The sequence below is a fragment of the Glycomyces tarimensis genome (assembly GCF_054776215.1).
This window is the reverse complement of the sequence record NZ_BAAHCB010000012.1, coordinates 114,272-171,037: the sequence shown is the minus strand read 5'-3', so window position 1 is coordinate 171,037 and position 56,766 is coordinate 114,272. Positions and strand designations below refer to the sequence as shown.

Below are 56,766 nucleotides of genomic sequence, written 5' to 3'. Positions count from 1 at the left end.
CGGCTCTGCCCGGACCCGGTCTCGCACGCAGCGCCACCGGCGATCTCCGCACGCTGCGACCCCGGACTGGCGCCGGTGGCGCTGCACGCGGTCGTCGGCGCGGTCGAAGCCCTCGGATCCTCGCACTCGGCCGTGGCCTGGCGCATGGCCACCGAGATCCACTACCTGCTCGCCGCGGCCGACAAGCAGGGCGAGCGGAACCTGCGGTTGAACTTCCGCGACCACGGCCCGGTGTGGCTGGCGATGCTCCTGTCCCTCACCGACACGGCCGCGCACCGCCCCGACCTGGCCGCGGACCTGGCGCGGGTACTGGCCCAACTGCTGGAACGGCTGCGGTCCAGGCACGCGGCCGAAGGGCCGCTGGTGAGCGCGGCCACCCGGTTCATCGCCGCGCACCGCCCCGACCGGTGAGACCCGAAAACGCGTTGCCCACCACCGAGGCGCACGCTAGCGTCCGCCAGGTGAACGACGACCCCAAGCAGATCGTGCGCGACGGCTACAACGCCGCCTGGCGGCGATACGAGGAGGCCTTCGACGCCGAGGGCAAGTACGCCGCCGAGCTCGCCGAGCTGACCGCCCGCCTGCCGCGGGGGGCGGCGGTCCTGGACGTCGGCTGCGGCTCGGGCGTGCCGGTCGCCCGCGCGCTGGCCGCCTCGGGCCACCGGGTGACCGGGGTCGACATCAGCGAGCGGCAGATCGACGCCGCCCGCCGGAACGTCCCCGGTGCCGCTTTCGTGCGCGCCGACATCACCTCGCTCGCGTTGCCGGCCGCCGCGTTCGACGCCGTGGCGGCGCTGTACTCGCTGATACACCTGCCGCTGGAGGAGCAGCCGCCGCTGCTGGGCCGCATCGCCGCATCGCTGCGCCCGGGCGGCGCGCTGGTGTGCGCGACCGGGCACGCGGCGTGGACCGGCGGTGAAGCGGACTGGCTGGGCTCGGGCGCGCCGATGTGGTGGAGCCAGGCCGATGCCGCGACCTACCGGGAGTGGATCACCGGGGCGGGACTGGTCGTGGAGCGTGAGGTGTTCGTGCCCGAGGGCGAGGGCGGGCACGCCCTGTTCTGGGCGGCCCGTCCTCGCGCCTAGAGGACGGTGTCGGCGTAGTGGTCCATGGCCTCGCGCAGATAGCGGGCCAGGCCGGTGGCGACCTCGTCGTAGGTGGCGGTGAAGGCCGCGTCGTCGGTGTACAGCGCCGCGAGCCCCTTGTAGGCCTCGCCGGTCGGGGCGGTGCCCCACAGCCGTTCGATGAGGCGGTAGTGGTCGGCGACGATGTCCTGGGCGGCGTCGCAGTCGGCGCCGCGGCCGGCCGCGAGCTGCTCGGCCAGGCGCCGGTGGAGCGCGGCGAACGTCTCGGGGATCGCGGCGCGCTCGGCGGGGCTCATCTGCCGGATGGCCCGGTCGCCGGCGTCGACGACGGCGTCGCCCCAGCGGCGGCGCGCTTCGGCCTCGTATGCGGCTTGCCTGGTGGCGTCGAAGCCTTCGAACCAGGTCTCGGGTTCCATGGTGGTGCCCTCCTCGAGCTGGGTGATGGTGGCATCGACGCTGGCGGCCAGCCGGTCGAGGCGCCGACGCTCCTCGGCGAGCTGGTCGGCGTGGCGGCGCAGGGCCTCGATGGTGTCCAGGCCGCCGTCGAGGATCTCGCCGATGGTCGCCAAGGCGAGGCCCAGGCGCCGCAGCAGCAGGATCTGCTGGAGTCGCAGCAGCTCGGCGTGGCCGTAGCGGCGCAGGCCGCCGTGGCCGGTCTCGGCCGGCTCGAGCAGTCCGATGGCGTCGTAGTGGCGCAGGGTGCGCGCGGAGACGCCGGCCATCTTGGACACGTCGGCGGTCGTCCAGGTCAGCATCGGGATCCTCCCAAGTCGATGTGCCTTCGACGCTAGAAGCTGACGCTACGTCAACCGCAAGTCCATGTTTCAGAGACGCGCGTCATAGGCCGCGACCGCTCGGGCCCGTGGGTCGTTGTACCGGTGGGGCCGGCCAGTGCGGCCCCGGTGAGAGCCCCCCGCTCACGCGGGACAGGAACGCATGTGGCCCCCGGCATCGCCGGGGGCCACATGTTCGTCTCGATGCCTCAGGCGGCGCGGGCGGCGGCCTTGCGGAAGTCGCCGTTGAGCCGGCCGATCACGTCCAGTCCGATCTCCTTGGGGCAGGCGGCCGAGCACTCACCGGTGTTGGTGCAGCCGCCGAAGCCGGCCTCGTCGTGCGCCGCGACCATGCCGAGCACGCGCGTGTGCCGCTCGGGCTGGCCCTGCGGCAGCAGACCCAAGTGGGCGACCTTCGCGGCCATGAACAGCATCCCCGAGCCGTTCGGGCACGCGGCCACGCACGCGCCGCAGCCGATGCACGCCGCGGCCGAGAACGCCGCGTCCGCGTCCTGCTTGGGGATCGGCACCGCATGCGCGTCCGGAGCCGTCCCGGTCGGCGCGGAGATGAACCCGCCGGCCTGGACGATCCGGTCGAACGCGGTCCGGTCGACCACCAGATCCTTGACCACCGGGAACGCCCCGGCCCGCCACGGCTCGATGTCGATCACGTCGCCGTCGCGGTACTTGCGCATGTGCAGCTGGCAGGTCGTGGTGGCCGCCTGCGGGCCGTGCGGCTGCCCGTCGATCACCAGCGAACACGCACCGCAGATGCCCTCGCGGCAGTCGTGGTCGAACGCGACCGGGTCCTCGCCCTCGGCGATGAGCCGTTCGTTGAGCACATCGAGCATCTCCAGGAACGAGGCGTCCTCGGAGACGTCGTCGAGCTCGTACGACACCATCGCGCCCTTGGCTTCGGCGTTGGGCTGACGCCAGATTCGCAAGCGTAGTTTCACTTGTAGCTCCGTTGGGTGGGCTTGACGTATTCGAATTCCAGCGCCTCTTTGTGCAGCACGGGCTCCTCACCGGCGAACTCCCACGCCGCGACGTACGAGAAGTGCTCGTCGTCGCGTTTCGCCTCGCCGTCCTCGGTCTGGGACTCGGCCCGGAAGTGCCCGCCGCACGACTCGGTGCGGTGCAGCGCGTCGATGCACATCAGCTCACCCAGCTCGAAGAAGTCCGCGACCCGCCCGGCCTTCTCCAACTGCTGGTTGAGCTCGGCACCCGTCCCGGGCACCTTCACACGCCGGTAGAACTCGTCCTTGAGACCGCGGATGAGCCCGATGGCCTTGCGCAGACCCTCATCGCTGCGCTCCATGCCGCAGTACTCCCACATGATCTTGCCCAACTCGCGGTGGAAGGAATCCACGGTGCGGTCGCCGTCATTGTTCAAGAAGAACCCGATGCGCTCCTCCACCGACGACCGCGCGGCCGCGACCGCCTCGTGATCGGCCGGGACCTCCTCGAACGGCCCGTCCGCCAGATAGTCCGAGATCGTGTTCGGCAGCACGAAGTACCCGTCCGACAGGCCCTGCATCAGCGCCGAGGCGCCGAGGCGGTTCGCGCCGTGGTCGGAGAAATTCGCCTCACCCGTCACGAACAGGCCCGGAACGTTCGACTGCAGATCGTAGTCGACCCACAACCCGCCCATCGTGTAGTGCACCGCCGGATAGATCCGCATCGGACGCTCATACGGGTTCTCGCCGGTGATCCGCTCGTACATGTCGAACAGGTTCCCGTACTTCGCCTCCACCGCCTCCTTGCCGAGCCGGTCGATCGCGTCCGCGAAGTCCAAATAGACACCCAGACCGCCCGGGCCCACACCGCGGCCCTCGTCGCACACGGCCTTCGCCGCCCGCGAAGCGATGTCCCGCGGCACCAGGTTCCCGAACGCCGGATAACGGCGCTCCAGGTAATAGTCCCGCTCCGCCTCGGGGATCTCCCCCGGCGCACGGTCGTCGCCGCGCTCCTTCGGCACCCACACGCGCCCGTCGTTGCGCAGCGACTCGGACATGAGCGTCAACTTCGACTGGTGCTCACCGGACTGCGGAATACACGTCGGATGGATCTGCGTGTAGCACGGATTCGCGAAGTACGCGCCCTGCCGGTGCGCCCGCCACGAGGCGGTCACATTGCAGCCCTTCGCGTTCGTCGACAAGAAGAACACGTTCCCGTATCCGCCGGTGGCCAGCACCACCGCATCGGCGATCTCAGTGGTGATCTCGCCGGAGACCAGATCACGCACCACGATCCCGCGAGCACGCCCGTCCACGACGACCAGCTCGAGCATCTCGTGCCGCGTGTGCAACGCCACCGTCCCCGCCGCGACCTGGCGCTCCAACGCCTGATACGCCCCCAGCAGCAGCTGCTGACCGGTCTGACCACGGGCGTAGAACGTGCGCGACACCTGCGCGCCGCCGAAGGAACGGTTGTCGAGCAGACCCCCGTACTCACGGGCGAACGGCACACCCTGCGCCACACACTGGTCGATGATCTCCGTCGACACCTCCGCCAGACGGTGCACGTTCGACTCCCGCGAACGAAAATCCCCGCCCTTGACCGTGTCATAGAACAACCGGTGCACACTGTCACCGTCATTGCGATAGTTCTTCGCGGCGTTGATCCCGCCCTGCGCCGCGATCGAATGCGCCCGCCGCGGCGAATCCTGGAAACAGTAATTCGCCACCCGGTACCCCAACTCGCCCAGCGTCGCCGCCGCCGACGCACCGGCCAGACCGGTACCCACCACGATCACCCGCAACTTCCGGCGATTCGACGGGTTCACCAACCGGCCCGAGAAACGCCGCCGCTCCCAGCGCTCACTGATCGGCCCACCAGGCGCCTTCGTGTCGGCGACCGGATCGCCCTCGACGTAATACTCGCTCTCGCTCATGCTCAACTCACCAGCCCGAAAGTCACCGACAAGGGCACGATCGCGAACCCGACGGTGACGACTACGGCGACAGCGAACGCAACCACTTGCGACCGCCTCCGCCACTTGTTGTCCGGCCCCGCAATGGTCTGCACGGCCGACCAGATCCCATGCCGCAGATGAAAGCCCAAGGCGACCACGGCCAGCAGATAGAACACGGTCACCGGCCAACGCTCCGGCGCGAAGCCCTCCACGACCGCCCCATAGGCGTCGGGCACGTCCTTGACCGGGTTCACCGTCCGAAACGTCAGATCCAGCAGATGCCAGACCACGAACGCCAGCAGCGTCACCCCGCCCCACCGCATGGCCCCCGCCGCGTAAGGCGACTCGCCACGCGCACGACGGCGGTGAGCGTACTTCACCGGCCGCGCCCGCCGCGCCCGCCGCACCAGCACCGCACCCGACCAGATGTGCGCCACCGCCGCCCCGATCAGACCGACCCGCAGCACCCACAGCAGCGACTCGTGCGGCAGCAACGGCTCACCGAACGTCCGCAGCCCGTGAGCATAATCGTTCATCGACTCCCGGCCCTCGAAGACGTGCAGGTTACCGGCCATATGGACGACGATGAACCCCACCAGCAGGACACCCGAGACGGCCATCAGCAACTTCAGGCCGATCGAGGACCGCAACCGGGAGGCGCGGCCGGGCCGGGCCGGCGCCTTCGCCGCAGGCGCGGCAGCGCGCGATTTCAAATCCGTAGACACGGAAACCCACGCTAGACGCGACGCACCTCACGAGTCCAATTCATGGACCACCCACGATCCATGCCGCTACGTTATCAACATGCGCCCGCAACAGCTCAACGCCTTCCTCACCGTCGCACAAACCCGTCATTTCACTCAAGCAGCCGAAAACCTCGGTGTGACACAACCATCATTGAGCAAACAAATCCAAGCCCTCGAACACGAACTCGGCGCACCCCTGCTCACCCGCGCCCGCGGCCGCATCGAACTCACCGACATCGGCCACACCCTCCTCGCCCACGCCCGCCGCATCACCGCCGCCCACGAAGCCGCCCACGCCGACATCGACGACATCCTCGCCATCCGCAAAGGCCGCCTCCGCCTCGGCGCCACCCCCAGCCTCTGCTCCTGGCTCATCGCCCCCCTCCTGGTCCGCTACACCGAAACCCACCCCGGCGTCACCGTCACCCTCACCGAAGACGGCTCCGGACCCCTCACCGAACGCCTCACCGCCGGCGACCTCGACCTCGCCTTCACCATCGGCGAAACCCAGACCACCACCGGCCTCGCCATCCAACCCCTCCTCGCCGAAGCCCTCGTCGTCGCCTCATCCGCAGCCCGACCCCCACTCACCCACCAAGCCCACATCGGACTCACCCAACTGCGCGACCAACCCTTCGTCCTCCCCGCACACGGCTACGACCTGCGCAACATCACCGTCACCACCTGCGAAGCCGCCGGATTCACCCCCATCATCGCCGTCGACGGCGGCGCCACCGACGCCGTCGCCAGCCTCGTCGAAGCCGGCCTCGGCATCGCACTGCTCCCCGCCATGATCGCCGCCGCCACCCCCGGCCTGCGGGCCACACCCATCGCCCCACCCGGCGCCGGCCGCACCATCGCGCTGGCGGCCCGCTCGGACATGCCGTTGACGAAGGCGGCCAAGGCGTTCGCGGACACGCTCGAGGAGCACCTGACCGACCTGCACGCGTGGGGGCGCCTGCCCGAGGGGATGCGGACCGTGTTAGGAACCGAACACGGTCCGGTCGAACATGGCGGCGATCTGGCGGGCCGAGGGCGTGCCGGCGTCGGGGTCGGCCCCGGCGCCCAGCAGCACGGTCACGACCTCGCCGTAGTCCTTGAACACGGCCCCGGCCAGCGGCGACTGGTCGCGGTCGTTGCGCTTGTTCACGTCGGCGCCCTTGGCGATCAGGGCCCGGACGGTGTCGGCGTGCCCGTGGTAGGCCGCGAGCATCAGCAGCGAGTCGCCTTCGCCGTTGACCAGGTCGACCGGCACTCCAGTGTCGACGAACCGGATGAGCCGGGCGCTCTCGCCCTGCCTTGCCAGATCGAAGGCGGCCTCGGCGATCTGTCGGAAATCATCGTCCTCACTCATGTCGGACAGCTTGACACAGCCGCATTCGGGCGACAGACGTATCGCAGTTCTAACGGTTACCCGACACTTCGGCGTCGGGACGCGGGCTGTACTGGGGATTCACCCGGTGAGGTGTCAAGACGGGTATTGACATCGCTACAGCTTCATGGCAAAGATGGACCACGGGCGCGAGCCGGTCGGGGTGCTGACTACAGCTCGAGGGTCGCGCCGTATCGGTGGGAGACGAAAACGGTGAGGACTCGCGCATGAACGAGCCGAAAATCCTGGGGCAGTTCCAACTGGAACACCGCACCATCCAAGTCAGCGGCGACGACGCCTCCGGTGGCACCGTCTGGCTTCAGCGCGTCCATCCAGACCCGCCCATGGCACTCGGCTGCGTGGTCGAGCTCGACACCGCGACGCCCCGCCTGCGCCTGTACCGGGCCGAATGGCCCGACCGCCTCCGGGAGGAGGCCAAAGAGCGCACCGTGGAGGTCTGGAAGGCCTCACGCACGCCCTGACGCCAACGCCCGCACCACGCCCGCCGCCTTCGCCTCCGCCTCGGCCACCTCGGCGGAAGGGTCCGAACGCCAGGTGATGCCGCCGCCGGCCCACACATGGACCGACTCGCCGTCGAGCGCGACGGTGCGGATCGTCAAGCCCAGGCGCAGCCGCTCGCCCGAGCGGAACCCGAGCGCGCCCATGGACGGCCCGCGCCCCACCGGTTCGAGACCGCCGACCAGATCGAGCATCGCCAGTTTCGGCGTGCCCGTGACCGACCCGGGCGGACACATCGCCCGCAGCAGCTCGGCCGTACCGGTCCCCTCGACGAGCCGGCACGAGACCGTCGACTCCGCCTGCCACAGCTCGTCCCAGCGGCGTACCGTGAACAGGCCGTCGACCTCGACCGTGCCGGGCACCGCCACCCGCGCCAGATCATTGCGCTCGAGATCGACGATCATGACGTGCTCGGCCCGCTCCTTGACCGAAGCGAGCAGTCGGTCGCGACCGGCCGGCGTCGCCGCAGCGGTGCCTTTGATCGGCCGAGTGGCGGCCGTGGCACGGTCGGCCTCCAGGAAGCACTCCGGCGAGCCGGAGGCGACCATCCAATCCGCTCCGGCGATGACCCCGCCCCAAGCGGCCCCGCCCACACCGCGGACGGCCTCGGCCGCCGACGCCGGATCGCCCGACCACCGCGCCTGGCGATGCCCCACAACGCACGCCTGGTAGACGTCACCGCGGCCGATGGCCTCCTGGACGGCGGCGACGGCCTTGGCGTGGTCGGCCCTCGACCACGACCGCCGCCACGGACCGACCGCGAATCGCCCTGCCGCCGCCCGCCGGCGCTCGGGCCCGTGGACATAGGCGATGAGCGCGATGTCGGGAACGGCCGGCACCGGACTCGGCGGACCGGTCGCGCCACCGATCATGGCCGCCCCGGCCGCGGCGGAGACCAAGACGGCGACCCCGCAGACCGAGCCGTCCCGGCCGGTATGGTCCGCCTCGTAGCGTTCGCAGAAGTCCGCGACGACCGCCGCCGGATCGCCCGCCTCGCCCAGGCGCCACTCCAGCCGGTCCACCTCGACCAGCCGGTCACGGCAGCGGGCATCGACCCCAGGCGGGGCCGGGCGCACAGCGGAGAACATCGGCATTGACCAAGTGTGAGCGAGCCTCGGCCCGGCCGCCACTCGCGCCGGGACTCCCGTGCGTCAGTTCACGAGGTTGTCCCGCAGCGCACCCATCAGGCCACCCGAGGAAGGCGCATCGAGATAGGACCCGTTCGCGGCCGTGGCGATCCGCTGGAGGTAGTCGGTGTTCGCGTTCCCGAAGCCGACGGTGTAGACCGACACCGACGACTGAACGGCCGCATCCGACAGGGCCTGCTCGGTCTCCTCGATCGTCGGCAGGCTCTCCGAATCACTGCCCCCGTTGGTCAGCACCACGATCGCGTTGTCCGCCCCCTCGATCGCGTGCTCGCTCATATACGCGTACGCGGCCGTCACCGTGTCGAACAGCGGCGAACCGCCCTCGTACGGGGCATGCTCCGAAATCGAATACAGCGCGCCCGTCAACGACTCCTTGTTGTCCGAGGACATCTCGGCCGGCTCGGACACGACCCGCAACGGGCCCTCGTCGCCGGCGCCGACCCCGAACTCGGCCAAGCCCGCCCGCGAGCCCGACCCGAGCTCGCCCACGAACGCGACCGCGAGACGGATCGCGGCGACCGACGCCTCGACCGTCTCACCGCCGTACTCGACCAGCTCACCGGCCGCGAACGACGAGCGGTCGACCACGATCAGCACATTCCAGTCCTGCCGCAGCTCATACCAGCGCCGCATCGCATCCCGCACCGTCTCACCGGTGATCACCCGCTCGACCTCCGCACCCGCTTCGACCGGCGAGATCCCCGCGTCCTCGAACGCCGACAACGACGCCGCAGTCTGCAGGAAACCACCGAACATCGAGGCGATCCGCGCATCGGACGGCGACACCCATCCGGCCCCGTCCAGCACCACATACGGGTAGACGGCGTTCAGCTCCGAGCCAGAGGGGGTGATCGGCACCATCTGGTGATCCAGCTCCGACTCCTCGTTGAACTCCTCGACCTGATAGTCCAACGCGGTGAACACGTCGGCGAACGCGGCCGGATCCTCGGCTTCCAGGTAGGCGCTGAACAGCTCATCGGCGCTGTCGGCGACCTGACCGAGGTTGAGCGCCTCGCTATAGCGGGTCATCGCCTCCGAGCTGACCCCGCCGGCGCCGTCGCTGACGGCGTTCAGCATCGAATGAAGCCCTTCGGTGGAGGTGCGGGGATTCACCGCGGCGAGCCGCACGTCCTCCGCCAACGCCGCGTCCAAGATCGCCGACCACGACGGCGGCTGACCCCCGAGCCAACCCAGCTCCTGCGCCCTCGGCTCGGGCACCGCCAGAACGGTCTTCGACTCGCCGAGCAACACCGGATCGGACGAGAAGTAGTCGGCGGTGACCTCGGTGCCGGTGACCCACTCGGGCCACACGTCCGAGTCGGGGACCCACGCGATCGGGCGCCGGCCGTGCGAGACGGTGTCCCACTCGCCGGTGAGGCCGCGCGAGGCCTCGACCGCGGGGACGTCCTGGATGTTCACACCCACGCAGCGGCCGTCGACCTCGGGCTCCTGCGCCTCCCACTCGCGCGCGAGATCCTCCAGGGACCCGGCGATGTTCCCCGCTGCCGCCACCTGCACCTTGTAGACGTCACCGCCGCAGCCGGCGCGAAGCAGCGTCACGAACCCGGCGGTCAAGGCCGAAGCGACGAGCACGCACACCAGCGTGATGAAGATCCACGGCGCCACCGGCAGCTTCGACCCGCCCTTCTTGCGTCGCCGCCCGGTGCGGTGAGACTTCACTGCGCGCGTGTGCCCGAAAACCATCTGCTTCTCTCCTGGGGGAACCGTCGGCAGCCAGTGTAGAGGCCGCGCCTAAGAGCAGCGCAGACCAGCCTCCCCCACCGGCGTGTGCGCGGTTCAACCGCCGTAGGCCTCGATCGGCGGGCACGTGCACGCCAGGTTCCGGTCCCCCCAAGCGTTGTCGATGCGCCCCACCGGAGGCCAGTACTTCGCTGCCGAGACCCCCGCCGGCCAGGCGCCCTCCGCGCGGCTGTACGCCCGGTCCCACGCTTCGGCGGTGGCCGCCTCGGCGGTGTGGGGCGCGGCGCGCAGCGCGGCATCGGCCACGTCCACCTCGCCGGCGGCGATGGCGTCGATCTCGGCGCGGATCGCGATCATCGCCTCGCAGAACCGGTCGAGTTCGGCCAAATCCTCCGACTCGGTCGGCTCGACCATCAGCGTCCCGGCCACCGGAAACGACATCGTCGGCGCGTGGAAGCCGTAGTCGATCAGCCGCTTGGCGACGTCTTCGACGGTGACGCCGGTCCGCTTGGTCACCTCGCGCAGGTCGAGGATGCACTCGTGCGCCACCAGACCGTGCTCGCCGGTGTACAGCACCGGATACGAGCCCCGCAGCCGCGCGGCGATGTAGTTGGCCGCCAGCACCGCCGACGCCGTCGCCGCCCGCACCCCGTCCGGGCCCATCATCCGCAGATACATCCACGGGATCTGCAGGATCCCCGCCGACCCCCACCGGGCCTGCGAGACCGGGCCGACCCGGCCCGGCTCCGCGGCCATCGGATCGGAGGGCAGATACGGAGCCAAGTGCTCGGCCACCGCCACCGGCCCGACACCCGGACCGCCGCCGCCGTGCGGGATGCAGAACGTCTTGTGCAGGTTCAGGTGCGACACGTCGGCGCCGAACCGGCCCGGCTTGGCCCAACCCAGCAGCGCGTTCAGGTTCGCGCCGTCGACGTACACCTGACCGCCCGCGTCGTGGACCTTCCCGCACACCTCCACGATCGACGACTCGTACACCCCGTGCGTCGACGGGTAGGTGACCATCAGCGCCGCCAGCGACGCGGCGTTCGCCTCGATCTTCGCGTCCAAGTCGGCCAGGTCGATGTTCCCGGCCTCATCGCAGGCGACCACCACCACGCGCATCCCGGCGAGCACCGCCGAGGCCGCGTTCGTGCCGTGCGCCGAGGCCGGGATGAGGCACACGTCCCGGCCGCCCTCGCCGCGGTCCTCCTGCCACGCCTTGATGGCCAGCAGCCCGGCCAGCTCCCCCTGCGAGCCGGCGTTGGGCTGGACCGAGACGGCCGCGTAACCGCACACGTCCGCGAGCCAACCCTCGAGCTGGTCGATCAGGCGACGCCACCCGGCGGTCTGCTCGGCCGGCGCCAGCGGATGGACGTCGGCGAAGGCGGGCCAGGAGATCGGCTCCATCTCGGCGGCGGCGTTGAGCTTCATGGTGCACGACCCGAGCGGGATCATGCCGCGGTCCAGGCCGTAATCGGCGTCGGCGAGGCGCTTGAGATAGCGCATCATCGCCGTCTCCGAGTGGTGGGCCGAGAACACCGGGTGGGTCAACACCGCGCTCTCGCGGCGCAGCGGGCCGGGAATCGCCGCAGCGACCTCACCGGCCAGCTGCGCGCCGAAGGCCTCGCACACGATCCGCAGATCGGCCTCGGTCGTGGTCTCATCGCAGGCGACGGCCACATGGTCGGCGTCGACACGGCGCAGATTGACCCCGTACGCGGCGGCCGAAGCCACCACGGTGTCGGCCCGGCCGGGGGCCGCGGCGACGACGGTGTCGAAGAAAGCCTCGTGCGCGACCGCGATCCCCGCCTCCCGCAGCGACGCGGCCAGACGGGCCGCCCTGCCGGCGACCTCCTCGGCGATGCCCTTGAGGCCCGCAGGGCCGTGCCAGACGGCATACGAGGCCGCCACGACGGCCGGAAGCACTTGAGCGGTGCAGATATTGCTGGTGGCCCTCTCCCGGCGGATGTGCTGCTCGCGCGCCTGAAGCGCCAAACGCAGCGCCGGAGCGCCGCTCGCGTCGCGCGAGACACCGACCAGCCGGCCCGGCAACTGGCGCTGCAGACCCTCGCGCACCGACATGTAGCCCGCGTGCGGCCCCCCGAAGCCCATCGGCATCCCGAACCGCTGCGTCGACCCGACCGCGATGTCCGCGCCGAACTCACCGGGCGCCTTCACCAACGCCAGCGCGAGCAGATCAGCGGCGACCGCCACCGTCGCGCCCCGCTCGTGGGCCGCCTCGACCACGGACGACCAGTCGCGGATATCGCCATCGGCCCCCGGATACTGCAGCAGCAGACCGAACATCGCCTGGGGCAGATTCGCCGGCTCGGCGCAGTCGGCGACGACCAGTTCGATCCCCACCGGCTCGGCGCGGGTCCGCAGCACCGCGAGCGTCTGCGGCAGCACGCGTTCGTCGACCACGAACACCTCCGAGGCCCCTCGCCCATCCGATCGACGACTCGCGGCCTTCGCCGAGGGCGCGGCGCGGCGCGCCAAGAGCATGGCCTCGGCCGCGGCGGTGGCCTCATCGAGCAGGCTCGCTCCCGCCACCGGCAGGCCGGTGAGGTCGCTGACCACCGTCTGAAAGTTCAGCAGCGCCTCCAGACGGCCTTGGCTGATCTCCGCCTGGTACGGCGTGTACGCCGTGTACCAGGACGGGTTCTCCACGACATTGCGCCGGATGACGGCTGGAGTATGGGTGCCGTAGTAGCCCAGCCCGATCATCGAACGCATGGGCCGGTTGGTCTCGGCGATGGCCCGCAGCTCGGCCTGCGCTTCGGACTCCGAGACCGCCGAGGGCAGCGCCAGGCCCTCACCGGTGCGAATCAGCTCGGGCATGCACGCGTCCATGAGCGCTTCGACGCTCGGCAGGCCGACGGCCTTGAGCATCGTGTCGCGGTCGGCGTCGCTGGTGCCGATGTGGCGCGCGGCGAAAGAACGGTCAGTCACGGGGGTCCTCCGGTGACAGTCGACGGCAATTGCAGTCCCCTCGTCTGTCACCGGTGGATAACCGGCTTCAGAGCGGCCAATCCCGGGCGGTCCTGGTACCTGAGAGTTTTAGCGAGGGACTTGCCCCTTCGGTGCCGTGGAGCGCAAGTGGCCCACGATCTCTCCCGCCCGGTTTTCCGGCTCTGCGCCCATCGTATGTCAGGAGGCGGGCCGCCGTCGATTCGGCACGGCGGGCTGAGGCCGGGTCGGCTCGACCCGGCCGACACCCTCGGCGACACCGGAAGCCGCCGGCCTGCCCGGCTCGGCGCCCGGCAGCGTCGACAGGCGCCCCATCACCTCGGTCACCGTCGAACGCACGGCGATCCCGAACACGCCCTGCCCGCCGCGCAGCAGATCGATGACCTCCCCGGCCGACCGGCATTCGTAGACCGTGGACCCGTCCGACATGAGGGTGATCTCGGCGAGGTCCTTGACGCCCCGGCTGCGCAGCGCCTCGACGGCCTTGCGGATGTTCTGCAGCGACACCCCGGCGTCCAGCAGACGCTTGATCACCTTGAGGACGATGATGTCCCTGAAGGAGTACAACCGGTTCGAACCCGAGCCCGACGCGCGGCGCACGCTCGGCTCGACCAGCCCGGTGCGGGCCCAGTAATCGAGCTGCCGATAGGTGATGCCGACGACGCGGCACGCGGTGGTGCCCCGCCAGCCGCGGACTTGAGGAGGCGTGACCGGGACGTGTCTCGTCGATTCACTGTGGGCATCCATCGCATCCTCCGCACCATGAGTCTCCTCGAAGGTGAGAGTAGCGCCGGAAACGAGCACAATGGGCTGAACCAGAATATTGCTCGGCAGCTCAGCTCGGGTGCGGGGCCGCCCGCCCGCGCCACGACCTCAGCCGAAGTCCTCCGGACTGACCTCGTCGAGGAACTCGCGGAACTTCTCCACTTCGTCCTCTTGCGTGTCGGGCAGGACCACACCGGCCTCATCGAGGACCTCGTCGGCGCACCAGATCGGCGCATCCGCGCGCAATGCCAGCGCGATGGCGTCGGACGAACGCGAAGACACCCGCGTCTTGCCGTCCAACACCAGCTCGGCGTAATAGACCGTCTCGCGCAGCTCGGTGATCTCCACCGACGACAGCGTCACATCCAGCGCGTCGAGGACATCCCGCATGAGATCGTGCGTCAACGGCCGGGACAGCTGGACCTCCTGCTGCTGATAGGCGATCGCCGCCGCCTCGACGGTGCCGATCCAGATCGGCAGGTAGCGGTTGCCGTCCGCCTCTTTGAGCAGGACCACCGGTTGGTTGCTCGGGAGTTCCACGCGGACCCCGACTACGGTCATCATCCGCACCGGTTCGCCTCCAACGGGTGCCGTCTTCGCTGATGCCGGACCCGCGCCGGGTGCGCCCCGGGCGGGCCCCTTGTCTCTCAGCCTACTCGCAAATCGCCTCGACCCGATACGAGCGGACGCCTTGCGGGCGTCGAGGTCAGGCCGCGGCCGGCTTCGGGCCGCTGATGAACACGAGCCGGAACTTCCCGATCTGGACCTCGTCGCCGTTGCCGAGTGTCGCGGTCTCCACGCGCTCGCGGTTGACGTAGGTGCCGTTGAGGCTGCCGACATCGCGGACGGTGAAGCCGGCGGCGTCGCGGTGGAACTCGGCGTGACGCCTGGAGACGGTCACGTCATCGAGGAAGATGTCGGAATCGGGGTGACGGCCGGACGTCGTCACTTCCGTGTTGAGCAGGAAGCGGGCGCCGGCGTTGGGTCCGCGGCGGACTACCAACAGCGCGGTTCCCGCCGGCAGGGAGTCTGCCAGCCGTGCCGAGTTCAGCTCCGCGTCGACCTCGCCGCTCTCCTGGAGAGCGGAGAGGTTCATCGTGGCCGTCACATCCGGCGGAGGGAACTCATCATTCGAACGCGTCATGGATTGCCACCTTCTACAAGTCTGGACCCTCTGGTCACTCCGTAAGCTTCGCATACGCTCCCGCGTCGAGCAAAGCAGTCAGCGAGCCGGAATCCTCGACTTCGATGTCGAACATCCAGCCCGCCTGATAGGGGTCGCTGTTCACCAATTCCGGGGATTCCGACAGTTCGTCATTACATGACTGAATCTTACCGGTCACCGGAGCGTACACGTCGGAGACGCTCTTGGTCGACTCGACTTCGCCGATCACGTCCCCCGCCCGCACCTGGGTTCCTGCCTCCGGGAGCTGGACGAACACGACGTCGCCGAGCGCGTTCTGCGCGAAGTCGGTGATGCCGACGCGCACGACGTCGCCGTCGCCCCGCTGCTCGACCCACTCGTGCTCCGCGGTGTAGCGCAACTGCTCCGGAATCACCTGGTGCTCCCCTCTGAGAATCCCGCTCTGCGAGCCTGTGGCCCCCAAGCCTCGCCACGGTCGACGGCGGGTCGGACGCACATGACCGTATCGCTCAGCCGAGTCCGGTCGACGGCGGGGCCGCGATTGCGTGATCATGCCGATCGAATCGTGCCGGCGTGCAGCCCGGCGGCGCGTTCGCGGCGTATTCCTCAGGCCCGGGCGTGCGTGTGGGCGTGCTTCTCGCGGACGAGCGCGGAGGCCTGCCAGAGGTAGACGAACGCGGCGAGCCAGTACAGGCACAGGCCCCACCAGGCGAGCGCCCAGCCGAGGGGCATGGCCCAGTATTCGGCGGTCTCGACCAGACCGGCGATGACGAGTACGGGGAAGGACGTGAACACCACCGACGTGGCGGCCTTGCCGAGGAAGTGCACCTGCGGTGGGGCGTAGCCGTGCCAGCGCAGGACGATCACCAGGGTCACCATGGTGGCCTCGCGGGCGAGCACGGCGACCGTGAACGGCCACGGCAGCAGGCCGATGTAGGTGAGGGCGAGCAGCGCGGTGAGGATGTAGAGCCGGTCGACGAAGGGGTCGAGGAGGCGGCCGAGTTTGGAGACTTGGTTGAGCCGCCGCGCCAGCTGGCCGTCGACCCAGTCGGTGCCGCCGCCGACGGCGAGGACGGCCGCGGCCTGCCAGTAGTACTCGGTGGCGAGCAGGAGGTAGCAGAACAGCGGGATACCCGCCAGGCGTACGGCCGTCACCAGGTTCGGCCACGTCCAAACCCCCCAGCCGGTGGGCGCTGCTGAATTGCTCAAGGCTGTCCTCTCGACGGCCCGGGGCCGTGGGTTTCCTTCCGCTCGGCGAGCTTCGCGGAGCCGTGTTGTCGACGTGTTCGGTGGGTGTAGGCCGATTCTATCCCCAGGGGTCCGACACTGTGTTTCGGAAATTCGAGGCCGGTGATGTGTTGCTGACGGGCGGAGCCCGGCCTTATCGGGTTTTCACGATGCGTGCTAGCCGTCTTGACGAGAGGCTGGAAAGCCTCGATATCGATATATATCTAGTTAAAACGGTGAGCGAAAACAACCCGGGCCGAACTCGGCCCGGGTTGCGCGGCGTGTCCTATCGCGGGGGCGCGCCGGGAATGTAGCCCGCGCCCGCAGGCGGTTCCTTGCGGAAGTAGGCGTTGGCGCTCGGGACTGCCAGCAGGATGATCACCAGCAGCGAGCCGAGCGTCGCCAGAATGAGCACCGCCCAGTCGATGATGACGCTCCACGCGGGGAAGGCGTCGTAGGCGGCGTTGACCAGGGCCTCGGCGTCGAGGCCCTGGATCTGCTCATCGTTCGAGTTGTCGAAGGCCCACTGGAGCCACTGGCCCAAGAAGACCTGTCCCGCGAACAGGAAGCCGCCGCAGATGAGCACCAGCGGCTGGAAGATCCAGGTGAGGATGCGCCCGACTCGGTTGCCGGCGGCGTTGAGCAGTGCGAGCACCACCAGGATCGCGATGATGACGATCGAGATGATCAGGTTCGAGGCGCCCTCGAAGTTCGCGGTGTTGCCGGGCAGTTCGCTGACGTCGACGCCCTGGTTCGCCAGTTCGGCCTCGAAGGCGTCCTGGGCGTCGGGCCCGTAGACGAACGCGACGATCGCCGAGATCGCCAGCGCGAGCGCGAGCAGCAGCTGGATCGCCACGGCGGTCGTCACCGAGCCCGGACGGGGCTTCTTCTCTGTGGTCTGGGGTGTATCGGTCATGGTCCCTCCAATGATCAGCTGCCCTCAAGCTACCAATCATCGACCACCTTCGCTGGAAGGAACGCCAGTCCTACTTGAGCATGACTCGCTTCTAGTCTGCTGGGAGGGTGCTGCGGCGGTGCACCGCCAGCGCCGCGCCGATCACACAGCCGCTCATGGGCACCAGGAGGATCCACAGGGCCCACGTGGTGACCGCCGTGACGAGCAGTCCGCCGAAGAGGATGCCCGTGCCGCCGAGATCCTCACGGGCGTCGTGCAAGGCGTTCGCGAACAAGTCCCTCCACGACGCTCCCGGCGCCCAAGCGGCGGCGGCGCGCAGCACGACGGTGGCCGCGATGCCGGCGACGCCCATCGTCAGCAGCGCCATCCAGGTCCGCCCTGGCACGCCCTCCAAGGTGAGGACCGCGAGGTTCGCCGCGAGCAGCAGCGCGGCCCCGAGGGCGGCCAGGCCCACGATCCAGCCGCCGCGCCAGGCCGATCGCGCGTCGCGGACGAAGTCGCCCAGTGAGGAGGGCTCGCCGTCGATGAAGCCCGCGAGGTGGCGGGCCGAGGCGGCGAGCGCGGCCGGGATGGTCACCAGCGGCAGGGCCGCCACTGCGAACCACACACCGGTCAGCAGGCACTCGGCGAACAGTGCGAACGGCTTCGTCACGTACGTCGAGCCCTTGCGTCGCGTCCCGGCCACGCTCATCAGCCTCTCCTCTAGCCCTTGACGCCGGACGTCGCGATGCCCCGGATCAGGAAGCGCTGGAACACCAGGAAGAACAGCACCACCGGGACGAGCGACAGCAGCGTCATCGCCATCATGCCACCCCAGTTGGTGACGCCCTCGGTGTTCGAGTAGGCCTGGAGCAGCCTGGGCAGCGGGAACTTCTCCATGTCGTACAGGTAGATCAGCGGGCCGAGGAAGTCGTTCCACGACCAGATGAAGGTGAAGATCGAGGACGTCACGATCGCCGGGCGCAGCAGCGGCAGCAGGATCGAGTAGAAGACCCTGAAATGCCCCGCGCCGTCGATCTTGGCGGCCTGGTCGAGTTCCCTGGGGATGCCGCGCAGGAACTGGATGTAGAGGAACACGAAGAACGAGTCCAGGGCGAGGAACTTGCCGATGACCAGCGGCGTGAAGGTGTTGGTCATCTCCAGCTCGGAGAAGATCAGGTACTGCGGGATGAGCATGACCTGGCCGGGCAGCAGCAGCGTCGCGATGACGATGCCGAGCATGGCCGTCCGGCCCGGGAAGCGCAGGCGGCCCAGGGCGTAGGCGGTCATCGAGCAGGAGATCACCACGCCGATCACCGAGAGGCCGGCGATGACGAAGGAGTTCCAGAAGAACTGCGCCAGCGGGATGCCCGCGAGGCCGTCGAAGGCGTTCGCGAAGTGCTCCCAGGTGATCGTCTCCGGCCACAGCGCGGTGTCGGTGATGATGTCGGCGTTGCCCTTGAGCGAGGCGCCGATGACCCACAGCAGCGGGTAGAGCACGACCGCCAGGACGGCGAGCATGACCACGTGCCAGACGACGCTCTTGGCCTGCTCGGAGGCGGGTGTGCGGTTGCGGACGACGACCCGCCCGCTCGCGGTCTTGACGCTCATCGGTCCTCCCCTGCGTAGAACACGAGCCGTTTGGCGGCGCGGAACATGATGACGGTGACCACGCCGACGGCGAGCACCAGCAGCCAGGCGTACGCCGAGGCGTAGCCCATGCGGAAGTCCGTGAAGGCCAGCGTGTAGATGCGGACGGTGTAGAACAGGGTCGACCATGCCGGCGCGCCGGACTCGCCGCCGATGATGTAGGCCGGTCCGAACAGCTGGAACGCCCCGACCGTCTCCATCAGCACGTTGAAGAAGATGACCGGTGAGAGCATCGGCAGGGTGATGTGGAAGAACTTGCGCCACTTGCTCGCGCCGTCCACGTCGGCCGCCTCGTACAGCTCCTGGGGCACCTGCATCAGGCCCGCCAGGAAGATGACCATCGGCGCGCCGAAGCTCCACACGGCCAGCAGCACCAGCATCAGGATCGACACCGACGGGTTGCCGAGGAATCCGCCGCCTTCCCAGCCGAAGCTGCTCATGATGCTGTCCTGGACGCCGTTGTTGGAGAACAGGGACTTCCAGATCAGGGCGACACCGACGCTCATGGCGATCAGCGAGGGCATGTAGAACGCGGCGCGGTAGAAGCCCATGCCGCGGCGCTGCTGGGACAGCAGCATCGCGACGAACAGCGACGCGACGAGTTTGATGGGGACCGCGATGACCACGTACAGGATCGTGACGCGCACGGCGCGGTAGAACATCGGGTCGTCGAAGACCGCGGTGTAGTTCTGCAGGCCGATCCACTCACCGCCTCGGATGAGGTGGTAGTCGGTGAACGACAGGTACAGCGACCAGGCCATCGGTCCCAGGGTGAGCACCGCGGTACCGATGATCCAGGGGATCATGAACGTGTAGCCGGCGAGGCGCTCACCTCCGCGGGTCGCCGAGGAGCGACGCGTGGTCGCCCCTCGGGATCCGCGAACCGGTGGCGCTCCGGGCTCGCCTGCCGCGCCCTTGGTGGACTCGGCGGTGGAGGGAGACGCTGACACGGCTTGACTTCCTATGCGTTGTCGGTCGGTGGTTACTGTTCGGCGGCCAGCAGGGTCTCGGCCTCGGTGAAGAAGGTGTCGACCGCGTCGGCGACCGGCAGTTCACCGTAGAGCACCTGCTCGTAGATCTCTGCGAACTTGACCTCGATCGAGCCCGTCGCCGACGGCGGCGGCGGAGGCGGCGAGGTCAAGTACTGCTCGACGCTGGCCTCGTAGTCGAGCACCTGCTGGGAGATCTCGTCCAGCTCGACGTTCTCGCGGCCGACGTTGGTGGCCGGGATGCCGCGGTTGGTGCCGAGGATCGCGATGGCCTCCGGGTCGGTGAGCAGGAAGTCGATGAGCGCGGCCGACTCCTCGGGGTGCTCGGTGGTGGCGGAGATGCACAGCTGCATCGAAGGCTTGAGGTACAGGCCGAGGTTGTTCGGGTCCAGGCTCGGCGGCGCGGCCAGGGCCATGGTGCCGCCGTTCTCGGCGACGGTCGGGGCGTACCAGGCCAGGAAGTTGTCCCAGCCGAGGTCCGCGCCGATCTTGTCGAGGACGAACCCGTTCTCCGGCGCCCACTGCGAGGACACGTCGATGGGCGGGACCGCGCCGTCGGCGTGGAGCTGCTGGTTCATCGACCACCACTCGTTGAGCTGGCTAATGTCGAAGTTCAGCGCCGCACCGTCTTCGGTGTAGAAGCTGCCGCCCTGCTGACGAAGCCACAGCTCCATGAAGTGGTACTGGCCGGCGTAGTCGCCGCCGCCCCACCGCTCGCCGTCCAGACTCGCGGTGACGTCCTGGATGGCCTGGTGGTAGTCCTCCCAGCTGTAGCCGGCTTCGAGGGTGACACCGGCCGACTGGTACCAGTCGGAGCGGTAGATCAGTCCGAGCGTGTTCCCGGCGATCGGGACGGCGACGAGCTCATCGTTGACATAGCCGGTGTCGAGGAAGCCTTCGAGGAAGTCGGAGGTATCGACCAGGCCCTCGAGCGGCAGGAGCATCCCGTTGCTGCCGAACTGGAGCAGCCGCGAATAGTCCATGTTGAGCACGTCGGGCAGGTCCCTGCCGGCCATGCGCGTGGTCATCGACTCCCAATAGGTCGGGAAGTCGGAGAAGTTCGTGCGGACGGTGATGCCCTCGTTCCTCTCCTGGAAGAGGTCGACGGCCTGCTGAGTGATCTCGGCTCGTGCCTCGTCACCCCACCAGTCGAAGCTGATCTCGATCGGGTCGTCGGCGGTCCCGGCGGGTCCGTCGTCGCCGCAGGCGGCGGTGGCTCCGAGAACGGCGGCCGCGGAGGCGCCGGTGAGGAGCGTCCGTCGCCGTGCGCGGTATCGGTTGCGGATCATCGTTGATGCTCTCCTTCTTACAGAGGGGTCCCGCTCGCGCGGGCCTTCGGGATCTATTCAGTTGTCCCCGCCGGATGGCGGCGTTGGCGAGCCATCCAAGACATCGGCGGGGAAGTCTGCCAGGCGCGCCGCGGCGGCGCGCCATCGCGCCTCGTCGCCGCTCGGCGCGTAGCGGCGCGGCCGGGCCGACGCCCTGGCCGCCTCGCGGCGTGCCTCGGGGCCCGGAGCGATGTAGCCGAGGGCCTGTGCCTGGACGAGTGCGTTGCCGAGTGCGGTCGCCTCGTCCGGCCCGGCCAGGACCGGCCGGCCGGTGGCGTCGGCGGTCAGCCGGCACAGCAGCTCGTTGTTCGAGCCGCCGCCGACGATGTGGACCAGGTCGACCGCGCTCCCGCCGACGGCCTCGAGCCCTTCGATCGCGCGGCGGTGGGCCAGCGCGAGCGAGTCGAGGACGCAGGCGGTGATCTCGGCGGGAGTCTCGGGGACAGTCTGGCCGGTTCGGCGGCAGTACTCGCGCAGCCGCGCGGGCATGTCGCCCGGTTCGGCGAAGCCCGGCTCGTCGGGGTCGACGACCGAGCGCAGGCGGGGCATCTCGGCGGCCTCCTTGAGCAGCTCGCCCAGGTCGATGTCGATGCCGCGCCTATGCCAGGCGCGCATGGACTCCTGGAGGAGCCACAGGCCGGCGATGTTGCGCAGGAAGCGGATGGAGCCGTCGGCGCCGCGCTCGTTGGTGAAGCCCGCGTCGAGGGCTTCGGCGGTGAGGACCGGGCCGGAGCGCTCGGCGCCGACCAGGGACCAGGTGCCGCATGAGATGTAGGCGGCGTTCGCCGTCTCGTATGGGACGGCGGCGACGGCCGAGGCGGTGTCGTGGCTGGCGGTGGCGATGACCTTGGTGCTCGCCTCCACGCCGGTGTCGGCGGCGACGGCGTCGGTGAGGCCGCCGATGACGGTGCCGGTGGGCGTGATCGCGCCGAGCAGCTCGGCGCGGACGCCGGCGGCGGCGCACAGCTCGGCGGCCCAGGTGCCGGTGGCCTGGTCGACCAGGCCCGTGGTGGAGGCGTTGGTGGCCTCCCAGGCGTAGGCGCCGGAGAGCCAGTAGCCGAACAGGTCCGGCAGGAGCAGGAGCCGCTCGGCCGCTCGCAGCGTTTCGGCCCGCTCGGCGGCGAGCTGGAAGACGGTGTTGAACGGCTGGTGCTGGATGCCGGTGCGCCGGTACATGGCCTCGGCTCCGACCGTCTCGAGGACGGTCTCGCGCCGGTCGCGGGTGCGGCCGTCGCGGTAGCACACGGGGGTGCCGACCAGGTGGCCGCCCGAGTCGAGGAGGGCGTAGTCGACGGCCCAGGCGTCGACGCCGATCGCCTCGGCCCCGTCGACGGCGCGCAGTCCTTCGAGCACGCCGCTCCACAGGCCGAAGACGTCCCAGTAGAGGCGCCCGGCGGCCTCGACGGCGCGGTTGGGGAACCGGGCGGCCTCGGTGAGGTCGATCCGGTTCCCGTCCACGGCGGCGGCCATGACCCGGCCCGAGGAGGCGCCGAGGTCGACGGCGGCGATGAGGCGGCTCACCGGAGGAATCCTTGCGGGTTGCCCGAGTCGACGGGGATGTGGACGCCGGTGGTCAGGCCGAGGTCGGGGCCGACGAGCGCGTACACGGCGTCGGCGACCGATTCGGGCACGACCTCCCGCTTGAGGAGGGTGCGGCCAGCGTAGTACTTGCCGAGCTCGTCCTCGGGGACGCCGTAGACGGCGGCGCGCTGGGCGCCCCACCCGCCGGAGAAGATGCCCGAGCCGCGGACGACCCCGTCGGGGTTGACGCCGTTGACGCGGATGCCGTGCTCGCCGAGCTCGGCGGCGAGCAGGCGCACCTGGTGGGCCTGGTCGGCCTTGGTGGCGGAGTAGGCGATGTTCTTGGGGCCGGCGAAGACGGCGTTCTTGGAGACGATGTAGACGATGTCGCCGCCCATGCGCTGGCCGATCATGAGCTTGGCGGCTTCGCGGCTGACCAGGAAGGAGCCCTTGGCCATGACGTCGTGCTGGAGGTCCCAGTCGGCGGCGGTGGTCTCGACCAGCGGCTTGGACTGGGAGAGGCCGGCGTTGTTGACGACCAGGTCGAGGCCGCCGAAGGCGAGCGCGCAGCGCTTGACCGCCTCGCCGATCGCGTCCTCGTCGGTCACGTTGGCCGCGAGGCCGATCGCGACGTCGGTGCCGCCGACCTCGGCGGCGGCCTCGGCGGCCTTGTCGCCGTCGAGGTCGGCGATGACGACGCAGGCGCCCTCGGCGGCGAGCCGCTGCGCGGTGGCCTTGCCGATGCCGCTGGCCGCGCCGGTGATCAGGGCGATGCGGCCGGCCAGCGGCTTCGGCTTCGGGAGGCGCTTGAGTTTGGCTTCTTCGAGGGCCCAGTATTCGATGCGGAACTTCTCCGATTCATCGATGGGCCGGTAGGTGGAGAGGGCTTCGGCGCCGCGCATGACGTTGATGGCGTTGACGTAGAACTCGCCGGCGACGCGCGCGGTCTTCTTGTCCGGTCCGAAGGAGAACATGCCGATGCCGGGGACGAGGACGATCGCGGGGTCGGCCCCGCGCATCGCGGGCGAGTCGGGCTCGGCGTGGCGCTCGTAGTAGGCGCGGTACTCCTCGCGGTAGGCGGCGTGGCGCTCGGTCAAGTGATCGATCACTTCGTCGAGCGGAGCGTCGGCGGCGGTCTCGAGGACCAGCGGTCGGACCTTGGTTCGCAGGAAGTGGTCCGGGCAGGACGTGCCGAGTGCCGCCAGGTCGGGCATCTTCTCAGTGGAAAGGAAGTCGAGGACGGTGTCCTCGTCGCAGAAGTGCCCGACCTGGCGGCGGTCGGTGGAGACCAGGCCGCGGATGACGGGTGCGAGTGCGGCGGCGCGCTCGACGCGAGCAGCGTCGTCGAGCGGCGTCCACGTGTCGACGCGGGACCCGAAGGGGTTCGCCTTGCCGCGCTCGGCGATGAACGTCTCGCATCCGCGGATGATCTCCAGGGAGTTGGCTTCGCATTCCTCGGAGGTGGCGCCCCAGGCGGTGATGCCGTGTCCGCCGAGGACGCAGCCGATCGCCTGGGGGTTCCGGCGTTTGATCTCGGCGATGTCGAGACCGAGTTGGAAGCCGGGGCGGCGCCATGGGACCCACACGACCCGGTCGCCGAAGCATTCCTTGGTCAGCGCCGGCCCGTCGGCGGCGGTGGCGAAGGCGATGCCGGAGTCGGGGTGCAGGTGGTCGACGTGCTGGGCCTCGACCAGGCCGTGCATGGCCGTGTCGATCGAGGGGGCGGCGCCGCCGCGCCCGTGCAGGCAGTAGTCGAAGCGGGCGACCATCTCGTCTTCGGCCTCGACGCCGGGGTAGGTGCGGGCCATGGCGCGCATGCGGTCCAGGCGCAGGACGGCGAGGCCTTCGGCGGTGAGGGTGCCGAGGTCGCCGCCGGAGCCCTTGACCCACAGCAGCTCGACCGGCTCGCCGGTGACCGGGTCGGTCTCGGAGCCCTTGGCGGAGGTGTTGCCGCCGGCGAAGTTGGTGTTGCGCTTGTCGGCGCCCAGCCGGTTCGAGCGGGCGATGAGGTCGGATACCGGGTTCGACATTCAGGCCCCCCATCCGGCGGCCTGGCCGCCTTGGCGTTCGGACTTGATCTTCTCGGCGTAGCCCGAGCCGGCGTAGGCGGTCATCGGGTCGGGGTCCAGGCCCTGCTCGGTGCGCAGCTCGGCCAACAGCGGGCGGACGTCGGTGTTGTAGGCGTCCATCAGGATCGCGTTGGCGCCCAGCACGTCTCCGGCGGCCTGCGCCGCTTCGAGGGCGTCGCGGTCGACCAGGAGGGCCTTGGCGGTGGCCTCTTGGACGTTCATGATCGAGCGGATCTGGCCGGGGATCTTGGGCTCGATGTTGTGGCACTGGTCGAGCATGTAGGCGATGCCCGACTCGGGGCCGATCACCTCGCGCAGGGACAGCTCGTGGAGGATGCGGAACAGCTGGAAGGGGTCGGCCGAGCCGACCATGAGGTCGTCATCGGCGTAGAAGCGGGAGTTGAAGTCGAAGCCGCCGAGCTTGCCGGCGCGCAGCAGGAACGCGACGATGAACTCGATGTTCGTGCCGGGCGCGTGGTGGCCGGTGTCGATGACGACCTGGGCCTTGGGGCCGAGCTCGGTGCAGTGGGCGAACGCGGTGCCCCAGTCGGGGACGTCGGTGTGGTAGAACGACGGCTCGAACAGCTTGTACTCCAGCAGCAGCCGCTGGTCGTCGCCAAGCCGGTCGTAGACCTCGGCGAGCACTTCGGCGAGGCGGTCCTGGCGGGCGGTGATCGAGTCCTGCCCGGGGTAGTTGGTGCCGTCGGCGAACCACAGCTTCAGGTCGCTCGAGCCGGTCGCGTCCATGATGTCGACGCACTCCAGCAGGTGATCGGTGGCTTTGCGCCGGATGCCCGCATCGGGGTGGCAGACGCTGCCGAGCATGTAGTCGTCGTCCTGGAACGTGTTCGAATTGATCGTTCCGATCCTCACGCCCTGGTCGGCGGCGTAGGCGGCCAGCTCGGCGTAGTCCTCGACCCGGTCCCAGGGGATGTGCAGCGCGACCGAACCGGCCGAGCCGGTGAACCGGTGCACCTGGGCGGCGTCGGCGATCTTCTCGAACGGATCGCGCGGCACGCCTTGCTGGGCGAACACCTTGAACCGGGTACCGGAGTTCCCGAACGCCCACGACGGCGTCTCGATATTCTGACTCGCCAGCACCCGCTTCGCGTGCCCGACTGCCTCACTCATTGACCGGCTCCTCTGCCATTCGTGGCCGCAAGTTGGTCCTCAAGGTGGAACACTTCCGTGAGCACGTTGAACGACTCGTCCGCGGCGGCGCCGCCGGTCCCTTCGAAGAAGGGCGCCATCTCGGCTTGCCACCGGGCGTTGACCTCACGCTCGGCCATGGCGGCGCGAGCGGCGTCGAAGTCCTCGGTTTCGAGATAGCCGACGAGCAGGCCGTCGTCGGACAGGAAGAGCGAGTAGTTGGACCAGCCGGTCTCGGCCAGGGCCCGCAGCATGTCGGGCCATACGGCCGCGTGCCGCTCGCGGTATTCGGCGAGGCGGTCGCGGCGCACTCGAAGGGTGAAGCACGCTCGCCCGGTCGACGAGGCGTGCGAGCCGTCACTTGACTCGGTCACGGGGGTACCTCCTTGAGGTCGTGGTCACGATTATTACATCTGGATGATTGAATCGTTTCACGTGGGGGTCCCGTTAACATAGGACGCGCCTGCCAGCGCTGTCAAGGCCCATCCGGAGACATTTCTGTGACCGGTTCGCGATATGCTTCCCCTGCTCTCGGTGTTGCGTTGAGTCGTTTCAACGTCTGCGGCCCGTCCCTCCCCGGCCGGGTCCGTCTCCGCGGAGCCCCCCACGGCGCAGCGTGCGCGGCATGCGTTGGCCCGCCTTAGACTCGATGAGGTGACGATGACCACTAGCAGCATGAAAGACGTCGCGCGCGCGGCGGGCGTATCGGTCGGGACGGTCTCCAACGTGCTCAACCGGCCCGAGGCCGTGGCGGAGGAGACCAAGCGGCGCGTCCTGGCGGCGATCGCCAAGCTCGGATACGTCCGCAACGACTCGGCGAGGCAGTTGCGGGCCGGGCGCAGCCGCAACGTCGCGATCGTGGTCCTGGACGTGGCCAACCCCTTCTTCACCGACGTGGTCCGCGGCGCCGAGCCGCTGGTCGACTCCGCCGGCGGCGTGGTCACGGTCTGCGACTCCGGCGAGGACGTGCGCCGTGAGCAGCGCCAGCTCGAGATCCTCGAGGAGCAGCGAGTCCTGGGCCTGCTCATCACGCCGGTCGACGACTCCTCGGCCGAGCGGCTCGAGCGCCTGACCGCCCACGACATCCCGGTGGTGCTGGTCGACCGCGGCGCGGGGCTGCACCCGCACTGCTCGGTGGCCGTCGACGACGTCCACGGCGGTCGCCTGGCGGCCCGGCACCTGGTCGAGCACGGCCACTCCTCGATCGCGTTCATCGGCGGCCCGCTGTCGATCCCGCAGGTCCGCGACCGCCTCGCGGGCTGCCGGGAGGTCTGCGAGGAGGCCGGTGCGGAGCTTGAGGCGTTCACCTCGGTGAGCCTGAACGTGGACGGCGGACGGGCCGCGGTCGAGCAGATGCTGGGGCGGCAGGACGCCCCGACGGCGGTCTTCTGCGCCAACGACCTGGTGGCGCTCGGGGCGCTCCAGGGGCTGACGATGCACGGGGTGAAGGTGCCCGAGGAGTGCGCGATCATCGGCTACGACGACATCGACTTCGCCGCCGCCGCGGCCGTGCCCCTGTCGTCGGTGCGCCAGCCGCGGGCGCAGCTGGGGCGCACGGCGGCGCAGCTGCTGTTCGACGAGATCGCCGAGGGCGAGGGGCACACCCACCGCAACGTGGTCTTCCAGCCGGAATTGGTGGCTCGTGCGTCGACGGCCGCCGACATGTAGGATGACGCCGTAGCTTTACCGATAAAGCGATCGGTGGAGCGCATCTTCGCGACGCTCACGACCCCCCTTGGAGGCACTCATGGCGCAACATCGAGCCCGCATCGAATTCGACCCCCGCTTCACCGTCGCCGAGGTGCCCGACCGCCTCTTCGGCTCCTTCGTCGAGCACCTGGGCCGCTGCGTCTACACCGGCATCTACGAGCCCGGACACCCGACGGCCAACGCGGACGGCCTGCGCGGCGACGTCCTCGACCTCATCTCGGAGCTGGGCCCGACGATGATCCGCTACCCCGGCGGCAATTTCGTCTCCGGCTACCGCTGGGAGGACGGCGTCGGCCCCAAGGAGGACCGGCCCCGACGCCTCGACCTGGCCTGGGGCGTCACCGAGACCAACCAGTTCGGCCTCGGCGAGTTCATGAAGTTCTGCCGGACGGTCGGCGTCGAGCCGAACATGGCCGTCAACCTCGGCACTCGCGGCATCCAGGAGGCGCTCGACCTGCTCGAGTACGCCAACCACCCCGGCGGCACCTACTGGTCGGACCTGCGCCGCTCCCACGGCGATGAGGAGCCCTACGGCATCGAGCTGTGGTGCCTGGGCAACGAGATGGACGGCCCCTGGCAGATCGGCCAGCGGACCGCCGCCGAGTACGGGCGCATCGCCGACCAGACCGCCCGCGCGATGCGCATGATCGACGACAAGCTCGACCTGGTCGCCTGCGGCTCCTCCAGCCGCGCCATGCCCACGTTCGGCGCCTGGGAGGCCGAGGTGCTCTCCCACTCCTACGAGTCGGTCGACTACATCTCCGCGCACGCCTACTACCAGCCGCGCGACGGCGACTTCAAGAGCTTCATGGCCAGCGCCCAGGACATGGAGCTGTTCATCGACGGCGTCATCGCCACCGCCGACGCGGTGGGCGCGAAGCTCAAGAGCGACAAGAAGATCAACATCTCCTTCGACGAGTGGAACGTCTGGTACCAGAGCGCCATGCACGACCAGCCGCACGAACGGTGGTCCGAGGCGCCCCGCCAGCTCGAGGACAAGTACTCGGCGATGGACGCGGTCGTGTTCGGCTCACTGCTGATCACGCTGCTGCGCCGCTCGGACCGCGTGACCGCCGCGTGCCTGGCGCAGCTGGTCAACGTCATCGGCCCGATCATGACCGAGCCGGGCGGCCCCGCGTGGCGCCAGACGACGTTCTTCCCCTTCGCCGAGGCCAGCAGGTTCGGTCGCGGCAAGGTGCTGCGCGTCAACGCCGACTCCCCCGCCTACGAGACCGAGCTGTACGGGACGGTCGAGACGCTGCACTCGGTGGCGGTGGCGAACGAGGACGGCTCGGTGACGGTGTTCGCCGTCAACCGGGACCTGGGCTCGCCGATGACGCTCGAGGTCGACGGGGCCGCCCTCGGCGCGCTCGGGGAGGTCACCTGCTCGACGCTGACCGACACCGACCCGGACGCGAAGAACACGCTGGAGGACCAGACCCGCGTGGCTCCGGCCGAGAACACGAGCGTGGCCGTCGCCGAGGGCACGATCACGGTGGAGCTCCCGGCGATGAGCTGGAACACGATCCGCATCCAGCCGAAGTAGCGGCACGACACCGCTCGGGCCTGGACGCGCGGCGCGTCCAGGCCCGAGCGTTCGTCTACTGGGCGAACAGCTCGGTCAGTTCGTACAGCTCGTTTGCGGCGTCTCGCTCGCCCTTGACGGCGATGGCCTCGGCTGGCAGGCGCCGCCACAGCCACATGAGGATCTCGCGGGGCGTGCCGGCGACGGTGGCGCGGACGTCGTCGGCGATGCCCTCGGAGACGTCGACGGCCTCGGAGGCGGCGCGCAGCGTCCACGCCCCGGCCGTCGCGTCGATGCCGACAGCGAGTCCGGCGAGCTCCTCGAGCCGCTCGCCCATGCCGTGAGGAAACGCCCTCGAACTCCAGGCGAACGAGATGGTGAGGGTCTCCTCGATCGCGTCGAGAGCGAAGTCGGGGTCGACCGGTCCGACCTCGCGGCCCGCGGCGAGCTCGGCCTCGGCTCGGCACACGAGGGTCTCGACCGCCGCGCGCCGGATCCAGAACCCGACGGTCTGGTCGGGGCCGTACCAGGTGTGGGCGAGCCTCTCAGGGCCGCGGGCGTCGAACTCGGTCAGCAGTTCGGCCAGCGCGGCGTCGAAGCGTTCGAAGGTGCCGCCCCTGCGCACCAGTTGCTCAGCGTGCTCGGGGGCGCGCAGCAGCCGCATGCATTGGAGCTTGTGGTCGTAGGACCAGGTGACGTGGTCGAGCAGGTCGGTGGCGGTCCACTTGGGCATGGTCGGGACCTGAGCGGTCGGCCCGGCCTGGGCGACCGCGGCCTTGAGGCGGCCGGACTCGTCGATGAGGTGCGACCGGAGGGCGGAGGGTTCCATGCCGCGATCCTTCCACATGGCCGCAAGCGGCTTCGGCGCTCAGGCGCACTGCCAGGTGAACACGGCCCGCTCGAAGCGCCGGGCCTCGAGGTCGGCTTCCTGGATGAGCCAGTAGAGGGTGCCGGCGTCGCCCCACATCATGCTGGAGGCGTCGTCGGAATCGATCTGGGCGAGCAGGAGCCACCGGTCGGCCTCGCCGTACTCGGGGCGGTCGGCCGCGCCCGGGAGTTCGGCGGCGGCGCCGGCGGCCTCGAACTCGACCGGCCACTGGACCGACAGCGGATAGCCGCCGACCTGGTGGCAGACGCTGACCGACAGTTCGTCGTAGACCGCCTCGGTGAACGCGTCGGCATCGAGGGGGTGGCCCTGGCCGCGGGCGGCGCGGTCGCCGAAGACGGCGGCGATGCGCGCGCCGTCGGGCTCCGGCGCGGTGGTGACCGCCCCGGCGCGCAGGTACTGGCGCGGGTAGGGCTTGACGAGCGCGGGGGCCTGGCGGTGTTCGACCGCGGCGCCGGCCGGGATGTACAGGACGCGGGCGCCGTCTCGGGTGCCGCGCTGAAAGGCGCCGACGATCTCGGCGCCGTCGTCGACCTGGCCGTCGAAGTAGAAGAACAGGAGCCGCCCGGCCTGGGGCAGACGGAAGCCCTCGATCGCGATCCGGGCGCAGTCGAAGGACGCGATGAACGTCAGCGGGCCGTGCCCGTCCCACTCGGGCCAGGACTGCGCCGCGGGCAGCTCGGGTTCGCCGCCCAATTGCGCCGCAATGGGGTCGCTCCCGGCGGCCCAGTCGAACTGGACCGCCGGCTTGAGCAGGCGCTTCCACCGCTCCGCCACCTCCGGAGGCAGGTGCTGGTCAGCCAGCGCGGCGAGCTCCTGAGAATCCGTCATCTGGGCACCGTAGCGCATCTGTGCGACACCGGTGATGCACGCGGGCCGATGATCCCCCGAGACGGGAGCGGCGGTCCTCGCCGACTTGGCAGGTCTCGTTGCCAGGGTTGTGATGGCAGACCGGTCGCCTATAACTCGCTTCCGATATATATCAGTGATTTCAGGACGTGGTGGCCCGGTTCGAGGACGCCGCGCAGCACCGGCAGCACGGTGTTCGGCCAGTACAGGTGCGTGCCCGGCATCGGCTCGATCAGGGCGGCCTCGCGGCTGGAGCTGCCGTCGATGATCTCGCTGCGGATGCCGTGACTGGTCACCACGGCCTTGTTCTCGCTGATCTCGGCGGCGTGCCCGATGCGAGGGACGCACCAGCCGCCCTCCCCCACGTGCAGCGTCCGCTCCGTCCCGATGATGTGGACGCGGGCGTGCCAACCGTCGACCGCCGCTTCGAGTGAGGTGGTGATCGCCACGTCCTCCCACGGCTGCCAGGTGACCGTCAGGACGCCGCTGTCGTCGATCGCGCCCTCTTCGGAGTCCTCGCGGCCACGCCAGTGGCGCCCGTCCTCCGAGAGCATCAGGGCCCCGTCGGGTACGGCGGCCTCCAGGCCTGGCCCGGCCACCGAGTGCGAGAAGCCGGCCAGGGTCGAGTAGGCGAACTTGCCGTAGGCCTCCTGCCCGCCGCGCGCCCAGGGGTGCCACGCCTGGCCGTTGAGCCGCGTGACGTTCCCGCCCCGGTCGCGCACGTGCACGGCGCGGGCGGCCTTGTGCGGCTCGATCCCGGGGCGGGGCGCAGTGGCGCCTTCAGTCCAGAAGGGATGCTCGGGGCCGGCGAGCAGCCCGGCGAAGACCTTGGTGGCCCACCAGGGCGATCCGGCGGTCAGGTACTGCTCGACCAGGGCGTCGTTCGGATAGCCGTAGCCCACGGTCAGGCGGCCGTCGGGGTCGAGGATCGGCTTGTCCCACCACCAGTCGAGGTGGCGGCGCGCGTGCCCGGCGGCCTCGCCCCACGGCACGGCCTCCACATTGGCCGCGGCCAGCGCGCCCCACAGCGAGCCTTGCGCGAAGCGGTAGCCGAGGCTGCGCCCGTACGGCACGGCGGCGCCGTCGCCGGCGAACCACGAGCCGAACTTGCGGGCGAAGCGGATCGCGGTCTCGACGTAGCGTGCGTCACCGCTCAACTTGTAGTGCAGCAGCGCGTAGGTGTGGAACGCGAAGGGGTTGTAGTAGTCGATGCGTCCGCCCGGGCCGTCCTCGAAGACGGAGTCCCCGAGGGCGAACTCCCCCATCCGCTCCAGGTGGGCCGTCGCGACGCCGCCGTCCTTGTCGATGCCGACGCGGTCGAGTCCGTGTCCGACGAAGACGGGGAAGTAATGCCAGTTCGTGTCCGGCACCGACGCGGTGTAGGCCGATCGCATCCAAGCGGCGAGCTTGTCCTTCGCCTTGGGCTCCAGCGGTTCCCAGAGTCGTTCGGGGGCGAGGGCGAGGCCCCACCCGACGGCGGCGGCCTCGACGAGGCGCTGACCGCCGGCGGCGGAGTCGCCGATGTACCAAGGATCGTCGGGGTCGAGCGCCCGCGCGAGCGTCTGCGCGAGCGCGGCCCACGACTCGTCCGGCAGGGCGTCCTTCGCGGCGGCGAGCCCCCACAGCGGCCGCGTGAGCAGCTCGAACCAGTTCTCGGTGTGGGAGTGGTTCGACATGGTCACCGGCATCATCTCGGGCCCCTGGGAGGCGAGATCGACGGCGGGTCGGCAGATCGCCGTTGCGGCGGCCTGCCAGCCGTCATAGGTCGGTTGCAGCGGTCCGTGTATGCGCAATGGGGAGGTCACAACGGCACACGCTATCAACGTGGGACAGGGGCGGCAACCCACGCGCCGAGGCGGTGATCCGGTAACGGATCGAAGGGCGGCCCCGCGGGGCCGCCCTTCAAGGTTCGACCGGTTCGACCGGCTCGATCGGCGCTCGCCTGAAGAACCATCCGAGGACGATGGTCAGGGCGGCGATGGAGGTGATGGTGGTGGCGGCGGAGAGGAGCCCGGCACCGAAGATCCATCCGATGAGGAGGCCGACGCCGACCATGTAGCTCGCCCAGGCGGCTCCGGCGATGAGCGCCATGCGGCTGTGCGCGTAGCCCGGTGTGGCGACAGCGGCCCAGGCCAGGGCGGTCCTGCCGGCCGGCAGGAAGCGGGCGACGACGGTGGTCCAGCGCGGGTGGCGCCGGAGCGTGCCGCGCAGTCTGATCTCCAGGAGGGTGATGCGGGCCGAGCCGAAGATCGGCCGCTTCATGCGTCCTCGGGTGTAGCGCAGTGCCCGGTAGCCGAGCACGTCGCCCAGCCAGGAGGCGAACGCGGCCCAGGCGATGAGGCTCGCGATCAGGAGCGTGTCGCCGACCAGGAAGCCGGCGATGGTCGCGATCGTGGTGGCGCTCGGGACCATCGGCACGAAGAAATCGGCGATGACCAGAGCCACCAGCAGCAGGGCCACGATCGGCAGGCTAATACTCAAGTGCTTCTCGTATTCACTTGGAAGGACGGGGCGGGGCCGCTCTCGGCCCCGCCCCGTTTCACTACTTCGTCGAGGCGCCGACGAGCTCGCGCCGCTCGTCGGCATTGGTCTCGGCGAGGTGCTGCTGCAGCTTCTCGCCTTCGACGTCGACGTTCGGCACGATCCGGTCCAGCCACTTGGGGATCCACCAGCCGCCGCGGCCGAGCAGGGCCATGACCGCCGGAATGATCGCCATGCGCACCACGAAGGCGTCGAAGGCCACCGCCGCGGCGAGGCCGAAGCCCATCGCCGCGATGAAGACCTCGCCGCTGAAGATGAACGCGGCGAAAACGCTGATCATGATGAGCGCGGCGGCCACGACCACCCGCGAGGAGTGGGCGTACCCGTCCTGGATCGCCTGCTTCGGCGTGTCGCCGTGGACGAAGGCCTCGCGGACCCGCGTGAACAGGAAGATCTGGTAGTCCATCGCGAGGCCGAACACGAGGCCGATCATGATGATCGGCATCATCGACATGATCGGGCCGGGTTGTTCGACGCCGAACAGATCGCCCATCCAGCCCCACTGGAACACCGCCACGAGCGCGCCGAGCGACGCGAAGACGCTGAGGACGAACCCGAGCGTCGCGGTGATCGGCACCATGATCGAGCGGAACACCAGCAGCAGGATCAGCGTCGCCAGGCCGACAACGACGAGCATGTACGGCACCAGCGCGTCGTTGAGGCTGTCGGAGATGTCGATGTTGATCGCGGTCGAACCGGTGACCGCCCAGTCGGCGTCGTCGCTGCCGGCGAGGACGTCGCGGATCTCGTGGACGAGGTCGTTGGTGGTCTCGTCGGCCGGCGAGGTCTCCGGGATCACGGTCACCAGCACGGTGTCGCCGGCCTCGTTCGGGAACGCCTGGCCGACCACGGCGATGCCGTCGACCGCGTGCAGCTCGTCGGTGACGTTCTGCGCGGCGGCGATGGGGTCGGCGCCTTCGGTGAGGTCGCCGACGATGAACAGCTGGCCGTTGAAGCCGGGGCCGAAGCCCTCGCTGACCAGGTCGTAGGCGCGCCGCGCGGTGTTGTCCTCGGAGAACGACCCGGCGTCGGGCATGCCGAGCTCGAGGTCGGAGGCGGGGATGGCGACCGTGCCCAGACCGATGATGCCGACCAGGCCCACCAGGATCGGGTGGCGGGTGACGAAGCCGCCCCAGCGGCGCCCCCCGTTCGGCTTCTCGTCGTGGCGGCCTTCGGCGATGCGGGCCCGCTGGCGGCGGGTGAATACCCGCTTGCCGGTGAAGCCGGCCAGGGCCGGCAGGAGGGTCACCGCGATGACCACGGCGATGAGGACGGTGACGCCGGCGGCGACGGCCATCTCGGTCAGGAACGGAATGTTCACGACCGACAGGCCCAGCAGCGCGACGATCACCGTCAGGCCGGCGAAGAAGACCGCCGATCCGGCGGTGCCGACCGCGCGTCCCATCGCGTCGGCGCGGGCCGTCCTGTCCTCGACGCGTCCGTCCGCGGCGAGTTCGTTGCGGTAGCGCGAGAGGATGAACAGCGCGTAGTCGATGCCGACCGCGAGGCCGATCATGGTCGCGAGGGTGCCGGTGTCCTCGGAGACGTCCATGAAGGACGTGGCCGCCAGGATGCCGGCGGTTGTGAGCATGACGCCCAGGACCGCCGTGACGATCGGCAGTCCGGCCGCCAGCAGCGCGCCGAAGGTGACGATGAGGACCAGCAGGGCCACGCCGATGCCGATGAGCTCGGTGAGCCCGCCGACGGGGAACTCCTGGAGCACGTCGCCGCCGACCTCGACGGTCAGCCCGGCGTCGCGGGCGTCCTCCACGGTCTGTTCGAGGTAGTCGACGGTCTCGGTCTCGAGTTCCATCGACGGTTCGGCGTAGGTGACCTGGAGGACGGCGATGTCCTGCCCCTCGGGCGCGATCATGCCGATCGGGTTGCCCTCGGGGTCGGTGTCGAACGGGCCGGTCACACTGGAGACCTCAGGCGATGCGCGCATCGCCTCGACCGCCTCGGTGATGACGGCGGCGTTGGCTTCGTCGGTGAGGGGCTCGCCGTCCTCGGAGGCGAAGACGACCTGCGCCGTGGCGCCGTCGGCGTTCTGCTCGGGGAAGCGGTCTTCCAGGAGGTCGAAGGCCTCCTGCGATTCGGTGCCGGGGAGGCTGAATTCGGGGTTGGTCTCCTGTTGGAGTGTCGCGGCGGCGGCGACGACACCGCCGACGACGAGGATCCAGAGCGCGAGGACGAGCCATCGCAGTCTGTATGATCCTCTGCCCAGACGGTAGAGGAAGGTGGCCACAGGCGGGTGCTCCATTCGTGGTCGAGTACCCGGTCCCGCCTGGTGTCGGGTGTGGCGGCGGGGCCGGGTGAGCGGTGTTCTTCGCCGACGGCTTCGGCGGCGGGTTTCCTGGTATAGCGGCTATTGAGATGTGGTCGGCGGCCTTGCGATCCCGGATTCGAGAGTCGCGAAGGCCTGGGTGATGGCCTCGGGAAGCGTTTCCTCCTCGGGGTGGGTGATCCAGTGCTCGTTGGCGACCTTGATCGCGACCAGCGCGGCGCCGAGCACCAGCCGGGGATACATGTCGCCGGGTTCGGTGCCGGTGGCTTCGGCGACGATGTCGCCGAGTTCGGTGAACAGCTCGACGAACTGGCCCGCCTGATGGCTGATCAGCGACGGCGAGCTCTTGAGGAGCTCTTCGCGGCATTGCAGCATCCGGACGTCGCAGTCCTTGTCGGTCTCCAGGCTGATGGCGGCGTCGCGCAGCGCGTCCCAGACGCCTTGGCTTCGCACGCGTTCGCGCAGCTCCTCGGTGAACCGCTGCGCCCGCTGGTCGAAGTCGTGGAGGAGCGCGGCTTCCTTGTTGGAGAAGTAGTTGTGGAAGGTACGGGTGGACACGCCCGCCTCGGCGGCGATGTCGTCGGGGCTGACCGCGTCGATCCCGCCCTTTTGCAAGGCGAGGTGGAGGGTCGCGGCGCTGAGGGCCGCTTTGGTGGCGGCCTTCTTTCGCTCGCGGAGCCCGGCCTGATCGGTCATGGCCGCAACGCTATCCGCCGTTGTCACCGTTTACAAGATTCCGTCGGGGAAATTTTGCAGGCGGCGCAAGTTCACTAGGCGAGTGGCGTCACGCAAGCGACGCCGGGGCATTCCCAGACGGTGCTCGCGGCTTCGTGGCCGGCGGGGTCGACGCGTGTGACCACGCCGCCGTACTGGCACGCCACCAGCAGTTTCCCGTCGGCGGTGAGCACGGCGTCCCGCGGCCAGGAGGCTCCGGCCGGCACCGAGCGCACAAGCGAGGGGCCGTCCGGATCGATGACGGCGACCTGGTCGGTGCCGCGGACCGTGACGTAGAACATGCCGCGTTCGGGGTCGGGAACGACCGCGCCGGGGAAGGGACGCGGGACGTCTTCGGGCAGGCCGATGTCCGGCAGCGCCGCGAGATCGGCCGGCTCGGTCCCAGGCAGGGGCAGGCTCGGGCCGAGCGTGAACGTCGAGGAGGACTCGTCGAAGGCGCCGACGACGACGGCGTTGGCCAGCTCCCCGGCGATGAGCGCGCGGTCGCCGACGAAGGCCAGGTGGCGGGGGCCGAAGCCGGGATCGAAGACGGTCGAGCCTAGCTGCTCGAGCTCGCCGCGCTCGTCGAGCGCGAAGGCGTGGACGCGGTCCGAGCCGAGGTCGACCACGAGGACGCGGCCCGAGCGGAAGGCGATCTGGTGGGCGTGGGGGCCCGATTGGCGGTCCAGGTCCGGTCCCGAGCCGACGAGCGCGAACACATGGGAGGGCGCGTCCAGCGAGCCGTCGGGGCCGATCGGCAGGACCGCGACCGAGCCGCCGCCGGTCCCGTCGCCGTAGTTGGCGACCAGCAGCCACTCGCCCGAGGGGTGCACGGCGGCGTGGCACGGGTTCGCGCCGCCGGTGGCCTGGGCGGTGCCGATCTCCTCGGGCTGGGAGGTGAGCCCGATCCGCCAGGCCGCGACGAAGCCAGGCTCGGTCTCGGTGACGGTGTAGACCGTGCCTTCCGGGCCGCCGGTGGCCACCCATGAGGGGTTGACCGCCTGCGCCGCTTTGCCGAGCCCGTCGGGGCCGGCGACGACCAGTCCGGGGCCGCCTTCGGTCGTGTAATCGCCAAGGAGATGCAGCATTCCGCCGATCTTAATGGTCGGGCGCGGGCTCCCGCTGCCACGTCGGCATAGACTCGATCGCATGACCGAGGACAAGTGGCGCGAGAAGCTGACCGAGGCCGAGTACCGAGTGCTCCGCGAGGGCGGCACCGAGGCCCCCTGGACCGGCGAGTACGTCGACGAGAAACGCAAGGGCGTCTACCGGTGCCGGGCCTGCGGCGCCGAGCTGTTCTCCTCCGAGACCAAGTTCGACTCCCGCTGCGGCTGGCCCTCCTTCTGGACCCCGCTCGCCGGCGGCAACGTCGAACTGCTGGAGGATCGCTCGCTCGGCATGGCCCGCACCGAGGTGCGCTGCGCCAACTGCGGCTCGCACCTGGGCCACGTCTTCTACGGCGAGGGCTGGGACAACCCCGAGGACGCCCGGTTCTGCATCAACTCCGTCAGCCTGACGCTCGAACCGGACGACCGGGGCTGAACGGGCGGCGACTAAGCTCACCTCTGACCCTTCCCACAAAGCCGAAGAGAGGGCCGAGGTGCAACTCGGGACACTGATCGCGGGCCGGTACCGCCTTGACGACCGACTCGCCGCCGGAGGCATGGGCGAGGTGTGGCGGGGCACCGACACGCGCCTCAACCGCGCCGTGGCCGTCAAACTCCTCCACGCCGGGCTGTCCGGCAACGACCGCTTCCGCGCCCGGTTCCACCAGGAGGCGCAGGCCGTCGCGGCCCTCCAGTCCCCCGGCATCGTCGCGCTCTACGACTACGGCGAAGAGCACAGCCCCGAGGGGCTCGTCTCGTACCTGATCATGGAGCTCGTCCAGGGCCAGTCCCTGGCCGCCCTCATCCACCAGCGGGGGCGCCTGTCGCCGGCCGAGACGATGAAGATCATCGCCACCGCCGCCGAGGCCCTCGAGGTCGCCCACCGGGCGCACATCATCCACCGCGACGTCAAGCCGGCGAACCTGCTCGTGAACGAGGAGGGCACGGTCAAGATCGTCGACTTCGGGATCGCCTCGGCGAAGGGCCAGGCCGGGCTCACCGAGACCGGCACCGTCATGGGGACGCTCTCGTACGCCTCGCCCGAGCAGCTCGGCGGCGGCGACCTGACCGGCGCGACCGACCTCTACTCGCTCGGGATCGTCGCCTACGAGTGCCTGTCGGGCCGCACGCCCTTCCCGGGCAACGACCCGGCCGCGGTCATCACCGCGCATATGACCGGTCAACCCGCGCCGCTGCCGCCCGACGTGCCGGCACCGGTCTCGCAGATCGTGATGCGCTGCCTGGCCAAGGACCCGCGGCAGCGGTACGGCTCGGCCGGCGAGCTCGCGCAGGCCTGCCGCACCGGCCGCCCCGGAACGGGCACGACCGCGATCCTCGCCTCGCCTCCACCGGGCACCTCGCCGATGACCAGGCCGATGACGCAGGGCATGGCTCCCGGCATCGCCGCCGCGCACACCACCGTGCAGCCGCGCACGGGAGCGATGGACCACGGCACGACCCCGCGCGGCGGCGACCTGCCGCCGCCGCGCGACTTCGAGGAGCCCGAGCGCAGCAAGGCCGTCCCGGTCCTCGTCACGCTGGCCGGCGTGCTCGTGATCGTGGTCGCCGTGATGCTCTGGCGGCCGTGGACCGGGGGGGACGCGCCCGAAGCGGGCGAGGGGGACCCGAGCGACGGCGCCGCGTCGGCGGTCGAGTCCGCCGCCGCCGAGGAGACCACCGAGGCCGAGGAGTCCGAACAGGACGACAGCGATGCCGAAGAGGAGGACTCCGACCAGGAGCCCCAGCAGAACACCGAGGAGACCACCACCGCGGCCGCCGAGACCGAGACCAAGCTCCTCGCGCTGCCGGACACGACCGGCGAGCCCATCGCCGATGCTGTGGCCCTCCTCGGCGACGAGGGCTTCACGAACGTTCGGCACGAACCGCAGACGCCGGACGATTCGGTCACCGAGTACTGCCTGGTGACCGGACAGAGCCCGCCGGCCGGACCGGAGTACACGCCGGACACGCCGATCGTCCTCTCGTACATGGACGATCCCGAGAACGGCTGCGGCGTCTAGGAGTCGCCGTCACCGCGCCTCGATGACGGCGTTCCCTTCGGCGTCGACGACGTACCACAGGTCGTTGACGCCCTGGCCGTCCACGTCGCCGGGCTCGGTGTCCGCCGCCCAGTAGTACAGCGGATGGCTGTTGTACGTCACCTGCATGGTGCCGTCCTCGCGTGCGACCGAACCGGCCAGGGACTCGTCGAGGTCCTCGCCGACCGCGACCTCTCCGTCGGTGAGCAACGGCGGCCACGCGGCCGCGCAGTCGTCGTAGCAGGTCGGCGTCCCGCCCTCGTCCGCGGTGAACAGATAGAGCGTCATGCCGTCCGCGTCGGCGAGCACCGGCCCGAGCGAGGTGTCCGAGAGGGCGAGCGCGGCCCCCGCCGGGGCCTCGGTGTCGGTCTCGGGCGCGCCGTAGCCCGAGCCGGGATCGGAGCCGGAGTCCGAGTCGCCGCAGCCGGCCAGCGCCAGCGAGGCCGTGAGCAGTACGGTGGCGGCGCGGGCGCCGCGTCGGGTCGATGTGGTCCGCATATTCGTGACGCTATATCCGCTCGGGGCGGCGGTCCCGCCGACACGCGCGGCGCCTGGGCGACAATGGTCCGCATGCCCGTCCTTCCCGAGCTGCCGATCCGCGAATCCCTTCCCGCGCTGCTGCGCGCCGTCGAGTCCGCCGGGGCGGCGGTCCTCGCCGCTCCCCCGGGCACCGGCAAGACCACGCTGGCCCCGCTGGCGCTCGCCGGACTCCTGGACGGGGCGGCACCCGCCCGGCGGGTGCTCGTGGCCGAGCCGCGGCGACTGGCGACGCGCGCCGCCGCGAACCGGATGGCCGCGATCCTCGGCGAACGGGTCGGCGGGCGCGTCGGCTACCGGATCCGGGGTGAATCGCGCCGGTCGGCGGCGACGCGCGTCGAGGTCGTGACGACCGGCGTGCTCCTCAATCGCCTGCTGGCCGATCCCGAACTTCCGGGCGTCGACGCGGTGATGCTCGACGAATGCCACGAGCGGCACCTGGAGACCGACACCGCCTGCGCGTTCCTCATCGAGACGCGCCAGGTCCTGCGGCCGGAGCTGGCGCTCGTGGCCGCCTCGGCGACCGCCGACACCGCGCTGTGGGCCCGGCTGCTCGACGGTGCCCCGGTCATCGAGTCCGCCCCGATGCGCCATCCCGTCGAGATGCGATGGGCCCCGCCGAGAGGCCGGATCGATCCGCCCGACGGGCTGCGGGTCGACCGCAGATTCCTCGCGCACGTCGCTCAGGTGGTCGATCGGGCGCTGGAGGCCGACGCGGGCGACGTGCTCTGTTTTCTTCCCGGCGCCGGCGAGATCCGTCGGGTCGCCGAACACCTCGAATACCTTGATGTCGATATATATCAATTGCACGGATCGGTGTCGTCGGCCGAGCAGGACCATGCGATGCGGCACGACCCGGAGCGGCGCCGAGTGGTGCTGTCGACCGACATCGCCGAGTCGAGCCTCACCGTCCCCGGCGTGCGGATCGTCGTCGACGCCGGCCTGGCGCGGCGGCCGGTCGTCGATCACTCGCGGGGGCTGCCCGGCCTGACCACGGTCGCGGCGTCGCGGGCCTCGTGCGAGCAGCGGGCCGGACGCGCCGGCCGCGAGGCCCCCGGCGCCGTCTGGCGCTGCTGGAGCGAGGCCGAACACGCACGCCGCTCCGCGCAGCCGGCCCCCGACGTCGCCTCCTCGGACCTGACCGCTTTCGCGCTCCAGGCGGCGTGCTGGGGCACGCCGGTCGCCGAGCTCCCGCTCCCGGCCCAGCCTCCGGCCGGTGCGCTCGAGGCCGCGGAGGCCACCCTCACCTCGCTCGGCGCGATCGACGCGGCCGGAGCGGCGACCGACCGGGGCCGCGCGCTCGCGACGATCGGCCTGCACCCGCGCCTGGCCCGGGCCCTCATCGACGGCGCCGAGCGCGTCGGCACCGCGAAGGCCGTGGAGGTGGCCGCACTGCTCGGGCTCGACCGCCGCGGGAAGGGAGACGACCTCATCGCCCAGTGGCGGCGGCTGCGATCGAGCCGCGACCGCCAGTGGCTCGGCGAAGTCCGCAGGCTCAGCGCGAGCGCCCCCAAGGTGGAGCGGCGATCGAGCGACGACGAGGCCGCCGCCACCGTGGTCGCGCTCGCGTTCCCCGAGCGGGTCGCCAGGCGCGGCGGCGGCCAGTGGCGGACGGTCGCCGGGACCGGTGCGGTCACCGCCGAGGGCTCCGCCCTGGCGGGCGGCGAATGGCTCGCCATCGCCGACGCCGACCGCTCCCCCGGCCGCGCCGCGGCCATCGTCCGCGCCGCCGTGCCGATCGACGGCGAGCTGGCCTGCGAACTCGTCGGTGACGACCTCGAGGAACGAGTGGCGTGGGACGCCGAGCGGCGCGACGTGGTCGCCCGCGAGGTGCGCGCCCTCGGCGCGATCGAGGTGTCGTCGAAGCCGCTGCGGCGGCCCGATCCGGTGCTCGTGAGCGCGGCCCTGGCCGAGGGGCTCAACGCCGAAGGACTGGGGCTGCTGCGCTGGTCTGAGGAGACCGAGCGCCTGCGGCAGCGGATGGCGTTCTGCCACCGGCACCTCGGTGAGCCGTGGACCGACGTGAGCGATGAGGCACTCCTGGCCGGCACCGACTGGCTCGAGCCGTGGTGGTCGCGGGCCCGCAAGCGCGCCGATGTGGAGGCGATCCCGGTCGGCCGGGCGCTGCGGAACCTGCTGCCGTGGCAGGCCGGCATCGATGAGACCGCTCCGGAGACGCTGCCGGTCGCGAGCGGCCGCGAGGCCCGCGTCGACTACTCCGGAGAGGCCCCCGTGCTGGCCGTCAAGCTCCAGGAGATGTTCGGCGCCACCGACACGCCCCGGATCGCCGGGGTGCCGGTCCGGCTGCACCTGCTCAGCCCCGCCGGACGGACGCTGGCGGTGACCGCCGACCTCAAGTCCTTCTGGGAGGGCCCGTACCAGCAGGTGCGCAAGGAGATGCGGGGCCGCTACCCGAAGCACCCGTGGCCCGAGGACCCGTACTCGGTGCCGCCCACCGCGAAGACGAAGCGGCACCTTCGCTGAGGCGCCGTGCCCGAGTATGCCGGCGCCCCAACCGGAGACCCTCCGTCAAGATCGACACGTACGGATGGAGCCACGTGGACATGAACGACGCCCGGTCCGATTCACCGCACGAGCCGCCGCACGGGTCCGCCGCGGGCCCGCCTCCGCCGCCTCCTCCCGCTCAGGCGCCGTACGGGTATCCGTACCCGGTGTACGTCAATGCCGGTCCCCCGCCGCCTCCCCGGACGGCCAACGGCATGGGCACCGCCGCGCTGTCGCTCGGCATCCCTTGCGCCGCGGTGTCGTGGATCCCCGGCATCGGCGTCCTGGGCTGGATCGGGGGCGTCGTCGCGATCGTCCTCGGCTCGGTGGGCATCGCACGGGCCAGGCGCGGTCAGGCCACCAACTTCGGCGTCGCCCTCGCCGGCGCGCTGATCGGCGCGCTGGCCGTCCTGATCGGCATCGCCGTCGTCATCTGGCTGTTCACCTGGTGACCACCGGGGGCCTCGGCACTAGGAGACCCATGCCTCGACGGGCAGCAGCATCCAGGTGCCCCCGGCCGCGGCGGCGATGGTGAGCAGCGCGAAGAAGACGATCCACGCCCCCGCGGGCAGCGGGGTGATCCCGGCGAGCTGGTCGGCGTCCGAGGCGCCCGAGCTCCGTCCCCGCCGGCGTCGCGACGCGAGTTCGAGCACCGGCTTGACCGCGCCGATGAGGAGCAGCCAGGCGCCCAGATAGCCGGCGACGGTCTGGACGATCGCGTTGCCGTACCAGGTAGCCGCGAACACGCCCGCGCCGACCGCGAGCAGTGCCAGCGCGCCGTACCAGTTGCGGATGAAGACGAGCATGACCGCCAGGAGCACCAGGGTGATCCACAGCAGCGCGACGATGTAGCCCGCGCCGGTCAGGGCCGCCGCTCCCAGGCCCAGAGCGGCGGGCGCGATGTAGCCGGCCTGGAGGGTCATGGCGGCACCGAAGCCGGTGGGCTTGCCGCGGGAGAAGGTGAGCCCGGAGGTGTCGGCGTGGAGGCGGATGCCGGTGAGGCGGCGGCGCATGAGCACGGCCATGAGCGCGTGGCCGCCCTCGTGGGCGATGGTGACCAGCCCGCGGCTCCAGCGCCAGGCGGGGGTGTACAGGACCATCGCGGCCGCGGCGGCCAGGCACGCCAGCATGACGCCGACGGGCGGCGCCTCCTGAGTCTGGGTCAGGCGGTCGGTGACGATCTCGATGGTTTCCACGGGGCCTCGGTTCTCGGGGGGCGGGACGCGCGGTGAAGAATACCGAACGCTCGCCCGTATGGTAGAGGTGACGGCACTTCCTCGACACGGAAGGACAGCCCCCATGGGCACCGAAGACCGCCCGGATCCGCATCTGAATTTCCTCGAGCTCACCGACCAGATCGTCGAGGAACTGGCCTTGCACAATCTCAAGGCCCGCGAGAAGCTCCGTGAGGGCATCGCCTGGCTGGAGGCCCGTCGCATGAACGCCACGACCGCCGAGAACGCCGACATCGAGATGCTCCTGGCCCAGTGCCACGACGCCCTGCACCGGATGGAGTCGCTGCGCGACACCTACCAGGACGTGCGGGCGATCAACGCCGCCGCCCATGCCGAGCACGTGGAGTCGCTGGAGAAGCAGCTGCTCGGCGGCACGGAGTCGCCCGAGGAGCGCCGGGCTCGCCAGCAGCGGTTGGACCTGCTGCGGACCGAGCGCCGCAACCGCCTGGACGAGCTGCGGGAGCACAGCAAGGAGCGCCCCCGGCACCATCCGGAGGCCGACGACTCGGAGCGCTGATCCGCGGGCCGGGGCGGCAATCGGGCCCAGGGTATTGACATGTATGGATTTTATGGGGTAGAACGGACTCGTACCGCATTGAGAGAGCGCTCTCTCGTAGGCACTCCGACCATCGAGTCACCGTAGCGAGCGCTCGCTCCACCCATCGGCACAGCCCATCCGTGGCTCGCCGGCCTCGCCAACAAGGGAGCCGTCATGACCTCCGTTCAGACCTCCGACCCCCATCGACCGAAGCGGCGCAGACCGCTCGTCCGCCTCGCCGCCATCGCGGCCGCCGCCGCGGTCGCCGCGGGCGGCGTCACCATCGCCAACGCCAACGCCGACACGCCCCCGCAGGCCGCCCAGGACTGGAACATGGTCTGGTCCGACGAGTTCGACGGCGCGGCGGGTCAACTGCCGTCCTCGGACAACTGGCGCTTCAACATCGGACACGCCTACCCCGGCGGCCCCGACAACTGGGGCACCGGCGAGATCGCCTACCACACCGACGACCCGGCGAACGTCTCGCTCGACGGCAACGGCAACCTCGCCATCACCGCCCTGCGGGACGGCGGCGGCAACTGGACCTCCGCGCGCATCGAGACCCAGCGGACCGACTTCCGCGCCCCCGAAGGGGGCACGATGCGCATCGAAGGGCGCCTGCGCCTGCCCGACGTCACGGGCGAACAGGCCCTGGGCTACTGGCCCGCGTTCTGGGCGCTCGGCTCGCCGTTCCGCGGCGACTACTGGAACTGGCCCGGCATCGGCGAATACGACATCATGGAGAACGTCAACGGGCTCGACGAGGTCCACGGCGTGCTCCACTGCGGCACCGCACCGGGCGGCCCGTGCAACGAGTTCAACGGCATCGGCGGCGCCACCGACTGCGGCGGCAGCTGCCATAGCGGCTACCACACCTACGCGTTCGAATGGGACGACTCCGGCTCGACCGGCGAGCTGCGGTGGTACGCCGACGGCGCGCAGTTCCATTCGATCAGCGAGGCCGATCTGCCCGCCGACACCTGGCGCCAGATGACCGACCACGCCGGATACTTCATCCTGCTCAACCTCGCCATCGGCGGGGCCTTCCCCGACGCGCTCGCGGGCCACGCCACGCCGGTCGCGGCCACCGAGCCGGGCCACTCGATGCTCGTCGACTACGTCCGCGTCTTCACCCGCGGCGGCTCCGGACCCGGTCCGGACCCCGACCCGACCACCACCGACCCCGGCGAGCCCGGCCAGGGCCACGACGCCTACGCGCCCATCGAGGCCGCCTCCTTCGACGGCTCCTCGGGCGTGAGCGTCCAGAACTCGGCCGTCGGGCCGGTCGGCGACGGCGAATGGGTCCGCTTCGACGACGTCGACTTCGGATCGAGCCCGCCGCTCGACTTCGTCGCCCGCGTCGCCTCGGGCGCGGCGGACGGCGTCAGCGGGCTGATCGAGGTCCGCATCGACTCGGCGAGCGCCACCCCGATCGGATCGTTCGCCCTCGCGAACACCGGCGGCTGGGAGGCCTGGCGGGACGTGCCCGGCAATGTCTCGTCCGTGACCGGCGTCCACGACGTCTACCTGACCTTCACGTCCGGGCAACCGAACCCGTTCGCCTCCGTCGACCAATTCCAGTTCCGGCGCTAGGAGCCCGGACGAAATAAGCCAGCCCCTTACGCGCCGCGGTCGCGGCCATCGCACCCTCTGCGATGGCCGCGCCCGCGGCCGGTGGGATCATGCAAGCTGCGATCGAGGGCCGAGACGAAGGGCGGAAGGCGGAGCGATGCGACAGACGGAATCCGAACCGGGCGAATCGGCGGCCCGCAAGCCGCAGCGCGACCGTCGCCGCCCCACGCTCGAGGAAGTGGCCGAGCGGGCGGGCGTCTCCCGGGCCACGGTCTCCCGAGTCGTCAACGGCCAGACGAGCGTCGCACCCCACCTGCGCAAGGCGGTCGAGTCGGCCGCGGACGAGATGGGCTACGTCCCGCACGCCGCCGCGCGCAGCCTCGTGACGCACCGGACCGATTCGATCGCGCTCATCGTGCCCGAGTCGCCCACGCGGGTCTTCTCCGACGACCAGTTCTTCCCCAGCGTCATCCGCGGCGTGGCGACGGAACTCGACGCCGCCGGGAAACTCCTGGTCCTCATGACGACCGGCTCCCGGGACGGGCGCTCCCGCGTGGAGCGGTACGCCGTCGGCGGCCACGTCGACGGCGTCATGTTCGCCTCGTTGCACGACGCCGACCCGCTGCCCGAGCTCATGCTCCGGCGCGGCGTCCCGGTGGTCTGCAACGGCTCGCTGCCGCACGCTTCGGCCCCGTGCATCGACGTCGACCACATCGGCGGGGTACGGGCGGCGGTCGGCCACCTCATCGCCCAGGGCCGTGGCACGATCGCGACCATCGCGGGACCGCAGGACATGTCGGCCGGCCGGGCCCGACTGGAGGGCTACCGGCAGGCGCTGGAGGCATCCGGGCATCGCGCGATCGTCGCCGTCGGCGACTTCACCGAACCCTCGGGGAGCGCGGCGATGCGCCGGCTGCTGGACGATGAGCCCGATCTCGACGCCGTGTTCGTCGCCTCCGACCTCATGGCGCACGGCGCGCTCGGCGCGCTGCGCGAGGCGGGGCGCGGCGTGCCCGACGACGTCGCGGTCGTCGGCTTCGACGACATCGCGCTGGCGTCGTACTGCGAACCCCCGCTCACGACGGTGCGCCAGCCGATCACGGAGATCGGCCGGACGCTCGCGCGGCACATGCTGCGCCTACTGGACGGGGAGGACGTCGCATCGACGACGATCCTCCCCACCGAACTGGTATTGCGCGACTCCGCTTGATCGGTCAGGTGAAGACGCTGACGCCACCCGGTCCTACGAGCAGGCCGACGATGATGAAGAGGATGCCCAGCATCACTCGACCGCGGAAGATGACGTAAATGCCGTAGACGACCAGGATGACCGCCAGTATCCACAAAATAAGTGCCATGAGCGCCGGTTACCCGTCTGCGGCGGGAATATGTATGTCCACATCCATCTCTCGCGATTCGATCCGAAACTGCCACACAGGGTCCGTCCGCGTATACGCAGCGCGATGTCGGTGGTCCGTGCTTGGCTTGAACGGTGACGGTCGGAATCGTGCCCGGTAGAGGAGCCGAGGGGTGGACGATGCCCCTGCCCGGCGGGCCCGTGTCGTACCACGGGGACCTCGCCGCGGCCGTGGCCGCGATCGAGGCCAAATCGGCTCCCCGGTGGGTCCTGGCCGACGCCTCGCGGCAGTATCCCGCGCTCCTGGAGGCCGGAGCGCGGCTCGACCGGTGCCGCGACCTGCGGCTGTCCGAGCGGATCCTCTCACGGGCCGAGGGCCGCGAGCCGCCGGCGTTCGTCGTCGAATCGGACCCGGACGCGGGCACCCTCTTCGAGCGGGAGCCCGGGCCGGTCGACGGCCCGTCACTGCTCACGAAACTCCAGGCCGACTGGCTCGACCAGCAGCGACGCCTGCGCGCGATCGGCATCGCCGGACTCGCCACGCTCCTGGCCGCCGAATCGGCCGGCGGCCTGGTCGCCGCCGAGATGAGCCGGGCCGGGGTCCCCTTCGACGTCGAAGTCCACGACCGGCTCCTGCGCGAGCTGCTGGGCCCGCGCCCCGCCAAGGGCATGCGGCCACGCAAGCTCCAGGCACTGGCCGACAAGGTCGTCGAGGCGTTCGGGCACCAGCTCAACCCCGACTCCACCAAGCAGGTCCTCGCCGCCTTCCACGCCGCCGGCCTGGACGTCAAGACCACCCACCACTGGGAGCTGGCCAAGGTCGATCACCCCGCCGTGGACGCGCTCAAGACCTACCGCGAGCACGCCCGCGTGTGGACGACGTTCGGGTGGAACTGGGCCGACGACTGGGTCGGTGACGGGCGCTTCAAGCCCGTGTACACCGTCGGCGGCGCCGACACCGGCCGATGGGGCACCGACGGCGGCGGCGCGCTGCAACTCCCCCACGCCGTCCGGGAGGCGATCCGGCCCGAGCCGGGCTGGAAGCTCGTCGTCGCCGACGCCGCGCAGCTCGAACCGCGCCTGCTCGCGGCCATCAGCGGCGACGAGGGCATGATCGCGGCCACCGCCGCCGACGACGTGTACACCGAGCTCGCCCCCGACCTCGGCGGCGAACGCTCCAAGGCGAAGATCGCCCTCATCTCGGCGATGTACGGCGGCACGGCCGGCGATGCGGCGGCGCTGGTGACGCTCATGCGCGAGCGCTTCCCCGCCGCGTTCGACCGCGTCGAACAGGCCGCGCGCACCGGCGAGAAGGGCGGCATCGTCCGCACCTGGCTGGGCCGCACCGTCCCGGCGCCCAGCGCCGACTGGTGGTCGCGGCTCAACTCCGAGGAGGGGACGCAGGTCGCGCGCGGCAGGGGCCGGTTCACGCGCAACTTCATCGTGCAGGGGACCGCGGCCGAATGGGCACTGGTCGTGCTCGCGCTGCTGCGCCGCAAGCTCCACGAGGGCGGCCTCGGGGAGCTGGTGTTCTACCTGCACGACGAGGTCATGGTGCACTGCCCGGCCGAGCACGCCCCGGCGGTGCGCGAGGCGATCGAGGCGTCCGCCCACGAGGCCACCCGCACCCTGTTCGGTGACCTGCCGGTGCGCATCCCGCTGCGCCCGAAGGCCGTGGAGAGCTACGCCGCGGCGAAGTGACGAGCCTGGGCGACGCCGGTCGTAGTACCGCGGTACCAACGGAGCGAGGGAAGTTCAGGCCCGAGCCCGATGGAAGCGGGCCCCGGCGGCCGTAGCGTCGTGGACATGATCGAAATCGAGCACCTCACCAAGCGCTACGGCAAGAAGACCGCCGTGGACGACCTCAGCTTCACCGTCGAACCGGGCGCGGTGACCGGCTTCCTCGGCCCGAACGGCTCGGGCAAGTCGACGACGATGCGCGCCATCGTCGGGCTCGACGCCCCGACCGCGGGAGTCGCCCGCGTCAACGGCAAGCACTACTCGCAGTTCCGCTCCCCGCTGACCGAGGTCGGCGCACTGCTGGAGGCCAAGTCCGTGCACGCCGGGCGAACCGCCCACAAGCACCTGCTCGCCCTGGCCCAGACCCACGGCATCCCCAAGCGCCGCGTCACCGAGGTCATCGACATCGTCGGCCTGTCCGACGTCGCCGGCAAGCGCGTCGGCGGATTCAGCCTCGGCATGGGCCAGCGCCTCGGCATCGCCGTCGCGCTCCTGGGCGACCCGGCCGTGCTCATCCTCGACGAGCCGGTCAACGGCCTCGACCCTGACGGAGTCCGCTGGATCCGGGAGCTGCTCAAGCGCCTGGCCGCCGAGGGCCGGACGGTGTTCCTGTCCTCGCACCTCATGAGCGAGCTGTCCCAGACCGCCGAACACCTCGTGGTCATCGGCCAGGGCCGGCTCTTGGCCCACACCACCGTCGAGGACTTCGTCAACGGCCGCGGCGCCGGGCGCGTCCGCGTCGTCTCGCCCGACGCCGCGGCCCTGGCCGAGCGCCTCCAGGGGCCCGGCATCAGCATCGCCTGCCCGCGGAGCGGCGTGCTGGAGATCGAGGGCACCGAGGCCGCCGCGGTCGGCACCACGGCCGCCGCCCACGGGATCGTGCTGCACGAGCTGCACACCGAGCGCGGCTCGCTGGAGGACGCGTTCATGGAGCTCACGGCCGACGCCGTCGAATACCAGCAGACCCAGACCAAGGAAGGGGTGGCCGCGTGATGACCACCGCAGTCATGAACGACGGCCCGGCCGTCTACACGCCGCCGCAGCAGTACAAGCTCAGCGGGACCGGCCTGCTGCGCTCGGAGTGGACCAAGTTCTGGTCGCTGCGCTCGAGCTGGATCGTGCTGATCTGCGCCGCGCTGTTCGGGGCCGGCATCGGCGTCGCCGTGGGCTACGAGATGAGCGGCGCCTCGGGCGCCGACTTGCGCGCCGCGAGTTCGGCGCTGGACGTCCTGTTCGGCTTCGGCCTGAGCGCGGTGTTCATCGCCGTGCTCGGCGTGCTGTTCATCTCGGGCGAGTACACGACCGGGTCCGTCCGATCGACCATGGCCGCCTCCCCGCGCCGCACCCCCGTGCTGTGGGCCAAGGCCGCCGTGTTCGGCGCGATCGTCCTCGCGATCTACGGAGCGCTGGTCGCGGCGACCTTCTTCGTCACTCAGATGCAGTTGGACGGCACCGTCCTCGGCGGCGTGAGCCTGAGCGACCCGGGCGTGTTCCGCATCATGTCCGGTTACGTGGCGACCATCGTGTACCTGGGGCTGCTGGGCCTGGCGGTGGGCGCGATCCTGCGCAACTCCGCCGGGGCGATCAGCTTCTACGTCGGCGTGATCATGGTCCTGCCGATGCTCATGGCGCAACTGCCATGGGCGTGGGTGGCCGACCTCGCTCCGTACACGCCGGGGAACGTGTCGAACACGCTCACGATGAACGACACCGCCGGCGCGACCCTGTCGCCCGGCGAGTCGTGGCTGTGGATGGGCGTGTGGATGGTCGTCTCGTTCGGTCTGGCGGCCGTGCTCCTCAAGCGCCGGGACGTGTGAGAATGCGGTCGTGGCCCAAACCGTGACCGTCTCGCCCAAACGGGGCCTGTGGCAGCGGATGTCGGAGTTCGACTCCCGGCATCCGCTGCTTTGGAATCTGACGCCGATCCTGGTGTACGTCCTGATCCTCACCCCGGCGCTCGTTTTCAGTCCGATGGCGCTGCGCCACCCGTGGCTGCAGCTGGTGATGGCCGCGGCGTTCATGGTCCCGCTCGTGTGGCGGCGGCGGTACCCGTTCGCGGTGCTGGCAAGCCAGTTGGCGCCGCTGACGTTCAGCTACGCCTACGGACTCGTCGGTGCTGACGGCGGCAACGGCATCGTCGACTCGGCATCGGGGATCGCGTTCCTCCTCGCCCTGTACAACCTCGTGCTGCGCAGCCGCCTGGTGATGCTCTGGTGGGCGGCCCTCATCGCACTGGTGCCCACGGTCATCGACTTCGCGCTGAACTCCCCCACCGGCACGGTCGTGAGCTTCCTCGGCTACTTCGTCGAGTCCGCGCTGGTCTTCGGGTTCGTCGCCGTGGTGGCGCTGCTGGTGCGGACGAGACGGAACTACCAGGACTCCACGAGACACCTGGCGGCGACCGAGGCCGTGCAGGAGGAGCGGGCGCGGATCGCCCGGGAGATGCACGACATCATCGGGCACAACCTGGCGGTGATCAACGCGCTGGCCGACGGCGGCGCGTACGCAGCGACCGCCTCCCCAGAGCGGGCGAAGGAGGCGCTGACGGCGATCGGGGCGACCAGCCGCCAGGCGCTGAGCGAGCTGCGTCGGGTCCTGTCGGTCCTCCAGTCCGACGAGAACGGCGAGGTGGCCGAGATGGCGCCGCAGCCGGGCATGTCCGAGCTGGCGCCCCTGGTGGAGCGGGTGCGTGAGGCCGGGCTGCCGGTGACGTTCAAGATCATCGGCGATCCGTGGGAGCTGTCGGAGAACCAGCAGCTGGCGGTCTACCGGACCGTCCAGGAGGCACTGACCAATGTGCTCAAACATGCCACCGGTCCGCGCCGGGCCCAGGTGGTGCTCGACTACCGCGACGACGGGCTCAGCGTCGTCGTCACCAACACCGGGGCGATCGTCGAAGACGCCGGGACGCAGCGGGGCCTGATGGGCCTGAGCCGGCGGGCCGCGGCCTTCGGCGGCACAATGGAAGCCGGCCCGCAGCCCATCGGAGGATGGCGCGTGGCCATGTGGATGCCCGAGGACAAGTCCAATTGACCGCTTCGCCGAGAAGGACCGCCCGTGACGACACTGCTCATCGTGGATGACCATGCCCTGCAACGGATGGGCTTTCGCATGCTCCTCGAGAGCCAGCCCGACCTGACCGTGCTCGGGGAGGCCGACAACGGCGCCGACGCGGTTCGCAAGACCGCCGAACTGGGCCCGGACGTGGTGCTCATGGACGTGCGCATGCCTGGGATGGACGGGATCCAGGCGACCAAGCGGATCATCGCCTCCGGCGGGCGCAGCAGAGTGCTGGTGCTGACCACGTTCGATCTCGACGAGTACGCCTACGCGGCGCTGCGTGCGGGCGCCAGCGGCTTCCTGATCAAGGACGCCCAGCCCGAAGACCTCCTGTCGGGGATCCGGGTGGTGGCCGCCGGCGACGCGGTGGTGGCGCCGAAGCTGACCCGGCGCCTGCTCGACCGGTTCGCCGACCAGTTCCCCGTCGACGGCGAGGACGACGGCGCGATGTCCTCGGACCGGTTGGAGGCGCTGACCGAGCGCGAGCGGGAGGTGCTCACCGCGATCGGGCGGGGCTGGAACAACACCGAGATCGCCGAGCGGTTCCACTTGGCCGAGTCGACGGTGAAGACGCACGTGGGGCGCATCCTCGCGAAGATCGGCGCCCGCGACCGGGTGCAGGCGGTCATCTTCGCCTACAACGCCGGCCTGGTCGCGCCGGACAACAACCACTCGTGAGCGGTCAGCGGCGCGTGAAGGCGAGCAGGTCGCATTCGGCCTCGACGGGCCGCGGCTCGGTCTCGGCGGCCGCGTCGGCCTCCATGGCGGCGAGCCCGGCCTCGTACTCCTCGTCGCTCAGGTGCTCGTAGACCGACAGCGCCCGCATCCGCTGCCGCTCGACGTAGTCGGCGAGGCTGTTCGCCGAGCGGTGGTGGACCTCGATGAGGCCGGACTCCTCGAATCCGGCATCGGCGAAGAGCGCGGCGGTCTCGGCGCGCGTCGGGAACAGGTGCGAGTCGATCTCGACGGTGCGCGGGAAGTACCGGTACAGCAGCAGGTCCTTGAGCCGGTCGGACAGCGTCGTGGCCATGAGCAGGCGCGCGCCCGGCCGCAGGACGCGGGCGAGTTCGGCGGCGGCGGCCGGCTTGTCGGGCACGTGGTGCCAGACCAGGAACATGAGCGCCAGGTCGGCCGCGCCGTCGTCCATGGGGACGTCGGCGGCCGAGCCCTCCGTGTAGGTCACGCGCGGGTGCGCGGCCTCCCGGCGGGCGATCTCGCGCATCCGCGTCGCGGGCTCGACACCGACGACCTCGGCATCGAAGCCGTCGGCCAGCACGGGCGTGAAGCGCCCGGTGCCCGAGCCGACGTCGGCGACGGTCGCGATCGGGCCGGGCCCGGCGAGCTCGCGGAAGGCGCGCAGCCAGTTGTCGCGGCTGACCGGCAGCAGGGCGCGGCCTCGCGAGTATCCGGCGTGCTGGGTCTTGTCGTAATCGACTGGTTCGAGCATGGGGTGCTTCTCCGACTCTGTCGGGACTGGTCGGGACCCAGTAGCGGAGTTTCTTGCCGCGCTGGTCCTCGTAGACACCGCCGTTGCGCTGGATGACCTTGCGCGAGCCGATGTTGTCGAAGTCGCAGGTGATGAGGGCCTTGTCGATGCCGAGCGCGGCGGCGTGCGGCAGGGCGGCGGCGAGCATCGCGGTGGCGTGGCCCTGGCGGCGGGCCGAGGGGCGGATGTCGTATCCGATGTGCCCGCCGACCTCGAACAAGCGCTTGTTGAGCCGGTGGCGGATGGAGATGCGGCCCAGGAAGGTCTCGCCCTCGGCCCACCACAGCATGGTCATGGGGACCAAGCCCGGTGGCGGGTCGGAGAGCCAGCGGCGCTCCTCGGCGAGGTAGGCGGGCACCCATTCGGAGCCGCGGGCGCCCCGGACGAACTTGCTGATCATGTAGCCGGTGAGCGAGTTGTCGTCGGGACCGCCCCGCCCTTCCGCGACGAACTCGTCGATCGCCTCGGCCAGGGACGTGGCGAGGCGTTCGGTGGGTGCGATGAGTTCCGGCATGACTCCGACGCTAAACGAAGCGGCCGTTGCGGACAAGCGCAATTGGCGATCGTCTCGTTCACCTGGGCTTGGTAGCGTGGCGACTCGAAAGGTCAGGTGTTGCACATGAATGCTGCGGTCGAGTTGTCCGCCGAGGTGCTGTTGTTCGACATGGACGGGACGATCGTCGACTCGACCGTGTCGGTGGAGCGGGCCTGGAACCACTTCGCCGATCGCCACGGGCTCCAGGCCGAGGCGATCCTGGCCGTGGCGCACGGCCGCCCGACCGTGGAGGTCGTCGGCATGTTCGCGACGCCGGGCATGGACGTGGAGGCGGAGGCGGCCAGGATCGAGTCCGAGGAGATCGACCGGACCGAGGGCATCACCGAGGTGCCGGGATCGGGCGTGCTGCTGAACTCGCTGGATCCGGCCCGGTGGGCGGTGGTCACGTCGGCCACGCGCGCGCTGACGGTGAAGCGCTTGGCCGTGGCGGGGCTGCCGCAGCCGCGGGTGCTGGTCGCGGCCGATGATGTGACCGAGGGCAAGCCGAGCCCGCAGGGTTACCGGATGGCGGCGGAGGCGCTGGGCGCCGACGCGGGAGCGGCCGTGGTGTTCGAGGACGCCGAGGCCGGGCTGCTGGCGGCGCGCGCAAGCGGAGCGGCGACCGTGGTCGTCGGCGGCCATGAAGGGCCGGCGGCGGAGGGGCTGCCGCGCATCGCGGACATGCGGGCGGTCCGGGTGACCGGGGACGGCGCCGGAAGCCGTGGAGGGAGTGGGACGGCAATGACCGTCCGCCTCGGTATCGCCTGAGGAGCCCGGCAATGGAACTTGGGGCGCGGGCGGAAGTGGTGTGAGCTGATGGTGGCGCTGCGCTAAAGGCGTCGGCGACGAAGAGGTCAGTGCTTTGTGGAGGTTGGGTTCGCGGGCGTGCCAGTGGGGTGTGGGCGCTGGCCGTTTCGCGGGCGGGCCGTGTGGTGTCCGGTTTCTCTTGTGCGGCAAGGCTTCTCATGGCCCCGGGCGGCGGAAACGTGAGTGTTTTCCCACCCTAACGGGTGATGACAGAAGCCTTGTGACCTGGGAGAATAGAGGTATAGCACGAACCGGCGGAAACAGCAGGTTCGTACGAGACCTCAATGACCGAGGGAGGTGTCAGATGGCCAAAGCGAGCATGAAGCCCAGCAGGACCGAGCGGAGCGAACGTGCCAAGGTCATCCACACTGATCTCGATGAGGCCGCTTCCCTGATCAACTCCGTGCACGCCGAGGTCCTGCGCCGGGTGATCGAGGCGAAAGCCTGGAATATCCACCGCGACTGCGACGGCTTCTCGGCCCTGCGCGAGTGGCTGGTCTCGACCTTCGACTTCCACCTGCGCACGGCTGCCGATCTGGCGGCGATCGCCCGCACTGCCGGGAAGTTCACCGTCCTCGCTGAGACTGCCACGTCGGCTCAGGCGCGGATTGACCGGGTCGCCGCGGCCGTGCGCCGCCTGGACGCCACCAAGGCCCTCCGCGTGTACGCCCGCACCCCCTACCGAGAGCCGGTCCCCTCCCCCTTCGACGCCGAGACGCTGTGTGCGACCCCGGAGCACTTGATTGCCGAGTACTGCATCCACGCCACCGTCAAAGACGTGCACGCCCAGCTAGACGAACTTCAGGCCGCGCTCGACTCGGGTGAGGAGCTGTTGGACGGGCTGGGGCAGCAGTCGTTGCAACGCTTGGATCTGGTGGAGACCGAGAACGGCATGTTCGTCCTCTCCGGGCTGCTCTCTTCGGACACCGGGAAGCTGTTCGCCAAGCTCCTGACCACCGCCGTCCCGCCTCCCCGGCAGGACGAGGTCGACCAGGACGGGTCGCTGCCGCCGGCGGCGAACCGCCGCGCCGAGGCCTTCCATCAGATGGTCGCGGCCCACGGGGCCGACCCGAACGCGGCCAAGCGGCACGGGCACACCGCCATCCTGCACCTGTCAGTCGACATCGAGACCCTGGCTGGGGAAGACACCGGACGCGTCGCCACCTTGGAAGGCGACCCGATCAGCCTCGGGAAGGCCCGCCTGCTCGCCTGCGAGGGCCTGGTGATCCCCAACGTGTTCAACTACCGCACCGGCGAAGCGATCGAACTGGGTCGGGCCCTGCGCCTGCCCAACAGTGCGCTGCGCAGGAAGCTGGAACTCGAGCAGCCCGGCGGGTGCGCCTGGACCGGCTGCCTCGCACCGGTGCAGTGGACCGAAGCCCACCACATCCGCCACTGGGCAAATGGTGGCCCGACCGTCGCTGAGAACCTGATCCTGCTGTGCCGCTTCCACCACGGCCGCCTCCACACCCCCGGCTGGACCATCACCAAAACCGGACCCGGCAAAGCGTTGATCGTCCACCACGACGGGCACGAGGACACCGACCCCGACCTCAAGTGCGGGTGCTCGGACTACTGCACCGACGCCGACCTCGACGCCGACTTCACCGAGGACATCGCGAACGCCTTCCCCACCGGCCTGTACCCCGAAGAATGGTCCGAGACACTCAAACCCGACCTCGAAGCCGCCGCTGAGCAGGCCGAGACCGCGCAGGTCATGGCCGCCGCGAAGGCCGCCCGCACGAAACTGCGAGCACGCTTCACCACACCGACAC

The 56,766-nt window shown here is 70.4% G+C and carries 52 protein-coding genes, 2 pseudogenes and 1 riboswitch (2 of these 55 only partly in view); of the genes and pseudogenes, 20 read left to right on the top strand and 34 right to left on the bottom strand.

The annotated features are described in order from the left end of the window. A protein-coding gene (locus tag ACYVK3_RS11520) for a hypothetical protein (RefSeq protein WP_460497453.1) crosses the window boundary here: on the top strand, positions 1–411 show its 3' portion. Its footprint begins 768 nt before the window's first position; the window shows 411 of its 1,179 coding nt (coding positions 769–1,179); its start codon lies beyond the left edge, outside the window; it ends in the stop codon at positions 409–411. A gap of 50 nt (positions 412–461) precedes the next feature. Next, positions 462–1,085 carry a class I SAM-dependent methyltransferase gene (locus ACYVK3_RS11515; RefSeq protein WP_460497452.1) on the top strand — a complete coding sequence of 208 codons (624 nt, stop codon included), beginning with the start codon at positions 462–464 and terminating at the stop codon, positions 1,083–1,085. Here the strand turns inward: ACYVK3_RS11515 and ACYVK3_RS11510 are convergent. The 4 genes from ACYVK3_RS11510 to ACYVK3_RS11495 form a co-directional block, all read right to left on the bottom strand. Further along, the gene (locus ACYVK3_RS11510; RefSeq protein ID WP_460497451.1) at positions 1,082–1,840 is read right to left on the bottom strand and encodes a MerR family transcriptional regulator; all 759 of its coding nucleotides are present in this window, start codon (positions 1,838–1,840) and stop codon (positions 1,082–1,084) included. The genes ACYVK3_RS11515 and ACYVK3_RS11510 overlap by 4 nt on opposite strands. Before the next feature lie 227 nt (positions 1,841–2,067). Beyond that, positions 2,068–2,814: a succinate dehydrogenase/fumarate reductase iron-sulfur subunit gene (locus tag ACYVK3_RS11505; protein ID WP_460497450.1), complete on the bottom strand. Its 747-nt coding sequence runs from the start codon at positions 2,812–2,814 to the stop codon at positions 2,068–2,070. Beyond that, entirely contained in the window at positions 2,811–4,751 is a 1,941-nt protein-coding gene (locus tag ACYVK3_RS11500; protein WP_460497472.1) for a fumarate reductase/succinate dehydrogenase flavoprotein subunit, read from the bottom strand. The genes ACYVK3_RS11505 and ACYVK3_RS11500 overlap by 4 nt, the downstream gene beginning before the upstream one ends. Before the next feature lie 2 nt (positions 4,752–4,753). After that, the gene (locus ACYVK3_RS11495; RefSeq protein WP_460497449.1) at positions 4,754–5,392 is read right to left on the bottom strand and encodes a succinate dehydrogenase cytochrome b subunit; all 639 of its coding nucleotides are present in this window, start codon (positions 5,390–5,392) and stop codon (positions 4,754–4,756) included. Between ACYVK3_RS11495 and ACYVK3_RS11490 the strand changes: the two are divergent. Then, positions 5,358–6,440: pseudogene (locus ACYVK3_RS11490) on the top strand (LysR family transcriptional regulator); the annotation flags it as partial. The gene ACYVK3_RS11495 and the pseudogene ACYVK3_RS11490 sit on opposite strands and share 35 nt — an antisense overlap. A gap of 60 nt (positions 6,441–6,500) precedes the next feature. Here the strand turns inward: ACYVK3_RS11490 and ACYVK3_RS11485 are convergent. Continuing rightward, positions 6,501–6,872 (bottom strand): ankyrin repeat domain-containing protein, encoded by a 372-nt coding sequence (locus ACYVK3_RS11485; protein ID WP_460497471.1) that lies wholly within the window; start codon positions 6,870–6,872, stop codon positions 6,501–6,503. Between the two features lie 245 nt (positions 6,873–7,117). On the opposite strand from ACYVK3_RS11485, the gene ACYVK3_RS11480 reads away from it, so the two are divergent. After that, positions 7,118–7,372: a hypothetical protein gene (locus ACYVK3_RS11480; RefSeq protein ID WP_460497448.1), complete on the top strand. Its 255-nt coding sequence runs from the start codon at positions 7,118–7,120 to the stop codon at positions 7,370–7,372. Here the strand turns inward: ACYVK3_RS11480 and ACYVK3_RS11475 are convergent. From ACYVK3_RS11475 to ACYVK3_RS11395, 17 genes are all read right to left on the bottom strand, one after another. Next, the gene (locus tag ACYVK3_RS11475; RefSeq protein WP_460497447.1) at positions 7,358–8,503 is read right to left on the bottom strand and encodes a chorismate-binding protein; all 1,146 of its coding nucleotides are present in this window, start codon (positions 8,501–8,503) and stop codon (positions 7,358–7,360) included. The two genes, ACYVK3_RS11480 and ACYVK3_RS11475, sit on opposite strands and share 15 nt — an antisense overlap. Positions 8,504–8,560: 57 nt before the next feature. Next, positions 8,561–10,237 (bottom strand): vWA domain-containing protein, encoded by a 1,677-nt coding sequence (locus tag ACYVK3_RS11470; protein WP_460497446.1) that lies wholly within the window; start codon positions 10,235–10,237, stop codon positions 8,561–8,563. Between the two features lie 117 nt (positions 10,238–10,354). Beyond that, positions 10,355–13,210: an aminomethyl-transferring glycine dehydrogenase gene (gene gcvP / locus ACYVK3_RS11465; protein ID WP_460497445.1), complete on the bottom strand. Its 2,856-nt coding sequence runs from the start codon at positions 13,208–13,210 to the stop codon at positions 10,355–10,357. A 77-nt stretch (positions 13,211–13,287) separates the two neighbouring features. Then, positions 13,288–13,387: riboswitch (glycine riboswitch) on the bottom strand. A 21-nt stretch (positions 13,388–13,408) separates the two neighbouring features. After that, positions 13,409–13,975, bottom strand: a complete 567-nt coding sequence (locus ACYVK3_RS11460) for a MerR family transcriptional regulator (RefSeq protein ID WP_460497444.1) — start codon at positions 13,973–13,975, stop codon at positions 13,409–13,411. 126 nt (positions 13,976–14,101) lie between these two features. Further along, complete coding sequence (locus tag ACYVK3_RS11455; RefSeq protein WP_460497443.1) at positions 14,102–14,563, bottom strand: bifunctional nuclease family protein; 462 nt, start codon at positions 14,561–14,563, stop codon at positions 14,102–14,104. Positions 14,564–14,699: 136 nt separating this feature from the next. Beyond that, complete coding sequence (locus ACYVK3_RS11450; RefSeq protein WP_460497442.1) at positions 14,700–15,137, bottom strand: FHA domain-containing protein; 438 nt, start codon at positions 15,135–15,137, stop codon at positions 14,700–14,702. Positions 15,138–15,171: 34 nt separating this feature from the next. Continuing rightward, positions 15,172–15,552: a glycine cleavage system protein GcvH gene (gene gcvH / locus ACYVK3_RS11445; RefSeq protein WP_460497441.1), complete on the bottom strand. Its 381-nt coding sequence runs from the start codon at positions 15,550–15,552 to the stop codon at positions 15,172–15,174. Positions 15,553–15,743: 191 nt separating this feature from the next. Beyond that, complete coding sequence (locus ACYVK3_RS11440; RefSeq protein ID WP_460497440.1) at positions 15,744–16,346, bottom strand: CDP-alcohol phosphatidyltransferase family protein; 603 nt, start codon at positions 16,344–16,346, stop codon at positions 15,744–15,746. A gap of 304 nt (positions 16,347–16,650) precedes the next feature. Beyond that, positions 16,651–17,280: a hypothetical protein gene (locus ACYVK3_RS11435; RefSeq protein WP_460497439.1), complete on the bottom strand. Its 630-nt coding sequence runs from the start codon at positions 17,278–17,280 to the stop codon at positions 16,651–16,653. A gap of 91 nt (positions 17,281–17,371) precedes the next feature. Further along, a complete protein-coding gene (locus ACYVK3_RS11430) occupies positions 17,372–17,971 on the bottom strand; it encodes a hypothetical protein (RefSeq protein ID WP_460497438.1) in 600 nt (199 codons plus the stop codon). Positions 17,972–17,982: 11 nt separating this feature from the next. After that, positions 17,983–18,870 (bottom strand): carbohydrate ABC transporter permease, encoded by an 888-nt coding sequence (locus tag ACYVK3_RS11425; protein WP_460497437.1) that lies wholly within the window; start codon positions 18,868–18,870, stop codon positions 17,983–17,985. Then, positions 18,867–19,859 carry a carbohydrate ABC transporter permease gene (locus ACYVK3_RS11420; protein WP_460497436.1) on the bottom strand — a complete coding sequence of 331 codons (993 nt, stop codon included), beginning with the start codon at positions 19,857–19,859 and terminating at the stop codon, positions 18,867–18,869. The genes ACYVK3_RS11425 and ACYVK3_RS11420 overlap by 4 nt, the downstream gene beginning before the upstream one ends. 32 nt (positions 19,860–19,891) lie before the next feature. Next, on the bottom strand, positions 19,892–21,187 hold the full coding sequence (locus tag ACYVK3_RS11415) for an ABC transporter substrate-binding protein (RefSeq protein ID WP_460497435.1): 1,296 nt from the start codon (positions 21,185–21,187) through the stop codon (positions 19,892–19,894). A 57-nt stretch (positions 21,188–21,244) separates the two neighbouring features. Beyond that, complete coding sequence (locus ACYVK3_RS11410) at positions 21,245–22,747, bottom strand: rhamnulokinase (protein WP_460497434.1); 1,503 nt, start codon at positions 22,745–22,747, stop codon at positions 21,245–21,247. Beyond that, positions 22,744–24,777 carry a bifunctional aldolase/short-chain dehydrogenase gene (locus ACYVK3_RS11405; protein ID WP_460497433.1) on the bottom strand — a complete coding sequence of 678 codons (2,034 nt, stop codon included), beginning with the start codon at positions 24,775–24,777 and terminating at the stop codon, positions 22,744–22,746. The genes ACYVK3_RS11410 and ACYVK3_RS11405 overlap by 4 nt, the downstream gene beginning before the upstream one ends. Then, complete coding sequence (gene rhaI, locus ACYVK3_RS11400; protein WP_460497432.1) at positions 24,778–25,947, bottom strand: L-rhamnose isomerase; 1,170 nt, start codon at positions 25,945–25,947, stop codon at positions 24,778–24,780. It abuts the gene before it with no gap. Continuing rightward, the gene (locus tag ACYVK3_RS11395) at positions 25,944–26,339 is read right to left on the bottom strand and encodes an L-rhamnose mutarotase (protein ID WP_460497431.1); all 396 of its coding nucleotides are present in this window, start codon (positions 26,337–26,339) and stop codon (positions 25,944–25,946) included. Before ACYVK3_RS11395 ends, rhaI begins: the two co-directional genes overlap by 4 nt. A 286-nt stretch (positions 26,340–26,625) precedes the next feature. On the opposite strand from ACYVK3_RS11395, the gene ACYVK3_RS11390 reads away from it, so the two are divergent. Both ACYVK3_RS11390 and arfA read left to right on the top strand, forming a co-directional pair. Beyond that, positions 26,626–27,633: a LacI family DNA-binding transcriptional regulator gene (locus ACYVK3_RS11390; protein WP_460497430.1), complete on the top strand. Its 1,008-nt coding sequence runs from the start codon at positions 26,626–26,628 to the stop codon at positions 27,631–27,633. A 79-nt stretch (positions 27,634–27,712) separates the two neighbouring features. After that, on the top strand, positions 27,713–29,221 hold the full coding sequence (gene arfA / locus ACYVK3_RS11385; RefSeq protein ID WP_460497429.1) for an alpha-N-arabinofuranosidase: 1,509 nt from the start codon (positions 27,713–27,715) through the stop codon (positions 29,219–29,221). Positions 29,222–29,276: 55 nt separating this feature from the next. On the opposite strand, the gene ACYVK3_RS11380 is transcribed toward arfA, so the two are convergent. The 7 genes from ACYVK3_RS11380 to ACYVK3_RS11350 all read right to left on the bottom strand — a co-directional run bounded on the left by ACYVK3_RS11380 (position 29,277) and on the right by ACYVK3_RS11350 (position 37,562). Next, a complete protein-coding gene (locus tag ACYVK3_RS11380) occupies positions 29,277–30,029 on the bottom strand; it encodes a maleylpyruvate isomerase mycothiol-dependent enzyme family protein (protein WP_460497428.1) in 753 nt (250 codons plus the stop codon). 39 nt (positions 30,030–30,068) lie between these two features. After that, a complete protein-coding gene (locus ACYVK3_RS11375; protein WP_460497427.1) occupies positions 30,069–30,917 on the bottom strand; it encodes a YwqG family protein in 849 nt (282 codons plus the stop codon). A gap of 128 nt (positions 30,918–31,045) precedes the next feature. Beyond that, on the bottom strand, positions 31,046–32,740 hold the full coding sequence (locus tag ACYVK3_RS11370; RefSeq protein ID WP_460497426.1) for a DUF2264 domain-containing protein: 1,695 nt from the start codon (positions 32,738–32,740) through the stop codon (positions 31,046–31,048). A 97-nt stretch (positions 32,741–32,837) separates the two neighbouring features. Further along, a complete protein-coding gene (locus ACYVK3_RS11365; RefSeq protein ID WP_460497425.1) occupies positions 32,838–33,416 on the bottom strand; it encodes a DedA family protein in 579 nt (192 codons plus the stop codon). 61 nt (positions 33,417–33,477) lie between these two features. After that, on the bottom strand, positions 33,478–35,721 hold the full coding sequence (locus ACYVK3_RS11360) for an MMPL family transporter (protein ID WP_460497424.1): 2,244 nt from the start codon (positions 35,719–35,721) through the stop codon (positions 33,478–33,480). A 120-nt stretch (positions 35,722–35,841) separates the two neighbouring features. Then, the gene (locus ACYVK3_RS11355; RefSeq protein ID WP_460497423.1) at positions 35,842–36,456 is read right to left on the bottom strand and encodes a TetR/AcrR family transcriptional regulator; all 615 of its coding nucleotides are present in this window, start codon (positions 36,454–36,456) and stop codon (positions 35,842–35,844) included. Between the two features lie 74 nt (positions 36,457–36,530). Next, positions 36,531–37,562, bottom strand: coding sequence for a lactonase family protein (locus ACYVK3_RS11350; RefSeq protein ID WP_460497422.1), 1,032 nt, complete (start codon positions 37,560–37,562; stop codon positions 36,531–36,533). 61 nt (positions 37,563–37,623) lie between these two features. Here ACYVK3_RS11350 and msrB point away from each other — a divergent pair, with 61 nt between their 5' ends. Together msrB and ACYVK3_RS11340 are read left to right on the top strand one after the other, a co-directional pair. Continuing rightward, positions 37,624–38,016 carry a peptide-methionine (R)-S-oxide reductase gene (gene msrB / locus ACYVK3_RS11345; RefSeq protein WP_460497421.1) on the top strand — a complete coding sequence of 131 codons (393 nt, stop codon included), beginning with the start codon at positions 37,624–37,626 and terminating at the stop codon, positions 38,014–38,016. A gap of 58 nt (positions 38,017–38,074) precedes the next feature. After that, positions 38,075–39,601, top strand: a complete 1,527-nt coding sequence (locus ACYVK3_RS11340; RefSeq protein ID WP_460497420.1) for a serine/threonine-protein kinase — start codon at positions 38,075–38,077, stop codon at positions 39,599–39,601. A 9-nt stretch (positions 39,602–39,610) separates the two neighbouring features. Here ACYVK3_RS11340 and ACYVK3_RS11335 read toward each other — a convergent pair whose 3' ends face one another. After that, a complete protein-coding gene (locus ACYVK3_RS11335) occupies positions 39,611–40,117 on the bottom strand; it encodes a COG4315 family predicted lipoprotein (protein WP_460497419.1) in 507 nt (168 codons plus the stop codon). Between the two features lie 63 nt (positions 40,118–40,180). Here ACYVK3_RS11335 and hrpB point away from each other — a divergent pair, with 63 nt between their 5' ends. Both hrpB and ACYVK3_RS11325 read left to right on the top strand, forming a co-directional pair. After that, complete coding sequence (gene hrpB / locus ACYVK3_RS11330) at positions 40,181–42,640, top strand: ATP-dependent helicase HrpB (RefSeq protein WP_460497418.1); 2,460 nt, start codon at positions 40,181–40,183, stop codon at positions 42,638–42,640. Between the two features lie 80 nt (positions 42,641–42,720). Further along, complete coding sequence (locus tag ACYVK3_RS11325) at positions 42,721–43,113, top strand: hypothetical protein (protein WP_460497417.1); 393 nt, start codon at positions 42,721–42,723, stop codon at positions 43,111–43,113. 18 nt (positions 43,114–43,131) lie between these two features. On the opposite strand, the gene ACYVK3_RS11320 is transcribed toward ACYVK3_RS11325, so the two are convergent. After that, positions 43,132–43,857, bottom strand: a complete 726-nt coding sequence (locus ACYVK3_RS11320) for a M50 family metallopeptidase (protein WP_460497416.1) — start codon at positions 43,855–43,857, stop codon at positions 43,132–43,134. A 103-nt stretch (positions 43,858–43,960) separates the two neighbouring features. Between ACYVK3_RS11320 and ACYVK3_RS11315 the strand changes: the two genes are divergently transcribed. The 3 genes from ACYVK3_RS11315 to ACYVK3_RS11305 all read left to right on the top strand — a co-directional run bounded on the left by ACYVK3_RS11315 (position 43,961) and on the right by ACYVK3_RS11305 (position 47,216). Continuing rightward, positions 43,961–44,413 carry a hypothetical protein gene (locus tag ACYVK3_RS11315; RefSeq protein WP_460497415.1) on the top strand — a complete coding sequence of 151 codons (453 nt, stop codon included), beginning with the start codon at positions 43,961–43,963 and terminating at the stop codon, positions 44,411–44,413. Positions 44,414–44,608: 195 nt separating this feature from the next. Next, positions 44,609–46,027 carry a carbohydrate-binding protein gene (locus tag ACYVK3_RS11310; protein ID WP_460497414.1) on the top strand — a complete coding sequence of 473 codons (1,419 nt, stop codon included), beginning with the start codon at positions 44,609–44,611 and terminating at the stop codon, positions 46,025–46,027. A 136-nt stretch (positions 46,028–46,163) separates the two neighbouring features. Continuing rightward, positions 46,164–47,216 carry a LacI family DNA-binding transcriptional regulator gene (locus tag ACYVK3_RS11305; protein ID WP_460497413.1) on the top strand — a complete coding sequence of 351 codons (1,053 nt, stop codon included), beginning with the start codon at positions 46,164–46,166 and terminating at the stop codon, positions 47,214–47,216. A 4-nt stretch (positions 47,217–47,220) separates the two neighbouring features. Here ACYVK3_RS11305 and ACYVK3_RS11300 read toward each other — a convergent pair whose 3' ends face one another. Then, positions 47,221–47,364 carry a GPGG-motif small membrane protein gene (locus ACYVK3_RS11300; RefSeq protein ID WP_460497412.1) on the bottom strand — a complete coding sequence of 48 codons (144 nt, stop codon included), beginning with the start codon at positions 47,362–47,364 and terminating at the stop codon, positions 47,221–47,223. Between the two features lie 149 nt (positions 47,365–47,513). Between ACYVK3_RS11300 and ACYVK3_RS11295 the strand changes: the two genes are divergently transcribed. From ACYVK3_RS11295 to ACYVK3_RS11275, 5 genes are all read left to right on the top strand, one after another. Then, entirely contained in the window at positions 47,514–49,064 is a 1,551-nt protein-coding gene (locus tag ACYVK3_RS11295; protein WP_460497411.1) for a bifunctional 3'-5' exonuclease/DNA polymerase, read from the top strand. Positions 49,065–49,169: 105 nt separating this feature from the next. Next, complete coding sequence (locus ACYVK3_RS11290; RefSeq protein WP_460497410.1) at positions 49,170–50,096, top strand: ABC transporter ATP-binding protein; 927 nt, start codon at positions 49,170–49,172, stop codon at positions 50,094–50,096. Continuing rightward, the gene (locus ACYVK3_RS11285) at positions 50,096–50,920 is read left to right on the top strand and encodes an ABC transporter permease subunit (RefSeq protein WP_460497470.1); all 825 of its coding nucleotides are present in this window, start codon (positions 50,096–50,098) and stop codon (positions 50,918–50,920) included. Before ACYVK3_RS11290 ends, ACYVK3_RS11285 begins: the two co-directional genes overlap by 1 nt. Positions 50,921–50,930: 10 nt before the next feature. Next, on the top strand, positions 50,931–52,136 hold the full coding sequence (locus tag ACYVK3_RS11280) for a sensor histidine kinase (protein ID WP_460497409.1): 1,206 nt from the start codon (positions 50,931–50,933) through the stop codon (positions 52,134–52,136). Between the two features lie 24 nt (positions 52,137–52,160). Beyond that, positions 52,161–52,841 carry a transcriptional regulator gene (locus ACYVK3_RS11275; RefSeq protein ID WP_460497408.1) on the top strand — a complete coding sequence of 227 codons (681 nt, stop codon included), beginning with the start codon at positions 52,161–52,163 and terminating at the stop codon, positions 52,839–52,841. Positions 52,842–52,845: 4 nt separating this feature from the next. On the opposite strand, the gene ACYVK3_RS11270 is transcribed toward ACYVK3_RS11275, so the two are convergent. Next, entirely contained in the window at positions 52,846–53,610 is a 765-nt protein-coding gene (locus tag ACYVK3_RS11270; RefSeq protein ID WP_460497407.1) for a class I SAM-dependent methyltransferase, read from the bottom strand. 25 nt (positions 53,611–53,635) lie between these two features. Continuing rightward, positions 53,636–54,163: pseudogene (locus ACYVK3_RS11265) on the bottom strand (GNAT family N-acetyltransferase); the annotation flags it as partial. Positions 54,164–54,268: 105 nt separating this feature from the next. On the opposite strand from ACYVK3_RS11265, the gene ACYVK3_RS11260 reads away from it, so the two are divergent. Then, the gene (locus tag ACYVK3_RS11260; protein WP_460497406.1) at positions 54,269–54,952 is read left to right on the top strand and encodes an HAD-IA family hydrolase; all 684 of its coding nucleotides are present in this window, start codon (positions 54,269–54,271) and stop codon (positions 54,950–54,952) included. 343 nt (positions 54,953–55,295) lie between these two features. Then, positions 55,296–56,766 carry the 5' portion of an HNH endonuclease signature motif containing protein gene (locus ACYVK3_RS11255; protein WP_460497405.1) on the top strand. The gene runs 740 nt beyond the window's last position, so 1,471 of the gene's 2,211 nt are visible here — the first part of the coding sequence; its start codon is at positions 55,296–55,298; its stop codon lies beyond the right edge, outside the window.

What these genes read in the sequence shown, in the direction of transcription:
- ACYVK3_RS11510 (WP_460497451.1), bottom strand. Translation starts at nt 1,840, where the DNA reads ATGCTGACCTGGACGACCGCCGACGTGTCCAAGATGGCCGGCGTCTCC.
- ACYVK3_RS11500 (WP_460497472.1), bottom strand. Translation starts at nt 4,751, where the DNA reads ATGAGCGAGAGCGAGTATTACGTCGAGGGCGATCCGGTCGCCGACACG.
- ACYVK3_RS11495 (WP_460497449.1), bottom strand. Translation starts at nt 5,392, where the DNA reads ATGGCCGTCTCGGGTGTCCTGCTGGTGGGGTTCATCGTCGTCCATATG.
- ACYVK3_RS11485 (WP_460497471.1), bottom strand. Translation starts at nt 6,872, where the DNA reads ATGAGTGAGGACGATGATTTCCGACAGATCGCCGAGGCCGCCTTCGAT.
- ACYVK3_RS11480 (WP_460497448.1), top strand. Translation starts at nt 7,118, where the DNA reads ATGAACGAGCCGAAAATCCTGGGGCAGTTCCAACTGGAACACCGCACC.
- ACYVK3_RS11475 (WP_460497447.1), bottom strand. Translation starts at nt 8,503, where the DNA reads ATGCCGATGTTCTCCGCTGTGCGCCCGGCCCCGCCTGGGGTCGATGCC.
- ACYVK3_RS11460 (WP_460497444.1), bottom strand. Translation starts at nt 13,975, where the DNA reads ATGGATGCCCACAGTGAATCGACGAGACACGTCCCGGTCACGCCTCCT.
- ACYVK3_RS11450 (WP_460497442.1), bottom strand. Translation starts at nt 15,137, where the DNA reads ATGACGCGTTCGAATGATGAGTTCCCTCCGCCGGATGTGACGGCCACG.
- ACYVK3_RS11435 (WP_460497439.1), bottom strand. Translation starts at nt 17,280, where the DNA reads ATGACCGATACACCCCAGACCACAGAGAAGAAGCCCCGTCCGGGCTCG.
- ACYVK3_RS11430 (WP_460497438.1), bottom strand. Translation starts at nt 17,971, where the DNA reads ATGAGCGTGGCCGGGACGCGACGCAAGGGCTCGACGTACGTGACGAAG.
- ACYVK3_RS11425 (WP_460497437.1), bottom strand. Translation starts at nt 18,870, where the DNA reads ATGAGCGTCAAGACCGCGAGCGGGCGGGTCGTCGTCCGCAACCGCACA.
- ACYVK3_RS11415 (WP_460497435.1), bottom strand. Translation starts at nt 21,187, where the DNA reads ATGATCCGCAACCGATACCGCGCACGGCGACGGACGCTCCTCACCGGC.
- ACYVK3_RS11405 (WP_460497433.1), bottom strand. Translation starts at nt 24,777, where the DNA reads ATGTCGAACCCGGTATCCGACCTCATCGCCCGCTCGAACCGGCTGGGC.
- rhaI (WP_460497432.1), bottom strand. Translation starts at nt 25,947, where the DNA reads ATGAGTGAGGCAGTCGGGCACGCGAAGCGGGTGCTGGCGAGTCAGAAT.
- ACYVK3_RS11390 (WP_460497430.1), top strand. Translation starts at nt 26,626, where the DNA reads ATGACCACTAGCAGCATGAAAGACGTCGCGCGCGCGGCGGGCGTATCG.
- arfA (WP_460497429.1), top strand. Translation starts at nt 27,713, where the DNA reads ATGGCGCAACATCGAGCCCGCATCGAATTCGACCCCCGCTTCACCGTC.
- ACYVK3_RS11380 (WP_460497428.1), bottom strand. Translation starts at nt 30,029, where the DNA reads ATGGAACCCTCCGCCCTCCGGTCGCACCTCATCGACGAGTCCGGCCGC.
- ACYVK3_RS11375 (WP_460497427.1), bottom strand. Translation starts at nt 30,917, where the DNA reads ATGACGGATTCTCAGGAGCTCGCCGCGCTGGCTGACCAGCACCTGCCT.
- ACYVK3_RS11355 (WP_460497423.1), bottom strand. Translation starts at nt 36,456, where the DNA reads ATGACCGATCAGGCCGGGCTCCGCGAGCGAAAGAAGGCCGCCACCAAA.
- ACYVK3_RS11350 (WP_460497422.1), bottom strand. Translation starts at nt 37,562, where the DNA reads ATGCTGCATCTCCTTGGCGATTACACGACCGAAGGCGGCCCCGGACTG.
- msrB (WP_460497421.1), top strand. Translation starts at nt 37,624, where the DNA reads ATGACCGAGGACAAGTGGCGCGAGAAGCTGACCGAGGCCGAGTACCGA.
- ACYVK3_RS11335 (WP_460497419.1), bottom strand. Translation starts at nt 40,117, where the DNA reads ATGCGGACCACATCGACCCGACGCGGCGCCCGCGCCGCCACCGTACTG.
- hrpB (WP_460497418.1), top strand. Translation starts at nt 40,181, where the DNA reads ATGGTCCGCATGCCCGTCCTTCCCGAGCTGCCGATCCGCGAATCCCTT.
- ACYVK3_RS11325 (WP_460497417.1), top strand. Translation starts at nt 42,721, where the DNA reads ATGAACGACGCCCGGTCCGATTCACCGCACGAGCCGCCGCACGGGTCC.
- ACYVK3_RS11315 (WP_460497415.1), top strand. Translation starts at nt 43,961, where the DNA reads ATGGGCACCGAAGACCGCCCGGATCCGCATCTGAATTTCCTCGAGCTC.
- ACYVK3_RS11310 (WP_460497414.1), top strand. Translation starts at nt 44,609, where the DNA reads ATGACCTCCGTTCAGACCTCCGACCCCCATCGACCGAAGCGGCGCAGA.
- ACYVK3_RS11305 (WP_460497413.1), top strand. Translation starts at nt 46,164, where the DNA reads ATGCGACAGACGGAATCCGAACCGGGCGAATCGGCGGCCCGCAAGCCG.
- ACYVK3_RS11300 (WP_460497412.1), bottom strand. Translation starts at nt 47,364, where the DNA reads ATGGCACTTATTTTGTGGATACTGGCGGTCATCCTGGTCGTCTACGGC.
- ACYVK3_RS11290 (WP_460497410.1), top strand. Translation starts at nt 49,170, where the DNA reads ATGATCGAAATCGAGCACCTCACCAAGCGCTACGGCAAGAAGACCGCC.
- ACYVK3_RS11285 (WP_460497470.1), top strand. Translation starts at nt 50,096, where the DNA reads ATGACCACCGCAGTCATGAACGACGGCCCGGCCGTCTACACGCCGCCG.
- ACYVK3_RS11270 (WP_460497407.1), bottom strand. Translation starts at nt 53,610, where the DNA reads ATGCTCGAACCAGTCGATTACGACAAGACCCAGCACGCCGGATACTCG.
- ACYVK3_RS11260 (WP_460497406.1), top strand. Translation starts at nt 54,269, where the DNA reads ATGAATGCTGCGGTCGAGTTGTCCGCCGAGGTGCTGTTGTTCGACATG.